Annotated in this window: 38 protein-coding genes; 21 read left to right on the top strand and 17 right to left on the bottom strand. The window is 63.9% G+C overall.

The genetic code is table 11. From position 1 onward, the window contains the following. The 3 genes from VF769_RS08030 to VF769_RS08040 all read right to left on the bottom strand — a co-directional run. A partial coding sequence (locus VF769_RS08030; protein ID WP_331007871.1) for an efflux RND transporter permease subunit occupies window positions 1-1,112 on the bottom strand: 1,112 nt, incomplete at its 3' end. Window positions 1,113-1,163: 51 nt separating this feature from the next. Continuing rightward, window positions 1,164-2,450, bottom strand: coding sequence for an efflux RND transporter periplasmic adaptor subunit (locus VF769_RS08035; RefSeq protein WP_331007872.1), 1,287 nt, complete (start codon window positions 2,448-2,450; stop codon window positions 1,164-1,166). Continuing rightward, window positions 2,447-3,871, bottom strand: coding sequence for an efflux transporter outer membrane subunit (locus tag VF769_RS08040; RefSeq protein ID WP_331007873.1), 1,425 nt, complete (start codon window positions 3,869-3,871; stop codon window positions 2,447-2,449). The genes VF769_RS08035 and VF769_RS08040 overlap by 4 nt, the downstream gene beginning before the upstream one ends. Before the next feature lie 316 nt (window positions 3,872-4,187). Between VF769_RS08040 and VF769_RS08045 the strand changes: the two genes are divergently transcribed. The 4 genes from VF769_RS08045 to phoB all read left to right on the top strand — a co-directional run bounded on the left by VF769_RS08045 (window position 4,188) and on the right by phoB (window position 7,959). After that, complete coding sequence (locus tag VF769_RS08045; RefSeq protein ID WP_331007874.1) at window positions 4,188-5,522, top strand: ATP-binding protein; 1,335 nt, start codon at window positions 4,188-4,190, stop codon at window positions 5,520-5,522. A 158-nt stretch (window positions 5,523-5,680) separates the two neighbouring features. Continuing rightward, a complete protein-coding gene (gene pstB, locus VF769_RS08050) occupies window positions 5,681-6,487 on the top strand; it encodes a phosphate ABC transporter ATP-binding protein PstB (RefSeq protein WP_349258117.1) in 807 nt (268 codons plus the stop codon). A gap of 71 nt (window positions 6,488-6,558) precedes the next feature. Next, on the top strand, window positions 6,559-7,251 hold the full coding sequence (gene phoU, locus VF769_RS08055; protein ID WP_331007876.1) for a phosphate signaling complex protein PhoU: 693 nt from the start codon (window positions 6,559-6,561) through the stop codon (window positions 7,249-7,251). 9 nt (window positions 7,252-7,260) lie between these two features. Next, window positions 7,261-7,959 (top strand): phosphate regulon transcriptional regulator PhoB, encoded by a 699-nt coding sequence (gene phoB, locus VF769_RS08060; RefSeq protein WP_331007877.1) that lies wholly within the window; start codon window positions 7,261-7,263, stop codon window positions 7,957-7,959. Here phoB and VF769_RS08065 read toward each other — a convergent pair. From VF769_RS08065 to VF769_RS08075, 3 genes are read right to left on the bottom strand one after another with little or no spacing between them, the layout of a single operon-like run. Then, a complete protein-coding gene (locus tag VF769_RS08065; RefSeq protein ID WP_331007878.1) occupies window positions 7,956-8,858 on the bottom strand; it encodes an Hsp33 family molecular chaperone HslO in 903 nt (300 codons plus the stop codon). The two genes, phoB and VF769_RS08065, sit on opposite strands and share 4 nt — an antisense overlap. 44 nt (window positions 8,859-8,902) lie before the next feature. Continuing rightward, the gene (gene argF, locus VF769_RS08070) at window positions 8,903-9,835 is read right to left on the bottom strand and encodes an ornithine carbamoyltransferase (protein ID WP_331007879.1); all 933 of its coding nucleotides are present in this window, start codon (window positions 9,833-9,835) and stop codon (window positions 8,903-8,905) included. After that, entirely contained in the window at window positions 9,832-11,025 is a 1,194-nt protein-coding gene (locus VF769_RS08075; protein ID WP_331007880.1) for an aspartate aminotransferase family protein, read from the bottom strand. Before VF769_RS08075 ends, argF begins: the two co-directional genes overlap by 4 nt. A gap of 81 nt (window positions 11,026-11,106) precedes the next feature. On the opposite strand from VF769_RS08075, the gene VF769_RS08080 reads away from it, so the two are divergent. After that, entirely contained in the window at window positions 11,107-12,117 is a 1,011-nt protein-coding gene (locus tag VF769_RS08080; protein ID WP_331007881.1) for an alpha/beta hydrolase, read from the top strand. Here VF769_RS08080 and VF769_RS08085 read toward each other — a convergent pair. Both VF769_RS08085 and VF769_RS08090 read right to left on the bottom strand, forming a co-directional pair. Then, complete coding sequence (locus VF769_RS08085; protein ID WP_331007882.1) at window positions 12,114-12,377, bottom strand: hypothetical protein; 264 nt, start codon at window positions 12,375-12,377, stop codon at window positions 12,114-12,116. The two genes, VF769_RS08080 and VF769_RS08085, sit on opposite strands and share 4 nt — an antisense overlap. A gap of 354 nt (window positions 12,378-12,731) precedes the next feature. Next, window positions 12,732-13,466, bottom strand: coding sequence for an ABC transporter permease (locus VF769_RS08090; RefSeq protein WP_331007883.1), 735 nt, complete (start codon window positions 13,464-13,466; stop codon window positions 12,732-12,734). 353 nt (window positions 13,467-13,819) lie between these two features. Between VF769_RS08090 and VF769_RS08095 the strand changes: the two genes are divergently transcribed. The 3 genes from VF769_RS08095 (at window position 13,820) to VF769_RS08105 (ending at window position 16,977) form a co-directional block, all read left to right on the top strand. Then, the gene (locus VF769_RS08095) at window positions 13,820-14,329 is read left to right on the top strand and encodes a GcrA family cell cycle regulator (RefSeq protein ID WP_331007884.1); all 510 of its coding nucleotides are present in this window, start codon (window positions 13,820-13,822) and stop codon (window positions 14,327-14,329) included. 1,051 nt (window positions 14,330-15,380) lie between these two features. Further along, complete coding sequence (locus tag VF769_RS08100; protein WP_331007885.1) at window positions 15,381-15,560, top strand: hypothetical protein; 180 nt, start codon at window positions 15,381-15,383, stop codon at window positions 15,558-15,560. Between the two features lie 229 nt (window positions 15,561-15,789). Further along, window positions 15,790-16,977, top strand: a complete 1,188-nt coding sequence (locus VF769_RS08105; protein WP_331007886.1) for an acyl-CoA dehydrogenase family protein — start codon at window positions 15,790-15,792, stop codon at window positions 16,975-16,977. A 15-nt stretch (window positions 16,978-16,992) separates the two neighbouring features. Here the strand turns inward: VF769_RS08105 and VF769_RS08110 are convergent, their stop codons facing one another. After that, entirely contained in the window at window positions 16,993-17,424 is a 432-nt protein-coding gene (locus VF769_RS08110; protein WP_331007887.1) for a PaaI family thioesterase, read from the bottom strand. Then, entirely contained in the window at window positions 17,421-17,909 is a 489-nt protein-coding gene (locus VF769_RS08115) for a PaaI family thioesterase (protein WP_331007888.1), read from the bottom strand. Before VF769_RS08115 ends, VF769_RS08110 begins: the two co-directional genes overlap by 4 nt. Window positions 17,910-18,018: 109 nt before the next feature. Between VF769_RS08115 and VF769_RS08120 the strand changes: the two genes are divergently transcribed. Genes VF769_RS08120 through VF769_RS08130 form a run of 3 tightly spaced genes read left to right on the top strand, consistent with a single transcriptional unit; the run spans window position 18,019 to window position 21,106 of the window. Further along, window positions 18,019-18,636 carry a TetR/AcrR family transcriptional regulator gene (locus VF769_RS08120; RefSeq protein WP_331007889.1) on the top strand — a complete coding sequence of 206 codons (618 nt, stop codon included), beginning with the start codon at window positions 18,019-18,021 and terminating at the stop codon, window positions 18,634-18,636. A 28-nt stretch (window positions 18,637-18,664) separates the two neighbouring features. Continuing rightward, window positions 18,665-19,699: an alpha/beta hydrolase gene (locus VF769_RS08125; protein ID WP_331007890.1), complete on the top strand. Its 1,035-nt coding sequence runs from the start codon at window positions 18,665-18,667 to the stop codon at window positions 19,697-19,699. Beyond that, window positions 19,700-21,106, top strand: coding sequence for an MFS transporter (locus VF769_RS08130; protein WP_331007891.1), 1,407 nt, complete (start codon window positions 19,700-19,702; stop codon window positions 21,104-21,106). A 6-nt stretch (window positions 21,107-21,112) separates the two neighbouring features. Here VF769_RS08130 and VF769_RS08135 read toward each other — a convergent pair whose 3' ends face one another. The 3 genes from VF769_RS08135 to VF769_RS08145 all read right to left on the bottom strand — a co-directional run bounded on the left by VF769_RS08135 (window position 21,113) and on the right by VF769_RS08145 (window position 23,358). Next, the gene (locus VF769_RS08135; protein ID WP_331007892.1) at window positions 21,113-22,015 is read right to left on the bottom strand and encodes a response regulator; all 903 of its coding nucleotides are present in this window, start codon (window positions 22,013-22,015) and stop codon (window positions 21,113-21,115) included. A 124-nt stretch (window positions 22,016-22,139) separates the two neighbouring features. Further along, the gene (locus VF769_RS08140) at window positions 22,140-22,856 is read right to left on the bottom strand and encodes a hypothetical protein (protein ID WP_331007893.1); all 717 of its coding nucleotides are present in this window, start codon (window positions 22,854-22,856) and stop codon (window positions 22,140-22,142) included. 31 nt (window positions 22,857-22,887) lie between these two features. Further along, window positions 22,888-23,358 carry a RidA family protein gene (locus VF769_RS08145; protein ID WP_331007894.1) on the bottom strand — a complete coding sequence of 157 codons (471 nt, stop codon included), beginning with the start codon at window positions 23,356-23,358 and terminating at the stop codon, window positions 22,888-22,890. 95 nt (window positions 23,359-23,453) lie between these two features. Here VF769_RS08145 and VF769_RS08150 point away from each other — a divergent pair, with 95 nt between their 5' ends. The 3 genes from VF769_RS08150 (at window position 23,454) to pdeM (ending at window position 28,743) form a co-directional block, all read left to right on the top strand. After that, the gene (locus tag VF769_RS08150) at window positions 23,454-25,958 is read left to right on the top strand and encodes a ligase-associated DNA damage response DEXH box helicase (protein ID WP_331007895.1); all 2,505 of its coding nucleotides are present in this window, start codon (window positions 23,454-23,456) and stop codon (window positions 25,956-25,958) included. A gap of 66 nt (window positions 25,959-26,024) precedes the next feature. Continuing rightward, window positions 26,025-27,956 carry an alkyl/aryl-sulfatase gene (locus tag VF769_RS08155; RefSeq protein ID WP_331007896.1) on the top strand — a complete coding sequence of 644 codons (1,932 nt, stop codon included), beginning with the start codon at window positions 26,025-26,027 and terminating at the stop codon, window positions 27,954-27,956. A gap of 22 nt (window positions 27,957-27,978) precedes the next feature. Continuing rightward, window positions 27,979-28,743: a ligase-associated DNA damage response endonuclease PdeM gene (gene pdeM / locus VF769_RS08160; protein ID WP_331007897.1), complete on the top strand. Its 765-nt coding sequence runs from the start codon at window positions 27,979-27,981 to the stop codon at window positions 28,741-28,743. Here pdeM and VF769_RS08165 read toward each other — a convergent pair. The 4 genes from VF769_RS08165 to VF769_RS08180 all read right to left on the bottom strand — a co-directional run bounded on the left by VF769_RS08165 (window position 28,740) and on the right by VF769_RS08180 (window position 34,807). Beyond that, window positions 28,740-29,213: a DUF3429 domain-containing protein gene (locus tag VF769_RS08165; protein WP_331007898.1), complete on the bottom strand. Its 474-nt coding sequence runs from the start codon at window positions 29,211-29,213 to the stop codon at window positions 28,740-28,742. The two genes, pdeM and VF769_RS08165, sit on opposite strands and share 4 nt — an antisense overlap. Further along, complete coding sequence (locus tag VF769_RS08170) at window positions 29,210-29,995, bottom strand: TIGR02186 family protein (protein WP_331007899.1); 786 nt, start codon at window positions 29,993-29,995, stop codon at window positions 29,210-29,212. The genes VF769_RS08165 and VF769_RS08170 overlap by 4 nt, the downstream gene beginning before the upstream one ends. Beyond that, entirely contained in the window at window positions 29,992-30,879 is an 888-nt protein-coding gene (locus tag VF769_RS08175; protein ID WP_349258118.1) for a sulfite exporter TauE/SafE family protein, read from the bottom strand. Before VF769_RS08175 ends, VF769_RS08170 begins: the two co-directional genes overlap by 4 nt. A gap of 214 nt (window positions 30,880-31,093) precedes the next feature. Beyond that, window positions 31,094-34,807, bottom strand: a complete 3,714-nt coding sequence (locus VF769_RS08180) for a hypothetical protein (RefSeq protein ID WP_331007901.1) — start codon at window positions 34,805-34,807, stop codon at window positions 31,094-31,096. A gap of 154 nt (window positions 34,808-34,961) precedes the next feature. Here VF769_RS08180 and VF769_RS08185 point away from each other — a divergent pair, with 154 nt between their 5' ends. The 7 genes from VF769_RS08185 to VF769_RS08215 all read left to right on the top strand — a co-directional run bounded on the left by VF769_RS08185 (window position 34,962) and on the right by VF769_RS08215 (window position 43,665). Next, window positions 34,962-36,146, top strand: a complete 1,185-nt coding sequence (locus tag VF769_RS08185; RefSeq protein WP_331007902.1) for an alpha-hydroxy-acid oxidizing protein — start codon at window positions 34,962-34,964, stop codon at window positions 36,144-36,146. 84 nt (window positions 36,147-36,230) lie between these two features. Beyond that, complete coding sequence (locus VF769_RS08190; RefSeq protein ID WP_331007903.1) at window positions 36,231-36,680, top strand: MerR family DNA-binding transcriptional regulator; 450 nt, start codon at window positions 36,231-36,233, stop codon at window positions 36,678-36,680. A gap of 91 nt (window positions 36,681-36,771) precedes the next feature. Continuing rightward, complete coding sequence (locus VF769_RS08195) at window positions 36,772-38,565, top strand: acyl-CoA dehydrogenase C-terminal domain-containing protein (protein ID WP_331007904.1); 1,794 nt, start codon at window positions 36,772-36,774, stop codon at window positions 38,563-38,565. Then, window positions 38,565-39,029: an OsmC family protein gene (locus tag VF769_RS08200; protein WP_331007905.1), complete on the top strand. Its 465-nt coding sequence runs from the start codon at window positions 38,565-38,567 to the stop codon at window positions 39,027-39,029. The genes VF769_RS08195 and VF769_RS08200 overlap by 1 nt, the downstream gene beginning before the upstream one ends. Before the next feature lie 6 nt (window positions 39,030-39,035). After that, window positions 39,036-39,944: an alpha/beta hydrolase gene (locus VF769_RS08205; protein ID WP_331007906.1), complete on the top strand. Its 909-nt coding sequence runs from the start codon at window positions 39,036-39,038 to the stop codon at window positions 39,942-39,944. Window positions 39,945-40,177: 233 nt separating this feature from the next. After that, the gene (locus VF769_RS08210) at window positions 40,178-41,392 is read left to right on the top strand and encodes an acetyl-CoA C-acetyltransferase (protein ID WP_331007907.1); all 1,215 of its coding nucleotides are present in this window, start codon (window positions 40,178-40,180) and stop codon (window positions 41,390-41,392) included. A gap of 71 nt (window positions 41,393-41,463) precedes the next feature. Then, complete coding sequence (locus VF769_RS08215) at window positions 41,464-43,665, top strand: 3-hydroxyacyl-CoA dehydrogenase NAD-binding domain-containing protein (protein ID WP_331007908.1); 2,202 nt, start codon at window positions 41,464-41,466, stop codon at window positions 43,663-43,665. Window positions 43,666-43,673: the final 8 nt, after the last annotated feature.

The raw sequence follows: 43,673 nt of genomic DNA on the forward strand, positions 1-43,673 counted from the left end.
AACGAGCCGGCGAAGGCGGTCATCACGCCCAACGTCGCCCAGAACGCCACCTTCGGGTGCAAAGACAGCAGCAGCAGCAAGAAGATCAGGAAGAAGCCCTGGGCCGCGTTCGAGAAAAGGATGCCGAGCAGCGAATTGTAATCTTCGCTCTCGTTGTAGATCGTCGTGATCTGAAGGCCCGCCGGCAGCTCGGCGCGTATCTCGGTCAGCGCTTCCTGGAGGGCGTTGTTCGTTTCCCAGATGTTGAACGTGTCCGCGGTTTGCAGCGCGATGATGGCGGAGGGGTCGCCATTCATGCGCGAATAGAGGTTCACGTCTTGGAAGCCGTCATTGACGGTCGCGACGTCGCCGACACGGACCGTGCCGCCATCCGGCGTTTGACGGACAATCACGTTCTCGAAATCGAGCTCGGTGTCGGCGAGATTGCGCGCCTGAAGCTGGAAGGTGCCGTCTTCGGTGCGCACGGCGCCCGCGCCGGCATTCAGCGATGATGCGCGCACCGCGCGCGCAACTTCATCGAAGGTGAGGCCATAGGCTTGCAGCGACGCCTCGGAGACCTCGATCGACACTTCCGGCGTGCGCACGCCAGTGACGATCGTGTTGGCGCCGCCAGGCAATAACGCCATGCGATCCCGCAAACGCTCGGCCGTATCGCGCAGCGTGCGCTCATCGGTTGCGCCGTGGACGCCCAGAATGATCGACCAATTGCGGCCGACTTCGCGCGCGACTTGGATTGGCTCCATGCCGGCCGGCAGGCCGGAGATGGATTCCACGCGTGAGCGCGCTTCCTCGGTGATGGCGTCGACATCCGTACCCGGATCGACCGCGATGCGCACCCATCCGAAGCCTTCGCCGGCGCGTGAGCGCACCCAATTGACGTTGTTGAGGTCGGCCGTGGCCTCCTCGATGCGCACGATGACCTGCTGCTCCATGTCTTCCGGGCTGGCGCCCGGCCACACGGCTTGAATGAACACGCCGTCGCCGCGGCCAGCCGGGAAGAATTCCTTCTCCATCTTGTTGAAGGAGAGGATGCCCGCGATCACGCAGAACAGCATCAGCAGATTGCCGGCGACGGGGTTGCGCCCCCACCAGGCGACGAGGCCCTTCAGCATAGGTACTTCCTTTGCGGCTCCGCTTAGACGACGGAGCAAAGTTCGGTTCGCTTATTCGCGAATTGGCAATTGGTCTTGAGTGGCCGGGGTCTCGCTTTCACCCGCACGATCGATAGGCGTCACCGCCATACCTTCCCGCGGCGAGGTCAACACCGAAACGACGACCCGTTCGCCATCTGCGACGCCTTCCCGGAACAGAACTTCGTCCGCCGTGGTTTGCGCGGCGCGCACTTGGCGGATGTCGATCGTGTTCTCGGCCGTGACGACATAGACATATTCGTTGCGCTTCAGCGCGCTGCGCGGCGCGGCCACCATCGTCTCGCGGCTAGAGCCTTCGAGGCGCGCCGAGACAAACATGCCGGGCGCAAGCGGGGCGGCGTTACGCGCGTTGAACGGATCGCGCACTTCCACGATGCCGTAGACGAGACGCGTGCGCGCATCGACTGAGGCTTCGGTGCGAACCAACCGGCCTTCCCAGCTGCGTTCGCGTCCGCCGGTTGCGCTGGTCACGTGTGCGACTGGGCCGGGATTGGCGGCGGTGGCGGTGAAGCCCACCGGAATGCGCATGGCGGCGAGGTCGGCGTCGGTCAGCGGCACGCGGATTTCAACCGCATCGGTCGCGAACATGACGCCCACCGGCGAGCCGGGGCCGACATAATCGCCGACATTGACCCGGCGCTCGCGCATGCGGCCGGTGAACGGCGCACGAATGCTGGCGCGGTTGAGATCGAGCTCGGCCGAACGCAGCGACGCCTGCGCGGCTGCAAGCGCGGCGCGCGCTTGCGCGAGTTGTGGTTCGCGCACCGCCAGCGGCGGCGCTTCGCCGCGACCGAGCGCTTGCCAATCTTGGCGCGCCAGTTCGGATTCCGCCTCCTCGCGCGCGAGCGCTTCTTCGGCTTGCGCCACTTGCGCGCGTGAGCGGACGACCGCGAGTTCATAATCGGCGGTGTCGACACGCGCCAACACTTCGCCTTCGCGGAACGCGCCGCCGTCAACGAAAGCGGGGCTCACCCAAACGATGCGGCCCGCCACCTGCGCGGCGAGCGTGGCTTCGGTACGCGGTCGCGCTTCGCCTTGCACCCCGATCGAGATCGTCGTCGGGCGCGCGTGCGCGGTCGCGAACTGAACCGCCGGCGCGTGTGGCGTGTCACCCTTCTCTTCGGGGCGCGGCGCGGTGGCAATCATCAGCGCCAGCGCCGCGCCGCCGCCAACGATGACGACAAGCGGCGCGGCGAAGATCGCCATCCGCTTGGCGGTCGAAAGCAAGCTGGAGCGTGGCTTCACCACATCGTCGTCCGAACCCGAGTGCGGCAGCATGTTCAGATCCATCTTGTTCATGGCGTGATTTCCCGGTCTTCGTCGATGCCGCCCGTGCGGGCGCCGCCGCCGAGGGCGACGTGATAGGCAATGCGGTTGGAGACGCGATCGGCGCGTGCGGAAATCAGACCGCGTTCGGCGTCGATACGGCGTGTGTAGGCGTCGATCAAATCAAACAATGTGGCGACGCCGCGTGAATATTCGCGTTCGGCCAATTCCTGCGCCGCGCGCGCTTCGTCTGCGGCGATGGCGAATTGGCGCTCGCGCGTCTCAAGGCTCGTATCGGCGCTGATCGTGCCTTCGACTTCGCGCCAGGCGGCGATCGAGGTGCGTACATAGCTGGCGGCCGCGGCGCGTCGGTCGGCGACGCTGGCGCGCGATTCCGAGAGCAGCGCGCCGCCATTGAAGATCGGCATGGTGATGCCGCCAATCAGATTGGAGACCATGTTGGCGCTGTCGTCGATATCGTTGATGCCTTCGCCCGTACTGCCCGCGTTCGCGCGCAAGGTCAGGCGTGGCAACAGCGCCGCGCGCGCTTCGTGCACGCGGAAGCCGGCTGCGCGCATGCGATTTTCCGCGGCGAGTACGTCGGGGCGGCGTTCGAGCAAGTCGGCCGGCGCGCCCGCGGCGGCGAGCGGCGCAAGCTGGGGCAACTCACCTTCGGCGCGGAGCGCCCCGTCAGGATAGCGCCCCATGATTTCCTGCAAACGGCGCGAGGCGATCAACAAACCATCCTGGGCAGCGGCTTCGGCGGCCCGCGCAGACGCCACTTGGCTGCGCGCAGTACGCAGATTGAGCGAGGAGGCGATGCCGGCGTCGTAGCGGCGCTGCGTCAGATCGAGCGCGCGTTCGCGCGTCTGCAAATCTTCCCGGGCCAGCGCCAACAATTGCTGCGCCTCGATCAGTCCGACCCAGGCTTGCGACGCTTGTCCGGCGACGGAAAGTCGAGCGCCATACAAGTCTTCCTCGGCGGCGTCGGCGGAGAGGTCGGAGGCGAGCGCGCGCGCTGTGAGCCGACCCCAGAGGTCAATCTCCCAGCTGGCCACGACGCTCGACGTCATGAATTCCGTGCGGATGCGCTCGTCGGAGCCGGCGATCGGCTCTTCGGTGCGCGTTCCGCTCGCGCCGACTTCAAGGCTCGGCAAGAGATTGCCGCCGAAGGACCCCCGCGCGCGCCAACGGGCTGCGCGATATTGCGCTTCAACGACCTGCAACTCAGGGCTGCCGGCGAGCGCTTCACGCGCCAGCGAAGACATTTCGGTCGAACTCAGATCGTCGAGCCAAGTTACGGCGGGCGAAGCGGAAAGCTCAGCGGCGCGCTCCGCGCCGATGGCGTCTGCCGCGACATAGGAGTCCGGCTCGGGCGGCAGGTTGCGGCCTGCGCACGAACCGGCTGCGGCCAGCATGCCGAGCCCGATCAGAAGACGCGCACCGTATACCATTCATTCCCTCGCAGCATGCCGGCTCTAAATCCGGCCCTCTCGAAAGTCAATAAAACAATATTGAAAATCGATAAGGTTTTGCCGCCTTTCGGCGAGCACTGTTCCCCGTTCACACTTTCAGATGCCGACGCTTGCCAATTTGGATGCAGGCGCTGCCAAACCGCGACGAACGGCTGGATTTGTACGGCGAGCGACCGTTCTTGGTGCATAAGACGTCCGCAGGGATCACATTCCGACACCCGGCGCGCAGTTTCTTTGGGTGGTCGTGCTTGCGTGGCGGCGCTGCCGCGGCCTAAGCCCAACACCAATTATGGTCATGGAGCGACTTTCCGCGCGGCGCTGGCGCCTAGATCGCGCGCCGGCCTCGGCCTGGGCCGCAGGGGCGCTGGCCGTCCTCCTCTTATTGTTCGCCTTCGCCAGCAATGCGTCGGTGACCCTGTTGGTGTTGCTAGCCGCGGCGATCGCGTTCTGGGCGGGGCGCGAAGCGCGCCGGTTCGTAATTGGATCGGCCCGCACCGACGAGAACATTGAGTTCGTCGGGCTGGCCGAATTGGCGCCGCTATTGGAGGCGTTGCCCGATCCGGCGCTGCTCATCGACGCCAACACACGCATCGTCAGTTCGAACGCGGCCGCCCGCCGGCAGATGCAATTTGAAGCCCGCGGCCAGTATTTGACCTCAATCCTCCGCCATCCAGACGTGCTCGAAGCTGTGCAGGAGGCGGTTCGCGACGGCGCAACGCGCGCGGTCGAGTACGAGCAAACCGCGCAAGTCGAACGTCACACGCGTTGCTACGTGGCGCCGGTCACCTGGGGGCCGGATCGCGCGGCAATGCTGGTTTTCCACGATCAAACCGCGCGAATTAGCACTGAACGCATGCGCGCCGACTTCCTGGCGAATGCGAGCCACGAATTGCGGACGCCGCTTGCCTCCTTGTCCTTGTTGATCGAAACCATCGCCGGCCCCGCGCGCGACAATGCCGAAGACCGCGATCGCTTCCTCAAGATGATGCAGGTCCAGGCCGAACGCATGCGGCGGCTCATCGCGGATCTGTTGTCGCTCTCAAGGATCGAACTCGACGAGCATGTGCCGCCTTCGGATCGCGCCGATCTGTGCGTCGTGGTGCGCGAAGTCGTGGACATGATGGGGGCCGTGGCCCGCGAGCGCGGTGTCGAGCTTGTGCTTGCGGGCGCGGAGGCGCCCTTGAACGTGGTGGGGGAGCGCTTTCAGCTGGCGCAGGTGGCGCAGAATTTGGTCGACAACGCGATCAAATACACGCCCTCGGGAGGCGTGGTGCGGATCGAAGTCGGTGTCGGCGGCGACCGCGAGGACGTGGTGGCTAAGGCAGGGCGGCGCTGGGAGGAGGCCGGCCGGGTGGCGATCTTGACGCCGGCGGCTGTAGCGAACCGATCCTACGCCTATATACGCGTCGAGGATGCCGGTCCCGGCATCGCCAAGCGGTTTTTGCCCCGTCTTGCCGAGCGATTCTTTCGCGTCGAGCGTGAGTTGGGGGACGAACGCGGCGGCACCGGATTGGGGCTGGCGATCGTCAAACACATTATTAATCGTCACCGGGGCGGCTTTCTGGTGGAAAGTCAGCCGGGGCGGGGGTCCGCGTTCGCGGCCTATGTGGAAGTGGCCGGCGAGGACTGAACTCGGGATGGTGAATTTCACATCAGTGTCACGAAACCTGCCTAAGAGCCCGGCGTGATCGGGGACGGATAGTCCACGGCTTGCAAAGCCGCGAACAGGGGTCTGTTATGGAAGCGTTTTCCGCCGCCGGCTCGGAGCGAGGCGTAGTGTCTTCAGGAATGATGTCCGCGCCCGTCGTGAGCGCGCAGGCCGGTAGCTTGACTGACGCCCAGATCAAGGTCAGCGCGCGCGACATCCGCGTTTTCTACGGCGAGAAGCAGGCGCTGTTTGACGTTTCGATCGACATTCCAGATCGCTCGGTGACGGCCTTCATCGGTCCGTCCGGCTGTGGCAAGACCACCTTCCTGCGCTGCATCAACCGCATGAACGACACTATCGACGGCTGCCGAGTTGAAGGCACGCTGCAGATCGAAGGCAAGGACGCATACGCCAAGAACGTCGATCCCGTAATCCTGCGGACGCGCGTCGGCATGGTGTTCCAGAAGCCGAACCCCTTCCCGAAATCGATCTACGAAAACGTGGCGTACGGGCCGCGCATTCACAACATGGCCAAGTCGAAGGCCGACATGGATGTGATTGTCGAGAACTCGCTGCGTCGCGCCGGTCTTTGGGACGAAGTGAAAGATCGTCTCCAGCAGCCCGGTACGGGATTGTCAGGCGGTCAACAGCAACGCTTGGTCATCGCGCGCACCGTCGCCGTGAACCCCGACGTGATCTTGATGGACGAGCCATGCTCGGCGCTCGATCCGATCGCTACGGCCAAGATCGAAGAGCTGATCGACGAGATGCGGGAGAATTACTGCATCATCATCGTCACGCATTCCATGGCGCAGGCGGCGCGGGTTTCGCAGAAGACGGCGTTCTTCCACATGGGCAAGCTGGTCGAGACGGGCCAGACCGAGGAAATCTTCACGAACCCTCGCGACACGCGCACGCAGGACTATATTACTGGCCGGTTCGGGTAAGGTGGATGGCGGCGTCCTCGAGAGCGGAGGGCGCAGCATCGCCTGCACTGGCGCGACGGGTAAAGACAAGTATGGCTGAGCACACAGTTAAGGCGTTCACGGAAGAGCTTGATGCGTTGACGCAAGAGGTCGCGCGCATGGGCGGCTTGGCGGAGGCCGCGGTGAACGACGCGCTCTCGGCCGTGGTCCGACGCGACACGGAATTGGCCCAGCTGGTGATGCAGCGCGATGCGCGCATCGACGCTGCTCAGCGTGAAGTCGAGAAGCGCGCCATCAAATTGTTCGCGCTTCGCCAGCCGATGGCGAGCGATCTGCGCGTTGTGCTGACGGCTTGGCGTATCGCCGGTGAGCTGGAGCGTGTCGGCGATCTCGCCAAGAACATCGCCAAGCGCGCCTTGGTGCTGAATCAAGCCGAGCCAATTCAGCTCACGCGCAGCGTCGATCGCATGGGCAAGATTGCCAGCGAGCATTTGAAGCAAGTGCTCGACGCCTATGCCAACAAGGACGTCCAGGCCGCCATCGCTGTCTGGAACGGCGACGACAATATCGATGCGCACTACAATTCGCTGTTCCGCGAATTGTTGACCTACATGATCGAAGACCCGCGGACGATTTCGTCGTGCGCGCACTTGCTCTTCATCGCCAAGAATATCGAGCGCATCGGCGACCACGGCACCAATATCGCCGAATATATACACTTCCTGGTCACGGGTGAGGAAATCGCGACGCAACGGCCGAGGGCCGATGTCGAGGCTGGCGACTAAGAGGCGTACATGGCTAAGGCTCCGCATGTGTTGGTTGTCGAGGACGAGGAAGCCCTCGCGCAGCTGCTGAAATACAATCTCGAGAAGGAAGGCTATCGCGTCTCCGTCGCCAATGACGGCGAGGAGGCGTTGGTGAGCGCCGACGAGACCAATCCGGATCTGGTCGTGCTCGATTGGATGCTGCCCAAGGCGCCTGGTATCGAGGTGTGCCGCCGTCTGCGCGCGCGTCAGGAAACGCGCAACACGCCGATCGTGATGCTGACGGCCCGCGGCGAGGAGAGCGATCGCGTGCGCGGCCTCGACATGGGCGCCGACGATTATATCACCAAGCCATTCTCGATGGGCGAATTGCTGGCGCGCCTGCGCGCCGTGATGCGCCGCATTCGTCCGGGCTTGGCCGACGACAAGGTGACTTGCGGCGATATCGTGATGGACCGCGTCTCGCACCGCGTAAAGCGCGGGGCGCGGGAAGTGCATTTGGGCCCCACCGAGTTCCGCATCCTCGACCATTTGATGCAGCACCCGGGCCGCGTGTTCAGCCGCGAGCAATTGCTCGACGCGGTGTGGGGCTCCGACGTCTATGTCGAAGCTCGCACCGTCGACGTGCATATCGGGCGCCTGCGTAAGGCGCTGATGGTCGGCGAAGAGAACGATCCGATCCGTACGGTCCGCAGCGCAGGTTATGCGCTGGACGTCGAAGCGGCCTAAGCGCCAACCGCGGCAGGTTCGATCAGGTACGAACGCGCACAGAATTGGCAGCGCGCGTGTAGCTTGCCGTCAGGCTCGATCAGGCTCTGCAATTCGTCCTTCGGGAATGTGCGCATGACGGCGGTCAGTCGCTCCTCGCTGCATGTGCAGCGATCGTCGAGCGGCGACGGGGTGTCCATGCGCACACCCTCTTCGTGGAATAGGCGATAGAGCAGGCGATCCGCGGGCAATGCCGGATCGATCAATTCTTCGTCTTTGACGGTGCCGAATAGGATGGACGCGCGACTCCAATCCTCACGCGTGTCGCCGCGCGCATCATCGCCCGCGACGCGTTGAATTAAGATGCCGCCCGCGCGCCACGTGGTCGGCGCGTCCGCACGCATCAATTCACCAACAGCGAGGCGGATGCCAGTGTCGACCTGCTCCGACGTGCGGAAGTAGGACTCGGCGCACGTCGCGAGCGTGTCGCCATCCAACGCGACGACGCCTTGGTAGGGGGCAACGCCGGGGCCGCGATCAAGCGTGAGGACAAGCGAGCCCGCGCCCAGCAATTCCGCGGGTGGAATCCGGTTGGCCTTCGCGAGATGCTCCGCCGCGCCTTCAGCCAAGCGCGCGTAGCCGCGCAAGCCGCCGCTTGAGTGCTCGGCTACAAGCAAAGGCACCAGGCCTTCGCCTTGCGCTTGCACGACAAGACGGCCTTCGATTTTCAGCAGCGAGCCGATGAGCGCGGCGAGCGTGAGCGCTTCGCCGAGTAGCAATGCAACCGGTCGCGGATAATCGTGGCGGCACAGGATTGGATCAAGCGCACCCGCGCCCATGCGCGCGATGCGCCCGCGCACGGGCGCGTTGTCCAAGCTAAAGCTGGCGATCAGATCGTCGGTGAGCGGGGTGTCGGTCATGAAGGGCGAGAGATGGGGCTTCGCCCCGCTTTCGGCAATCGTTGTTAGAGCTTGCCGCAGCACCACATCAGTACCGCTTTCTGCGCGTGAATGCGGTTTTCGGCTTCGTCCCAGGCGCCGGATTGTGGGCCGTCGAGCACGGAATCCGTGACCTCTTCGCCGCGATGGGCGGGCAGGCAATGCAGGAACAGGGCCTCCTTCGCTGCGCGCGCCATCATTTCGTCGTTCACGGCATAGGGCGGGAACGCGGCCATGCGCGCGTCCTTGTCCGTGTCGCCCATCGACACCCAGGTATCAGTCACGACAACATCAGCAGCTTCGATCGCCGCTCTTGCATCGGTTGTCACGGTGATGTCCGCGCCGGCGGCTTGCGCCGCCGCGATTTCCTGCGAGCGTGCGGGATAGTTCGCCGGCGTCGCGATACGCAGCTTGAAGTCGAGCTTTTCGGCGGCGTGAATAAACGACGTGCAGACATTGTTGCCGTCGCCCAGCCACGCGATCGTCTTGCCGGCGATGTCGCCTTGCCATTCCTCGATCGTCATGATGTCGGCGATGATCTGGCAGGGGTGCGAGAGATCGGTGAGGCCGTTGATCACCGGCACGTCGCTGGCTTCGGCGAAGTCGAGCACGTCCTGGTGATTGTTGGCGCGGATCATCACCGCATCGACCATGCGTGAGAGCACCCGCGCCGTATCCTGCACGGTTTCGCCACGGCCAAGCTGCGTGTCGTTGGCGCTCAGGATGATCGCCTTGCCGCCGAGCTGGGTCATGCCGATTTCGAACGAGACGCGCGTGCGCGTCGAGTTCTTCTGGAAGATCATCGCCAACGCGTAGCCGTCGAGCGGCGCGTCTTCATCCGGCTTTGCCTTTGGCCAGCCGAGGCGCGCGGCTTTGCGCGCATGCGCTTCATCGACGATCGCGCGCAGCTCCTCTTTCGAGAGTGCGGAAATGTCGAGGAAGTGGCGCAAATCCGTCATCCGTTCGATTGAGTCGCGTAGGCGGTGAGCACCGCGTCGATCGCGTCCACGGCTTCGCGGATTTGCGCCTCGTCGATGATGAGCGGCGGCGCCAAGCGCAGCACGTTGTCGCCGGCGACGCCGACGAGCACTTTGCGTTCGCGCAGTCTGGCTTGCACGTCTTTTGGGTTCAGCGTGAGTTTGACCCCGCGCAAGAGACCCTTGCCGCGCACATCGACCACGAAGTCCGGATGGCGATCCTTCAGCCCTTCGAGCGCTTGGCCAAGGTGGTTGGCCATCAGATTCACATGGTCGAGCAGCGCCGGCTTCGAGAGTTCGTCATAGCAGGCGTTGCCGACAGCCATCGCCAGCGGATTGCCGCCGAACGTGGTGCCGTGCACGCCGACGACCATGCCTTTGGCCGCTTCCTTCGTTGCAAGGAAGGCGCCCATCGGGAAACCGCCGCCAACGCCTTTGGCGACCGCCATGATGTCCGGCGTCACGCCGGACCATTGATGCGCCCACATCTTGCCAGTGCGGCCGGCGCCGGATTGCACTTCGTCGAAGATGATGAGGAAGCCGGTGTCGTCGGCGAGCTTGCGCAAGCCGCGTAGAAATTCGTCGGTCGCGGCGCGGACGCCGCCTTCACCCTGCACCGGCTCTAGGATCACCGCCGCCGTGGTCGGACCGACGAGCTTCTTCAGTTCCTCAAGATCGCCGAACGGTGCTTGGATGAAGCCGGGCAGACGTGGGCCGAAGCCTTCAAGATAGCTCGGATTGCCGGAGGCGTTGATCGCTGCGTAGGAGCGACCGTGGAACGAGCCCTGGAAGCCGATGATGTCGACGCGTTCGGGTGCGCCGTTGGCGGAGTGATATTTGCGCGCGGTTTTGAGCGCGCCCTCGATGGCCTCGGTGCCGGAATTGGTGAAGAAGACCACGTCGGCGAAGCTGTCGCGCGTGTATTTCGCCGCGAGCTCTTCTTGGCCCTTCACCTTGAACATATTCGAGGTGTGCCAGAGCTTGCCCGCCTGGTCGGTCAGCGCCTTCACCAGTACAGGCGGCGCATGGCCCAGGGCGTTCACAGCAATGCCGGCGATGCAATCGAGATATCGCTCGCCCTTATCGTCCCAAATCCAGCAACCTTCACCGCGCTCGAAGTTCTGCTGCGGCGGCGAATAGACGGGGAGAATATGGCTTTCTGCGGCGCTCATTTCGGCTCTCAGAATTTGGGGAAGGCGCGGTTTTGAGCCGCGCCGCTTGTCAGGTCAACCCAGGCGTATCATCAACATTCCATGAGGCGAGACCATTCTCTACCGCGCGGCGAACTGCACCGTCTGCGTCACCAATCCGTCGTGTTGGAGGGCAACCCGTTGGGCGATCCGACCGACCGTGAATTGCATGTTTGGACGCCGCCCGGCTGGAGTGCCGCCGAGCGCTTGCCGCTGCTGGTGGACCTCACCGGCTATTGGGGCTGCGGCCTTGGCCACACCAATTGGAAGCCGGGCGGGGAGAATGTGCCCGAGCGGCTGGATCGGCTGACGCATAAAGGCATGGCTCGTGCGGTGGTGGCGTTTCCCGATTGCTTCACCAAGCTCTACGGCAACCAATATCTGAACAGCGCCGGCTCCGGCCGCTACGCCGATTATGTCTGCGACGAAATCGTGGCGCTTGTTGAAGCGCAATTCAATTGCGGCGGGCCGGGCAGGCGCGGCGTGTTCGGCAAGTCTTCGGGCGGTTATGGCGCGGCGTGGCATGGGCTCAATCGTTCGGATTTTTGGAGCGCGATTTCGATCAATAGCGGCGACATGGGCTTCGACGCGCTCTTCATCCCTACGCTCTATGATGACGTCGATGCGCTGCGGAAGTTTGATTACTCGATTGAGAAATGGGTGCTGCACGTTGAGGCTCAACCAAAGCTGAAGGACAAGGATCGCATGATCCTGATGGATCTGGGCCAAAGCGCTTTTTACGATCCGGACCCCACGCAATTTCGCAACATGCGTCTGCCGATGGATCCGCGCACGGGCGAGCTGATCCCTGAGCGCTGGAACAATTGGATGAAGCACGATCCGGTCGTGATGTTCGAAACGCTCGGCGAAAATCTGCGCAAGCTAAAGCTCATCTACATGGATTGCGGCTGGTCCGACCAATTCCGCATCCATTTCGGCATGCGCCGTTTCGCGGCGAAGCTGAAGGCGGCGGGCATTGCGCACGTCTACGAGGAATTCGATGACGATCACACGGATGTCGATTATCGCATGGATGTATTCCTTCCTTTGTTGGCCAAGACGTTGGCCGCTTAACGCCGCTTTCGAAAGGCGAGCCCGAGCGCTGAGGCGATGCTGCTAAACACGAGCCAGATGACGATGAGATAGAGAATGACTTCGGCGTCGTCGTCTCCGGTGTGATCGATCCAGTGGAATTTGAGCGCCAGCCAAAGCCAGCCCAACAACGCGAACGGCACGCCCGCTGCAATCAGCGCGCCGCGCACACCGTAACGATGCGCGGCGAAGAAGAGCGCTGCCGCGATTGCTAGTGTGAGGATGGGGAGCGCCAAACTCACCGTGGCTTCCTAGAAGCAGCGCTGCGTGTGGACGCAGGATGCGAATGTCGCAAACAAAAGCACTGGCCACATGCCGACGATTCCAATTGCGAGCGTGCTCAGAATGGCGCGGACTCGATCCTTGAAAAGGGCGTGGCCGGAGAAACCCAAAGCGACGAGCGAACCTCCAATCGCTATGATAGCACTGGCCACGCCGGGTGCGGATTGCGCGGGCAAAATAAATGTGAGCGCGCCAGCGACGCCCGCGAGGGCAACGCCAATCAGGCCTGCGCGTTGACTCCACGCCTTGCTGGACATCGCGCCCAGGACGAATGCGATCCCGAAAGCGAGCAGAGCCGCGAGCGCTTCCACACATCAACTCCGCAACCTGTACCCGCTTTTCAGCATCGCCCAGCAGGCCCAGCAGAGCGCCAGTGTGATACCGAGGGACCAGAGCGCGCCCGCGACCAGCGGCGCATCGTGGTGGCCGATGAAGCCATAGCGGAAGCCGTCGATCAGGAAGAAGACCGGGTTGAAGTGCGAGAAGGTCTTGAATGGCTCGGGCAGCACGTCGGTCGAGTAGAACGTGCCGGAGAGGAAGGTCAGCGGCACGACGATGAAATTCGTCACCGCGGCGATGTGATCGAATTTGTCGGACCAGATGCCGCCGATGAGGCCTATGGCGCCGAACATCACCGAAGCCACGATCGCGTAATAGATCGCCACCAGCGGATGCGCCGGCATCACGTTCGCGAGCCAGGCAATCGCGATCAGGCTTACGGCGCCGACGAGAATGCCGCGCGCGGCGGCGCCGACGATGAAGGCGATCGCCAGCTCCAGCGCCGACAGCGGCGGCATCAGGAAGTCGACCGAATTGCCCTGCACCTTGGCGATCACGATCGAGGACGACGAATTCTGAAACGCGTTCGAGAGGATCGACATCATGACCAGGCCCGCGGCGAGCCCATCGGCGTAAGCTCGGTCCGAGCCTGGCCAATTGCCGTCGCGCAGCACCAGACCGAACACCATCATGAAGAGCAGCGTCTGGATCAGCGGCGCGAACACGGTCTGCGCGCCGACTTTCAGGAAGCGCTTGATCTCGCGCGCCACGAGAGTTTGCAGCCCCAACCAATTCACAGATCCGTAGCGGCGGGAGCTCAACGGAGCTGTGGAGACCTGGGTGTCCATACCGAGAACATGCCTTTCATAGATTCTTAATGAGTCTGAGTGCTCGTTAACCATGAGCAAAGGGCCAAGGGGCCGTTTGTATTGGAAATAATGAGTCGGGGCTTGTGCATCAGCCCTGGGAGAAACAGGTAGTGATTCCGTTAGTAACTTGGGGATAACACTAGTGCTGGTATATCCCCATATGTTGCAGACCTATTAGTTGACACTTTAGCGAAATGAGCGAATTTAGCCGCCACCCAAGTGAGAGCTTGGGCCATGGGCAAAGGGGCTTGAACATGGGTTGGAATGAAGAGCGCGTCGCGCTTCTACGTAAGCTGTGGGCAGAGGGGCTGTCCGCGAGCCAAATCGCTAAACAACTGGGCGGGGTCACCCGCAACGCCGTGATCGGTAAAGTGCACCGCCTGGGTTTGGCGGGCCGCGCGACACCGTCCCGCCCGGCGAAACGTCCGGTGCGTGCGGCCCGTCCGCGCGTGATGAGCCCGACCGCGCCGCGCCTGCGGCCGCCGTCCAGCCATCTACCGGCTGTGGTTATTCCCGATCTTGAGCCGATGAAGCTCGAGGATGGCAAGGCCGCCTCCGTCCTGACGCTCAATGAGAGCATGTGCAAATATCCGATCGGCGACCCGACCGACGTGAATTTCGCATTCTGCGGCCGGGGCGCCTCTGGTGGCCCGTACTGCGCCGATCACGCGCGTTTGGCCTACCAGCCGAGCCAAGCCAAGAAGCGTCGCGCCGCTGGCGCGCCGGACGAGCTTCGCCGGATGATGCGCCTCGCCGCGATGTAAGGCGGGCATTTAAGCAGTTTACCCCTGCACTTGAACGTCGCGATCGCAAGGTCGCGGCGTTTTTGTGTGGGCAAACCGGCGTGCATGCGTCGGCGGCGCCTGCCGGCTGGAAGCCGGCGGCCCGTACGGAGAGCTGGGGACGCGGGTTTGCGCGTCTCGAAAGAACGCGCCGTTGGTTCGGCGCTCATGACACGGAAGCCCGCGTCCCCGCAATCGTTCAGCATCGGCTCGGCACAGAGAGGTTTTTCACTCTCCTGGCGCGATCGCCGATGACGTGCGGCGCAGGCCTGTTCGTGGCGTTGCGCCGGTGCGCTCCCAGCGTTAGCGCTGGGCTTCAGCTTTGACGCATTACGCCTTTGCACCAGCGCGCGAAGCGGCAAGCCTGCATCGCGCGCGTGACACATCGGCGCCGCCTCCGCATATCCGGCGCGCTCCCGCGCGCGCTGATCGGACAGCCGCCTTCAAGTTGGCGACAGGCGGAGAAGCTTCAAAACTTCACGCTCGACTGCATCGCCGCGGCATTGGCGCGAACAGGGATCCAACTGCTCTCCGACCGAAGCGATGGAGGGAGTATGCGGGTGGTGCGGAGGGGGTTGAATAGATTTTTGTGTAAGCGGGGTTTCGGAGGAACTCACTACGCGTGATCTGACTTCCTGCTCCGCCGCTCGACCTCTTCAAGGAGTCGGGTTTCGCGACTAACGCGAACGGCAACGATCAAATACGCAACAGGCACAGCCCAAATTAGCCATGGAAAATGTGTCGCCTCGGCCACGAAGCCCGTCACAACCCCCACGGCGATAAAGGCCAACCAAACCGCGAATCCTCGGCCTATGCGCTTAGGTAGGTCATTTGCCCAACATACAAAGAGCTGTGCGAATTCGAAAGTCCACTTAAGTCAAGCGCGTATCCAGCATGGTTTTCCGTCACGCCGCTGCGCGACGCAGCTCGCCCATCGAGGGCGAGCAGGGAGGGCGCGTGTGCTGACACGCGCTTTGGTTGTGTCTATCTTGTGCTTCGCCGCGTCAAGCGGGCGAGGCGAGAGGTGACGCCTATGAGTTTCAGATTTTGGCGTTGGCAGTTGGAGGCGGATCGTCCGACGATTGAGCATGTCGTGCCGCGACGCACCGAGCAGGACGATGTCGTGCTCGATGATGGGAAGATGATTGTGCGGCTCCCGTCAGCGCAAGCCAACCCGTCGCGCTGTGAAACGGATTCCGATGAGCCGCGTTGAAGGCGTTGCGCCTGAGACGGCGGTGGAGTTCCGCAAATATCGCGCTGCCACCCACTCAGTCATCCGCCTTCGCTGAAGCTTCGGCGGATGACAGCTCGCCCATCGAGGGCGAGCAGGGATGGCTCGGGCGTCCGTGGCGCTTTTCCAGGACTTCGCGTCGCGTCAGCGTCGGGCCGCGCTCTTGCTCTCGTTTGCGCCTGCGCTCAGGCTTGGGGCGGGAGGAGTGTGGATGACGAAAGGTCAGAGCGGCGGGCTGGATTTTGATGCGTTGCGGGCGCCGTCGCCATTCATGGGCGAAACGCATCGCGCCTGGCGCGCCAGTTTGCGGCGCTTCATCGAACGCGAGCTGATGCCGCATGTGACGGAATGGGACGAGGCCGAGCATGTGCCGCGCGAGGTGTTCCTGAAGGCCGGCGCGTTTGGGCTGTTGGGTGCGGGCTATCCGGAAAGATATGGCGGCTGGAGCGAGGGCTTTGATCGCTTCCACGGCATCGTCACTAGCGAGGAATTGGCGCGCATGGGCGCGGGCGGGGTGTCGACCGCCTTGATGGTGCACGGCATTGGTCTGCCGCCGATCCTGGCGATTGGATCGGACGAGATGAAAGAGCGGATCGCGCCGCCGGTGTTGCGCGGCGAGATGCAGATCAGTCTGGCGATCACCGAGCCGGATGCGGGCTCGGACGTCGCTAATATCGCGACGCGGGCCGAGCGGCGCGGCGATCATTATGTCGTCAACGGCGCGAAGATGTTCATCACCGGCGGTATGAGCTCGCACTGGGCCACCACCGCGGTGCGCACCGGCGGCGATGGCGCGGGCGGGATTTCGTTGCTGCTGATTGATCTCAATGCGAAGGGCGTGACGCGCACGCCGCTGAAGAAGCAGGGCTGGTGGGCGTCGGATACGGCGGCGCTTTATTTCGACGATGTTGAAGTGCCGGCGGAACATCTGATCGGCGGTCTGGGGCAGGGCTTTGCCGGCATCATGCGCAATTTCAATGGCGAGCGCTTGGGCATGGCGTCGGGCGCTGCGGCGAGCGCGCGCGTGTGCATCGAGGATGCGGCGCGCTGGGCCCAGCAGCGGCGCACCTTCGGCAAGCGGCTCGCCGATCATCAAGTCATCCGCCACAAGATCGCGGAGATGGTGCAGCGCGTGAATGCGACGACGGCCTATCTGGAGCAATGCGCCTGGCGCGTGGAGCAGGGCGAAACGCCGGTGATGGATTTGTGTTTGCTCAAAGTGCAGGCGACGCAAACGCTTGAATTCTGCGCGCGCGAGGCGACGCAGATCATGGGCGGCGCGGGCTATATGCGCGGCAGCCGCATCGAGCGCATCTATCGCGAAGTGCGCGTCAACGCGATCGGCGGCGGCAGCGAAGAGATCATGCGCGATCTGGCGGCGCGGCAATTGGGACTTTGAGCCTTCGGCGCGGGCTTATGGGCTCGTGGGCTCGTCCGCTTCGGGCGTCATGAAATGGCCGTGCAGGCTGGCGATGGGTTGAGAGCGTTCGCCTTGCCAGGCTTCGGCTTGCACGTTGGCGATGCGGCGGCCGATCTTGACGACGCGGGCGCGGGCGTAGGTGTCGACCGGGCGGCCAGAGCGCAGATATTCGATGTTCACGTCGATGGTTTTCGGGAAGCGTTCGCTCTTCGAGGCGATCGCGAGTTGCGTGAGCGCGGTGACTTCCATCAAAGCGCCGACGACGCCGCCATGCAAAGCGGGCAAGGCCGGATTGCCGACCAGATGCTGCGCGAATGGCAGGATCAGTGTGAGCTCGTCGCCCTTGAGTTCGGCGCGGACGCCGAGAAATTTCGCGTAGGGGATGCGTGCAATCGCTTCGGCGACGCGGGTCTGCGGCGTGCTCATGATTTTTTCGGCTTCAAGTTCGCGCCCATTTTTCGGCCGTTGTTGGAATTGACCATGAAGGCGGCGACGGCGTGAGCGACGGGATTATCGGGCGTCTCGTCGTAGGCGACGGCGCGTACGAAGGCGACGCTGCGGCCAAGCTTGTAGCAATGCGCTTCGGCGTGGATGTCTTTGCCAGGCGTGGCCGGGCGCATGTAATCGATGCGCAGGTCGATGGTGGCGACGGGGACGGGGCTCTTCATGCCGGAGACCGCGGCCGTGCCGCAGACTTGGTCCAGCAAAGTGGTGATGACGCCGCCGGCGATGACGCCGGTTTCGGGATCGCCGACGAGTTCCTCACGGTAGGGCGCCTTGCCCCAAATGCGGCCGGGCTCGAAGCGGGTGATCTCGATCCCGAGCGCTTGGGCCTGGGGCGTGAATTTGGTCATGATCTGGACGCGCTCGAGGGCGCTTTCGCGGGAGGGCGGCGGCTTTTCGTCGGACATGGAATTCGTGCTAGCAGTAGCACGGGTTGGGCGCTATTGACAGAAATTGACGGGACGTCATTTTTGTGGCGCTATGAAAACGAGGGCGAACGCCCCGCTGGGAGCTGCCATGAGCGAGACGGCGTCAATCGAGCCGATCGGCAAGCGCGAAAAAACGAAGGTGGCGAACCGTCAGGCGATCCTGGTGGCGGCGCGGCGGGTGTTCGCGGAATTGGGCTACGAATCCGCCACCGTGCGCGACATCATTCGCGGCACGGAATTGGCGTCGGGCACGTTCTACAATTATTTCCGCTCCAAGGAGGAAGTGTTCGAGGCGTTGGCCGATGACGGCGCGCGTCGCTTCCGCCCGATCCTGCGTATGGCGCGCGAGCACGCCAAGAGTTTCGAAGATTATCTGCGCAGCGCCTTCATCGCGTACTTTCGCTTTGTCGCGGAGGAGAACCGCGAAGCCGGCCTGCCCGTTGACGAGCGCCGCCCGCATGTGCGCACCGACACGCCGGAAATGATGGCGGTGTATCAGGAAGTGCGGCAGAGTTTGGAAGACGCGATCGCGCACGGCGATCTGCCGCATATCGACGCCGATTATCTGGCGCATGCCTGCATCGGCATCGCACAAGAGCTTGGCCCAGCGATGTTGCGGCGCTCGCCGCCGGATATCGACAACGCCGCTGCGTTCGCGACGGGACTCATCCTAAAGGGTCTCGAAGGCGCTCCGCGCAAAAACTGAAGAACAAGAAGACTAGGGAGAGCAGGATTTGTCCTGGCTGCGCAAAGCGCTCGTTCATCTCGCCTTGTCGCGTTCCGACGCGGCGTTGGTGAAAGCATCCGGCGGCGAACCACGCACAGTGCGCGGCATGACGCTCGATCCGAAGATGCAATTTCTGGAATACCAGGCGCGGCTGAAGCCCGTGGATTGGTCGACGATGACCGTCAAAGCGTTGCGCGAGCAGACGGACGCGGGCGCGGATCTGTTTGGCGGCGGCGCGGTGGGCGGCGTGCGGATCGAGAAAGTGTACGTCACCGGGCGTTCGCACTCGGTGCCGGCGCGGCTTTATCTGCCGACAGTGCGCGACAATTCCGCGGCCATGTTGGTGTATTACCATTTCGGCGGCGGCGTGATCGGGTCGCTGGAAAGTTGCCACCGTCTGTGCGGGCTGATTGCGAAGGAAGCCGGCGCGCCGGTGCTTTCGGTCGATTATCGCCTGGCCCCGGAATTCAAATTTCCCATCGGGCTCGAGGATTGTCAGGCGGCGTATCTGTGGGCGGTCGACAACGCGGCGCGTTATGGCGCGCCGGTTGGCAAGGCGGCTGTCGGCGGCGACAGCATGGGCGGGCATTTCTCGGCGATCATCGCGCAGGAATATCGCCGCACGAAGCCGCCGGTGCTGCAGCTTTTGATCTATCCGGCGGTGGACTTCCTGAGCGACACGCCGTCGATGCATGATTTCGCGGATGCGTGGCCGCTGACGGCGGAGACGGTCGATTTCTTCATGAAGCAATATCTGCCGGAGAACGTCGATCCGAGCGATCCGCGCATTTCGCCGATCCGGACGGAGGACCTGAGCGGCCTGGCGCCGGCGCTGATCTACACGGCGGGCTTCGACATGCTGCTCGATCAGGGCGCGCAATATGCGGAGCGGTTGCGCGATGCGGGCGTGAAGACGAGCTATCATAGCTTTGAGACGCTCCCGCACGGCTTTGTCGCGTTTCCCTCGGCGACGCGGGCGGCGGAGAATGCGATCCGCAAAATCGCACGCGAGACGGCCGTCGCGCTTAAAGGCCAGCGCTAATTGGCGGCGCCCCAGATCGATCGCAGCGCATGGTCATGGGCGCTCTATGAAGCGGCGCGCAATCCTTATGTCTTATTGTGCACCATCTATGTGATGGCGCCTTACATCGCCACGACCGTGATCGGCGACCCGGTGCAAGGGCAGGCGATCATTTCGAGTTGGCACAAGATCGCTGGCGTTCTTGTCGCGGTGAGCGCGCCGTTTCTGGGTGCGGCGATGGACCGGATGGGGCGGCGCAAGCCGATTTTGGGCGTCGTCACCGTGGGCATGGTTGCCGCGTTCTTCGCGCAATGGTGGGCGATGCCCGGCGGCGCGGGATTGCCGCTCTGGGGACTTGGCGCCGTTCTGATCTTTGCGGGCGTGATGTTCTCATGGTCGGAGGTCGCACACAATTCGATGCTGACCACGGCGGCGAAGCCCGAAGTGCTGGGGCATACGTCGGGACTGGGCCTGGCGCTCGGGAATGTCGCGTCGGTGTTGTTGCTAGTGTTCGTGCTGTTTGCATTCGCGCTGCCGGGCGTGATCGATCTGCCCTTCGTGCCAGACGCGCCGCTGTTCGGGCTTGACCGGACGGCGTTCGAGCCGAACCGCATCGTGGGCCCGCTGAGCGCGCTTTGGCTCGCCATCTTCGCGCTGCCGCTCTTCTTCTATGCGCGCGATCTTGAAACGACGGGCGAGAAGTTCGGCGACGCGATGCGTCATGGCGTCGGCAAGGTTGTTGGCACGATCCGCAAGCTGCGCGATCACCGTAATGTGGCGCTCTTTCTCGTTGCGCGGATGCTGTATGCGGACGGCAAGACCGCGATCCTGATTTTCAGCGGCGTCTATGCGGCCGGCGTGATGGGCTGGGACTTGCTGGAGATGTTGACGCTGGGCGTGGTGACGACAGCGTTCGGCGTCATCGGCGGGCTCTCTGGCGGCCATCTGGATTCGTGGCTCGGGCCGAAGCGGGCGGTGGCGATCGAGATCGGCGTGACGCTTGTGTGTCTGCTGGTCATGGTGTCGATGACGCCGACGAGCATGTTCTTCATTGTGCCCGTCGCCGAGGGCGCCGTGGCCTGGAATGGGCCGTTGTTCCAATCGCCCCCGGAATTGGCCTATTTGCTGACGACCTGTGTGATCGCGATTTCGATTTCGGCGGCGTATGCCTCGAGCCGGACCTTGATGGCGCGACTGGCGCCAGCGGGTATGGAGGGCGAGCTGTTTGGGCTCTATGCGCTCTCGGGCGCTGCGACAGTGTGGCTGGGGCCGCTGCTGGTGGAGCATTTCACCGAGACGTATCAGAGCCAGCGCGCTGGCTTCGCGGCGATTTCACTGCTGCTGGTTGCGGGGTTCCTGATGTTGCTGTTGGTGAAGCCGCCGCCAAATTATGCGCTACGGGCGTCGGATTCACAGGCGCTGCACTGAGCGCCCTTATCCCATGCTGTGGCCGGCCTGGCGCAGCTTCTTGTCGACCATGCGCTTCAAGCTGAGTGCGACGCGTTGACGTTCCTGACCAAGCGCGGTGGGCAGATGCACAAGCTGGTGCAGGGCGGCCACGTGGGTGCGCACGACTTCGGCGTCGATGCGGTCTGTCGCGCCGTGCGCTTTGAAATAGCGCGCCATTTCCTTGGCGCCGAGATCGAGGCTGGTGTCGCCGATCTGCTTGGCCACCTCGATCAATTCTTGAACCGACTTGAACACTTCGCGCACCGAACGCGGGTTGTGCGGATCGAGCGTGCGGACGCTGGCTTCAAGCGCCGCGACGCGGGCGCGGGCGATCTCGGCCTGAATGTCGGCCTCTGACGGCTCATCGACTGACATCTCGGCGGGCAGCGCATCGTCGAGCCTGCGCCAGGGGCCTGCGTAATGGGGGTCTTTCTTGCGCCGGCGGCAGGGGCCGACATAGGTGGCCGTGACGATGAAGGGCTGCGGCTTCGCCAGCACGCGCCGTACGCGCTTTTGCAGCGCGAGGCCCGATATCGGCTTGCGCAGAAAACCATCGACGCCGGCTTTGCGCGCCGCCTCCACGTCATGCTTGGTGCCGCGCGCAGTGAGCATGAACATATTCACCGCGCGATTGGGCGCCTCTTCGCTGTGGCGCACGCGGCGGACGAAATCGAGCCCGTCGGTCAGGCCATGGATCCATTCCAGCAACACGACGTCGGGATTGGTGCGCACCAACAAATCCCAGGCTTCCATGGTGTTGGACGCCCCGAGCGCGCGGCCAAAGCCGATGGAGCGCAATTGGTCGAGACTTATTCCGCGTTCGAAATGATTTTCATCAACGACAAGCGCGGTCAGATCGGACGGGTCAAATTCGTCGCCGTTGATCAAGACACAATCGCTCCCCAGACGATCGCAAGCTTAGCGCGGATGAGTGAGTAATCGATGCCGCCGGGCCGGTTTCGGGGCCGTTAACGGCCGGCTTAGTCCTGGTATTTGGCGCAGTCGAAAGCGCTCAACCTCCGGCGCCCTTTTCATCGAGCACGCCGATCAGAGTGATTTTCTGCCAAATCTTTCGGCCGAGGCCGGTGGTGAGCGTTTCCATGTCGTTGACCGCCTCGATCACGACGCCGTCGCGCATGCGTTCAGCATAGAGCGCCGAGAGCTTGCCGATGAGAGCCAGCATCTCCGAGCAATAATCGAGGTACCGCGTCAGTTGGAAATGACTCATCGTGCGCTCGGGCGAGGCGGGCGTCTTTTGGGCATCGAGCAGGATCGTGGGATCCTTGGTGAGCTGGTGCATGTCGATGACGTGCGCCAACGAACGCAGCCGATGCAGCGCGTCGAGCACGCGCTGGCGCTTGATGCGCTCTTCGAGGGTGAGCACGAACCAGACGGCCGATCCAAACAGGATGAGAAGGCTGACGGCGGCTTCAAGAGCTTGCAGCAATTCCGGCGCGGTGCCGGAAATGCGCTCAAGGTGAAGGAAGCGGAAGGCGGCGATCTGGGCGATCAGACCGGCGATCACCAATGCGGCGGTTGCGCCACGCCAAAGATAATCCGGGCGCGCGAGTTCCGCGGCTTCGGTTACGGAGGTGCGGCCGGTTTCGATCAATTCGGCGCAGACGCGGGCCAAGCCGGATTCAGGGAAGCGGGCGAGGATGCGCGCGTGGAGCCTTTCCAGGGTGGCGATGATGTGGTCGGCGCTGAGTTGCTGATAGCGTCCTGGCATGGGGTCAGCATGCCGCGTGTTCCGCGGTGCTTCAATCGCGCGGTGCGTAGGCGATGACGCGAATTTCGACGAGGCCGCCATCCGGCAAGAGGCGATCGACGTCGATCGCGGTCCAAGCGGGATAGGGCTCAGGCACGTAGCGATCCTTGACGCGCGAGAAGGTCTCGAACTGCGCCGGCAGGTCGGTGTGATAGGTGGTCATCTCAACCACGTCGGCCCATTCGGCGTCGGCTTCGCGCAAGGTTGCGGCGACGGCGCGGAATGCACGGTCGTAGCCAGCCTCGGCGTCGGTTTCGCCGGGCCCCATGCCGGCGACGATTCCGGAGAGAAATACGTAATCACCCGCGCGGACGGCGGGCGCATAATGATACTCATCGTAGGCGCGGCGCTGGTTGGTTGGGATGATAGTCTCGCGCAACGCCTCGCCGGGCGTTGCGGTGACCGTCGCGGTGACGCATCCGGGCAGAAGGAACAGGGCGGCGATGAGCAGGGACAGGCGCATGAGCTTCTCCAACGAGGCGGCAAGCAGCTAGCCAGCGCATCTTGCCGCGCAACGGGGCTTCGACCAAACGCAGGTTCGGCTAGGATGAGTGGCTCATGGACGCCCGCACGCCCTCTTTGCCGTCGCCGTTCGCGGACTGGTTTGCCGCGCGTGGGTGGAGTCCGCGTGCGCACCAATTGGAATTGGTGCGACGGGCGGAAGCTGGGCTCTCGACGCTGCTGATCGCGCCCACGGGCGCCGGCAAAACGTTGGCGGGCTTTCTGCCGAGCCTGATTGAGTTGGCGCCGCGCGCCGAGGAGGGCTTACGGCGGCCGTATCGTTTGCACACGCTTTATGTGTCGCCGCTGAAGGCGCTGACGACCGATGTTGCGCGCAATCTCGATACGCCGGTGCGCGAGATGAAGCTCGACGTGCGGATTGAGTCACGCACCGGCGATACCCCGCCGCATAAGCGCCAACGCCAACGCGCGCATCCACCGGATATTTTGCTGACCACGCCGGAGCAATTGTGCCTGCTGATCGCGTCGGAACATGCGCGCGTGTTCTTCGAGGATTTGCGGGCGGTGGTGGTGGATGAAATCCACGCGCTGGCGCCGACCAAGCGCGGCGATCTGCTGGCGCTGGCGCTTGCGCGGTTGCAGCGCTGGGCGCCTGGGCATCGGCGCGTGGGCTTGAGTGCGACAGTGGCGGATGAGGAGGGGCTGGCGCGGTATTTGTTGGGCAAAGCGCCAACAAAAGGCGTCATCGTCAAAGCGCCACCCGGTGCGCAGCCGGTCGTGGATGTTTTGGATTCCGATGCGCGGATTCCGTGGGCGGGACATACGGCGCGGCATGCGATGCCGGAAGTGTATGCGGCGATCAAAGCGGCGAAGCTGGCGTTGGTGTTCGTGAATACGCGCGCGCAAGCCGAGATGACGTTTCAGGAGCTGTGGCGCATCAATGATGATGGGCTGCCGATCGCGCTGCATCATGGCTCGCTCGACGTGGCGCAGCGGCGCAAGGTCGAGGCGGCGATGGCGCGTGGCGATTTGCGCGCGGTGGTGTGCACCTCGACGCTCGATCTTGGCATCGATTGGGGTGATGTCGATTTGGTGATCCAGATGGGCGCGCCAAAGGGCGCGGCGCGTCTGGTGCAGCGGATAGGGCGCGCCAATCATAGGCTGGACGAGCCGTCGCGCGCGCTGCTGGCGCCGAGCAATCGGTTTGAAGTCTTAGAATGCCGCGCCGCGCAGGAGGCGGTGGCGGAAGGCGCGATGGATGGGGCCGAGCCGCGCATCGGTGGGTTCGATTGCTTGGCGCAGCACATCATGGGCTGCGCATGTGGTGAACCATTTGATGCGGATGAATTGTACGCGGAAGTGATTTCAACGGCGCCATATGCGGATTTGTCACGGGCGCAGTTTGATCGCGTGATCGATCTGGTGGCGACGGGCGGATACGCACTGCGCTCCTATGACCGCTACAAGCGCATCGTGCAGGATTTGAACACGGGGCGCTGGCGTGCGCGCAATCCGACGATCGCCCAGCAGCATCGGATGAATGTGGGCGCCATTGTTGAGTCCGAAATGCTGGATGTGCGTTTGGCGCATCGGGTGCAGGCCTCACGACCGGGGACGCCGAAGAGTGAAGGGCCGCGACCGTTGGTTCCGGGACGGCGGCTGGGGCAGATCGAGGAATATTTCATTGAAGGGCTGACGCCCGGCGACACGTTCCTGTTCGCGGGCGAGGTTCTGCGGTTCTTGAGCGTGCGCGACACGGATGCGTTGGTGGTGCGCGCGCCGGGCGCGGAGAATCCGAGCATTCCGTCGTATGCGGGCGGCAAATTTCCGCTCTCGACCTTCCTGGCCGATCGGGTGCGGCGCATGTTGCATGAGCCGAAGCGGCAGAAGTTGTTGCCGCAACAGGTGCGCGATTGGATCAGAATGCAGAAGAAGCGTTCGGTCGTGCCGGCGCCGGATGAGATGCTGATCGAGACATTTCCGCGCGCGGCCAAACATTATCTGGTTTGCTATCCCTTTGATGGCCGGCTCGCGCATCAGACGCTCGGCATGCTGATCACGCGGCGGCTGGAGCGCGCTGGCCGTAAGCCGATGGGTTTTCTCGCCAGCGAATACGCGATGGCGGTGTGGGCGCTGGAGCCAATGGATGATGTCGATCTCGACGCGCTGTTCGATGAGGACATGCTGGGCGACGATCTGGAAGCATGGCTCGCGGAATCGACCTTGATGAAAGCGACGTTCTCGAAATGCGCAGTGATCGCCGGCATGATCGAGCGCAAACTGCCGGGTGTGGCGCGCAAGACGGGGCGGCAAGTCACGTTCTCCACCGACCTGATCTATGACGTGCTGAAGCAATACGAGCCGGACCATGTTTTGCTGCAGGCGGCGTTTGCGGATGCCGGAGAGGGCTATCTGGACATCAAGCGCGTCGGGGCGCTGTTGCGGCGCGTGAAGGGGCGGATCGTCCATCGCGCGCTGCCGCATGTTTCTCCGTTCGCCGCGCCCGTGATGCTCGAAGTGGGTCGGGTCGGCGTGCAGGGCGGGGCGGACGAGGCTGTGCTGGAGGACGCGGCAAGCCTGATCGCGGAAGCGATGAGCTAATTTTCGCTGCGTCATTTGCGGGCGCGCGGTGGCGGGTGCATAGTCCGGCAAAATTCTAAGGGGGAAATGATGCGGTTGATGGCGGCTCTGGCTTTGAGCTTGGCGCTTGGCGGCGCGGCGCATGCGGAGGTCACGGAAACCACGCGAGCGGCGAACGCGGCGATGGCGCAGACTTTGCCCTGGGCCGACCGGGAGGACGAGGATTTCGCGACGCGCGGTTTTATCTCCGCTTGGGATCAGCCGCAGATCCGCGCCGATGACGGCCGCGTGGTGTGGGATTTCAGCGTCTATAATTTCCTGGGCGGGCAAACGCCGGAGACGGTGAACCCGAGCTTGTGGCGGCACGCGCAATTGTTGGCGCGCGCGGGCCTCTTCCAAGTGCGCGAGCGCGTCTATCAGGTGCGCGGCTTCGATGTGTCGAACATGACGATCATCGTCGGCGACACGGGGCTTATCCTCATTGATCCGTTGACTAGCCGCGAGGTGGCGGCGGCGGCGCTTGCGCTGGCGCGGCGGACGATCGGCGATCTCCCGGTGCGCGCAGTGATCTATACGCACAGTCACGCCGACCATTTCGCCGGTGTGCGCGGCGTGGTCGATCCCGCGGACGTGGCGGCGGGGCGTGTTGAGATCATCGCGCCAGAGGGCTTCATGGAGCACGCGGTGACGGAGAACGTCATCGCCGGCAACGCCATGGGGCGGCGCGCGATCTATCAATTTGGCGCGGGGCTGACGCCTGGCCCCGAAGGGCAGATGAGCTCTGGCATTGGACTGGCGATCTCGGCCGGCACGTTCACGCTGATTCCGCCGACGCGCACGATTGCGCGGACGGGTGAGACGCTGACGGTTGATGGGGTGCGCATCGAGTTTCAGGTGACGCCCGAAACCGAGGCGCCGGCGGAGATGAATTTCTTCTTCCCGGATTTAGGCGTGCTGTGCTTGGCGGAGAACGCCAATGCCTCGATGCACAATATTCTGACGCCGCGCGGCGCCCTGGTGCGCGATGCGAAGGCCTGGGCGGATTATCTGACGGAGGCGCTGCGTCTCTATGGGCCGCGCACCGAGATCATGGTGACGAGCCATGCCTGGCCGCGCTTTGGCGGGGCGCGTGTGCGCGATTTCATCGCCAGCCATCGCGACGCGTATAAGTACCTGCACGACCAAAGCGTGCGGCTGATGAATGCGGGCTATACAGATCGTGAGATCGCCGAGCAGGTGCGCTTGCCGGACTCGCTTGCGAGCCGCTGGTTCAATCGCGGCTATTACGGCACGATGATGCACAATTCGCGCGCCGTGTATCAGCGTTACATGGGCTGGTACGACGGCAATCCAGCGAACCTCAATCCGCTGCCGCCAGCCGAAGAAGCGACGCGCTATGTGCGTGCGATGGGCGGGCCGGCGGCGGTGTTGGCTGAGGGGCAGCGCGCGTTTGATGAAGGCGATTATCGCTGGGCTGCGCGGGTGCTCAATCATTTGGTGTTCGCCGAGCCGAACAATATGGACGCGCGCCGTTTGCTCGCGCGCACGCACCGTCAGATGGCGTGGCAGGCTGAGAGCGCGATCTGGCGCAACATGTATCTGGTCGCGGCCCAGGAATTGGAGAACGGGCCAGGCCAGCGGGCGTCGGGCGTGCAGAGCGCCGATCTCGTGGCGGCGACGCCAACCAGTTACATTCTCGATCTCTTGGCGGTGCGGCTCAATCCGCAGCGCCTGGGCGAGCGACGCTACGCGTTCAATCTGGTGTTTCCAGAACGCAATGAGCGCTTCGCGGTGAGCATCGCCAATGGCGTGCTGGTGCATGAACGCGATGTTACCATTGCGGACGCGCCGACCATCACCTCGCCGCGCGGCGTGTTTTTGCAGGCGATGGCGACGCAGAGCATGGCGCGCGCTGTGTTGACGCGGCAAATCCGCATCGAGGGCAATCGCCGCTCCTTGGAGGGGCTGGGCGAGGTGTTCGACAATCCGGATATGAACTTCCCCATCGTCACGCCGTGACGAGTCTGCTTTAGATCGGGCGATGTCGCTGTTGTCCCGCCCCGCGCCGAAGCCCAGCCGTCCGACCAAGCGGACGGTGCGGGCGCTGCCGCCTTTGGCGATCGTGGGGCCGCATGTCGAGGCGCGGATCGGCGATGCGCTGGTGACGGCGTTGCCGGATGGGGCGCTGTGGATCGCCGAGGCGAAGACGCTGGTCGTCTCCGATCTGCATTTGGAGAAGGGTTCAGCGTTTGCGCTGCGCGGGCAGATGCTGCCGCCGTATGACACGCATGCGGCTCTGCTGAAGCTCGGCAAGCTGATCGATACGATGGCGCCGGACATTGTCGTGTCGCTGGGCGATAGTTTTCACGATGGCGGCGGCATTGCGCGCATGGCGGCGGGCGATCGCGATTTGCTGCAGAGTATGATCGGGCGCTGCGATTGGATTTGGGTCGAAGGCAATCACGACGGGCGCGCGCCGGAAGTACTGGGCGGCGTCGTGCGTGACGTGCTTCACATTGGCGCGCTGGTGTTGCGGCATGAACCGACGGCGGGCGCCGCGCCCGGCGAGATCGCTGGCCATTTGCATCCGTGTGCGAAAGTCAGCGGGCGCGGGCGCTCGGTGCGGCGGCGGTGTTTCGCGACCGATGGCGCGCGTTTGGTGATGCCGGCCTTTGGCGCGTTCACCGGCGGGCTCAATGTGTGCGACGACGCGTACGCGGGGATTTTTCCGGATGGCGTCACGGCGTTGGTGCTCGGCAAGGATCGTGTGCTGCCCGCGCCGATGGAGCGTCTGCTCAGCGATTAGAGGTGATGCATCGCGGTCGCCAGCGGGATCAGCAGGCAGACCAGCATCGCGCCGCCGGTGAGCACTTGGCGGAGTACGGGATACCAGGCGGGCGCGGCGGCGTCGCGGGCGCTGCGATAATCCCAAGCGCCTTGCGCCGCGAAGAGGCCAGCGAAAGCTGCGGAGGCGCCGAGTGCGGGCGTCACGAACACAACGAACACTGCAAGCACCCAGCCAGCGAGACCTGGTAGCGCGCTGAACAGCAAGCGCGCGGCGTTTGGGTTTTGCGGATCGCGCATGATTTCGATGCCGCAGCGCACGCCGCCGAGAAACGAGAGTAGCACGGCGGCGTAGAGGGAGAAGGCGATGGCGCCGAGCCGCGCGGTGCTGGTGTGGGCTGAAAGCGTGACGAGCGCGCTGATGGCGAGCGGCGCCAAACCCAGAAAGCCTAAGCGCAGCGCGGCGCGTGGAAGAAAGGGCGGTTGGCTCACGAACGGCGGAACAGATTGGCGGCGACCCAGCCGGCGGCGAGTGCGAGCAGAACGGTCAAGACGCCGTAAAGCAGCGACCAATTCGTGGCGAGATCATGGATGCGGCGCTCGAAGCCGACACGGGCGATGGAGATTGGCACACGTTGCGAGGAGATGAGGCGACCGTCGCGGAAGAGATAGGTGTCGGCATGATATTGCGCGATCGGCGCGTTGGCGGGCAGGCGCACCACGGCACGGAAGAGACCGCCTTGATACATGGTGAGGCCGCCACGCTGATCGGCCAGGGCGCGGCCGGAATATTCCTGATAGAGACCTTGTTCGCGGCGCAAGCGCACGAGTGCGGCGCGATAAGCGGATGGATCTCCGCCCTCGGGCACGGCGCTGGAGAGCTGCGCGGAGGCGGCGGGATCGAGTTGATAGCGCCAGATGGATTCCGCGCTGGCGATCTGGCGCAGCGGGCGGTTGCTCAGCACCGCGAAGAAGCTGGGCGCTTCGCTGAAACGTACGGCCTCGCCGTTCACCCAAAGGCCAAATACTTGGCGTTTGCGCATGACGCTGGCGCCCTCGTTGGGGCCGCGCACGACGACGACGATGTCGCCGCGCCCGCGCCGGTCTGGGTTCACGCCGAACACCGTGACGTAAGAGCCGCGATAATCGGAGCTGACGGTGATTTGCTCTTCCGCGACGGCCGCGGGCAGATCGTTGCCAATCTCCGCCGAGGGTTGGGCGCTGGCCGGTGCGACGCAGAGCAGAAGCGCAAGGGCGGCAAGAAGGCGTCTCATAGCCAACCTCCGAGCACGTAGGGCTCCGGCGGCTGAATCACGATGTCGAGCAGGAATTTGACGCTGGCGGCGAGCAGCAGGGCGCCGAGCAATGCGCGCAGATGTTCGCTCTTGAGGCCCGCGCCGAGGCGGACGCCAAGCTGCGCGCCGATAACGCCGCCGAGCATCAAGAGCGCCGCCAGCACGAGATCGACGGTTTGCGTGGCTTGCGCCTGCATGATGACGATCAGCGAAGCGACGATCAGCACTTGGAACAAGGATGTGCCTATGACCACGTTGGTCGGCATGCGCAGCAGATAGATCATCGCTGGGATCAGAATGAAGCCGCCGCCGATGCCCATGATCGCGGCAAGCGCACCGATGGCGTAGCCGAGCGCGAGTGGCGGGATGATGCTGATATAGAGCCCAGAGCGCGGAAAGCGCATGCGGAAAGGCAAAGTGTGCGCGATCGTGCGCGCTGGTCGGCGCAGGATGGAGACGCCGCGCGTGGGGCGGCCGCGCATGACGGAGAGCCCCTCGTTCAGCATCAGCCAGCCGACGGCGGCGAGCAGGACGAGGTAGAGGATCGAGATGATCAGGTCGAGTTGACCCAAACGCAGTAGGCGCTCGAACAGCCACACGCCGGAGGCGCTGCCGACGATGCCGCCCATCGAGAGCAACATGCCCATGCGCCAATCGACGGCTTTGCGGCGCGTTTGTGACAGCACGCCGGAGAAGGAGGTCGCCGCGATCTGACTTGCGCCCGTGGCGACCGCAACGGGCGCTGGCACGCCGAGGAACATCAGAGCCGGCGTCATGATGAACCCGCCGCCGACGCCCACGAGACCAGACACAAAGCCGACGGCGCCGCTGACCAACAGGACAAGCAGCACGTTCACCGGCATCTCGGCGATCGGCAGATAGATCAATTCGGTTGCTCTGAACTCAGCGCGAGTGCGCCCATGCCCAAGCTCTTATGGGCGCCGTCGCCGGGAGAGGCAACGCCGTTTGGGCGTGTGTTGTCGCGTAAGTGACCGACGGCGTGGCGGGCGCGTGTCTGGCGGAGTTTCCCCCTCCGGCTCGCTTTGCTCGCCACCTCCCCCGCGTGCGGGGGAGGTGTTAGGTGCGGGCGGCCGCAGCCCACGGCCGGGCGCCGAATTCGCCATTGGCGACGGCGCTGGCGGCGCGGGGACGGAACGCTTGCGCGCGGGCGCGAGCCTGATCGACCTGAGCCTGCGGCAATTGCGTTTCAAGCGCCGTGGCGCGCGCGCCGGCATCCTGATCGCCTTGACGGGCCGCGACCATGAACCAGAACAGCGCCTCCGATGGGCTCGCGTTTACGCCGCGGCCTTGCTGGTAAAGAACGCCCAGGTTGTATTGGCTGTCGGCGACGCCGAGTTCGGCGGCCTGGCGGAACCAGCGGAAGGCCGCCGCCTCGTCCAATGGAGCGCCTTCACCGCGCGCGAAATACACGCCGAGATCGTGCATGGCGCGACGATTGCCTGCGGCTGCGGCGCGTTCAGTCCATTGGCGGGCGACGTTGAGGTCGCGCCCGACGCCTTCACCGCGCTCGTAGAGTTTGGCGAGGCGATACTGCGCCATGGCGAAGCCACGATCGGCCGCGCGGCGCAACATGGTGACGCCTTCTTGCGTGCGGCCGGCCGCGACACGCTGCAGCGCGAGTTCGTATTGTGCGGTGAGGTCGCCGGACTGCGCGGCCTGTTCCAGCGTGACGTTGCGCGGCGCTAGTGGACCGGCGACGACAGGCTGCGTCGTCGCACCAGCTGCGGCGACCGGCGTGCCCGCGGCGTCGGTCGCCGGCGCCGCACCATCAGCGGGAAGCGCCGATGGATCGCCCAGCGGCGCATCAAGCGAAGCGTTCGGATCAAGCGTTTCGGTTGGCGGCGGCGTGAGCGCCTCGGCGGGCGGCGGCGCGGCTTCGGATTCGGGCGGCGTGGGCGAGGGTGCGACGCCTGCGCCGTTCTGCTGTTGCAGATAATATGCCCCGCCCGCGGCCGCGAGCGCGGCGACGGCAACGCCCCAGAGCACGATCCGGCTGGAGCCGCGCAGACTGAGCTTGGGCGTTTCGCCTGGCTCGGGGCGATCCTTCGGCTCTTTCTTGCTGGGCTTTGCCGTTTGCGCCTGGGCCTGAGCTTGGGCAGCGCGACGGGCTGCGGCGAGATAATCGTTTTTGCCCGGCTGGGACGTAGGCTCGCTCAACGCGGGCTCCGGCGCGCTCAGATCGAGCGGCGCTTCATCGGCGCTGGTGAGTTCGAAAGCCGACGGCTCGTCGCTGCGTATTTCTCCGAACGGCGATTGCTCTTCTTCCGGCGACCAGAACGGATCGTCGTCAAGCGGCGGCGGCGCGGCGGCGGCGGCCTGTTCGCTATCACTGATGTCGTCGATCAGCAGATCGTCGTCAGGCGAGACCTCGATCGATTTGTATTCCGGGACGTAGGCTTCTTCATCGCTCGCCTTGGGTTCCTCGGCGAGCAGATCGTCAATGTCCTCGGCGAAATAGATGTCGCTGTCACTCGCCACTTCACTGATCGCGGGCGCTTCGTCGCGCGGGCGCGGCGGCAGCGGACCGGCGCGGACCGGCGCCGCAGCGTCGCGCGGAGACACGTACTCTTCCGGGTCGAAATTGGTGAAGTGCGAGAAGTCCTCGGAACGTCGCTGCGGCGTCGGGATCGCCAGCTTGACGTCGTCTTCGTCCTTGTCGTGTTCGCTCTCATAGCGCTCCAGCTTGGAGGCGACACTGGAGACGGCCTTCTGAACCGGCGCAATGGCTTCGGCCGATTGCGCCTCGACTTCGGCCAAGCGCTGCATGATTGAGCTGATCGCTTCGGCGACGCGCTGACCGGCGCGTTCTTCACTGTCGATCATGCGCTCGCCCAATTCACGCGAGAGCATTTCGTGACGTTGGTTGAAGCGTTCGGCCATGCGCGCGACTTGCTCGCCCACATGCTCGATCGCTTGCGCACTGCGATTTTCGACGGCGCCGACGCGATCTTCGAGGCGCTCGGAGAGGCGGCCGACCTCAAGGCCCATACGGTCGAAGGCGGCGGCTTCACGGCGTTCGATCTCGTCGAAGCGCTGCTCCAACGTGGTCGACATGCGCGAGAGTTCTTCGCGCACGGCGGACGCGGCGGCGTCATCGTTGCGCGCTTCGACGGCGCGCAGGCGCTTGTCGACCGATTCCGACATGCGGCGAATCTCAAGCGAGATCGCTTCGATGGTTTGTGCTTGGCGACGTTCGGCGGCGCTGAGGCGCTTGGTGAGCTCGGTGAGGGCGCCTTCGAGTTCGGGGCTCGCTGCGCCCTGCAACGCCGCCTGCAATTGGCCCTGCAATTCGGTGCGGGCTTCGCCGACCATCTGCGAAACCGATTGTTGCATCGTGTCGAGACGCTGCTCGAGCAACGCGCGGATGGCTTCGGTTTCCTGCGTGGCGCTCGCGTTCTCGACGCGCGCGCTGAGCGAAGAGACGGTCTCCTCAAGCGTGCGGATGGCCGTGGTGGCGGTAGATTCCGTTTCCGCGATGCGCGCCGCGAGGCGCTGCAGCGATTGATCCACCGCTTCGATCTTGGCGTCGCTGGCGCCGTTCGACTCAATGTTGGCGAGACGCGCCTCGAAGGAGGCAAGCGCCGCCGTGAGCGGGCTGGAGCCGGTCTTGCTTTCCAGTGCGCTCAGGCGCTCGGCGATGTCGCTCTGCGCATGGCGCAGTTCGGTGAGGTCGACGCCCGCGCCGGTATTGTCCTCAACCTGCTTGACGCGCGCGGCGAGCGTGAGCTGCGCGTTGCGCAGGTCGGCGATCGCGGCGCCGGCGGCTTGGCGCAGGCCCGCCGTGGATTCGCGCGCGCCGCTCTCCGCGCGCTCGATGCGGGCGATGAGCGCGGCATGCTCGCTCTTCAGCTGATCCACCGTGCCGACGCGCTTGGAGATTTCACTTTCCAGGCGGACGACTTCTTCCAGCAGCGCTTCGCGCGTGTTGCGTGTTTCATGCACGCTTTCACTGCGCACTTCCTCGATCGCGGTGGCGATGGTGCGGCGGGTTGAGCTTTCCGCGTCCGCAAGCCGCTCGCTCATTTCTTCCTGCAGGCGACGCAATTCCGCGACTGCGTCAGCCGAGGCTTCCGAGGCTTGGCGCGCGGCTTCTTCCGCGACGCTGCGGGCTTCCGCGAGCGTGCGCGCAACGGCGGCGTCGCGGTTTTCCATTTCCGTCGTCAAGAAGGAGGCGGCCGCTTCGGCGCGGCGCGCGATTTCCGAAGCCGTCGTCACCTGGTGTTCAAGTCGGGTGCGCACTTCGTCCATGTCGGCGCGTGCGTCGTCGAGCAGGTGACGGCTGTCCTTGGCTTCTTGCTCGGCTTGCGCGAGCTTGCCGCTCAGCGTTTCGCCGGCGAGGCGGAATTGGTCGAGCGCGTCGCTGATGCGTGTCGCGGCGTCGGCGGAGACGTTCTCGATGTCTTCAAGACGCGCGGCGAGACCGAGCACGGAACGGTCGATGGTGGAAACGGCGCGATCGAGGCCGGTGAAGGCGAGTTGGGTTCGGCGTTCGATCGATTCAATGCGTTGCGCGAGACGCGAGGGATCGGTTGCGCGCGGATCCGCGACATCCCAATCGTCGCCATCGCTATCGAAATCGGTGGGCGGCGGCGCGATCCGCGTGCGCGGGCGTTGCGACGGTGCGCCGCCCCCGCTTGGGGCCCCGCTCTGGGCGAGTGCGAGGTTCAGATATTCGCCAAGGCTCATGCCTTGGCGCGCAGCGGCCTCACGCGCGGCTTCCCGCACTTTGGGGTCGATGCCCTTTACGCTCCAGCTTTGCGCGCCACTCATTTTGCCCTCGCCGCGATTTCACCGCGCCTCAACGCGGCTCACGCCCAACCCCGAATGGCGAACCTAGAAAGATTCGAGAATCGCCACGAGTTTGCAGTGTCGATGAAAGTCGTTGGCATGTTAATGGCGAGTAAAATGGTAAACGGGGATTAGCATGTCGGAAACACAGCGCCATTTCGGACCCGAAATTCAGGGCGGTGTCTATTTGCGTGCTCTTGGCGGGGCGAAGCCCGAGATACCCACAAGCTTCCCTGGGCTTGAAGCGGCGGCGCAAGCCAAGATGTCGCCGGAAGCGTGGGCGTACACCGCTGGCGGCGCCGGTTTGGAATCGTCGATGGAGGCCAACCGCGCCGCGTTCGCGCGTTTTCCGATCGCGCCGCGCATGCTGGGCGGGGCAGGGCAGCGTGATTTGAGTTGCGAAATGTTCGGCGCGAAAGCCGCGGCGCCGCTGTTCTCGTCGCCGATCGGCGTGTTGGAGATGATGCATCCCGATGCTGATCTGGCCGTTGCGCGCGCGATGGCGGCGCTCAAGCTGCCGATGATGATCTCAAGTCAGGCGTCGGCGCCGATGGAAAAGATCGCCGAGGCCAATGGCGATGGCCCGCGCTTTTATCAATTGTATTGGGGCAAGTCGGACGCGATCGCCGAAAGTTTCGTGAAGCGTGCTGAAGCTATCGGCTGCAAAGCCATTTTCATCACGCTCGACACCACTGTGTTGGGCTGGCGTCCGCGCGATCTGGATTTGGGGTTCCTGCCGTTCCTGCGCGCGCAGGGGATCGCGCAATACACGTCCGATCCGGTGTTCCGGGCGATGTTGCCGGCGCCGCCTGAAGAAAACCCGATGGCGGCGGCTGTGACGTTCACGCAAGTGTTCTCCGATCCGGGCCTCGATTGGGCCCGCATCGCCAAAATTAGATCGTGGACGAAGCTTCCCGTGCTGCTGAAGGGGATCATGCGCGCCGACGACGCCGCCAAGGCCGTCGCCGAGGGCTATGATGGGGTGATGGTGTCCAACCATGGCGGCCGGCAAGTCGATGGCGGGATTGGCGCGCTTGACGCGCTGCCGAAGGTCGTGGCTGCCGTTGACGGCAAGGCGCCTGTCTATTTCGACAGCGGCGTGCGTTGCGGGGCGGACGTGTTCAAGGCGTTGGCGCTGGGCGCGACCGCCGTCGGAATTGGCCGGCCCTATGCTTATGGTCTTGCAATAGCTGGAGAAAATGGAGTCAAAGCGGTCATGGAGTACCTTGCGGCCGAGCTCGATATCACCATGGCGCTGATGGGGACTCGGAGCCTCAAGGAAATCGATTCCCGCCTGCTTGGCGTGAATGGGGATCAATGACGGGGTCGTCAACTTCACGGTTGACGCGCGCGTTAACGGCAATTAGCCTCCTTCTCAAAATGAAATAATCGAGCGGAGGAAGCCATGACCAAGACTGAGCGCACCTACACGATTTCCCAGTTGGCCCGAGAATTCGAAGTCACGCCGCGGGCTCTGCGATTTTATGAAGACAAGGGCTTGTTGACGCCCCGACGCGACGGGCTGAACCGCGTCTATTCGCATCGCGACCGGGCCAAGCTGCAACTGATCTTGCGCGGCAAGCGGGTCGGGCTTTCGCTGATCGAGATCAAGGAAATACTCGACCTCTACAAGATCGACCAACGCGCGCAGGCGCAGACGGCGCTGAAGAAGTACAAGGCGCGCATCGTCGCGCTCGAAGCGCAGCGCGAAGATATCGATTCCGCAATCGAAACGCTGACCGGCGCCATCACGGCGATGGAAAAGTTCCTGGCCAAGCCGGCTGGTCCCGCCGCGCTCGGCGCCGCGCGTGCGTTCGAAGCGGAAGCCAAGAAGCGTCTCGAAGAAGCGCACTAAAGGCAGTAGTGAAGAGGCAAGTCGGCAATAGGGGGCGAGCGCCTGACCTATTGCCTGTTGCCAAATGCCCATTGCCTTTCACGGATCAAAGATGCCGACCTATAAAGCCCCGCTCCGCGAATATCGCTTTCTCCTGAACGACGTGCTCGACCTTGGTCGCTACTCGAATCTGCCTGGGTTCGCGGAAGCGCCGATGGATTTGATCGATCAGGTGCTCGAAGAGGGGGCGAAATTCTGCGCGGGCGTGCTTGCGCCGCTGAATGCGGTGGGCGATGCGCAGGGCTGTGTGCGCCATGAGGACGGTTCGGTGACGACGCCGCCCGGCTTCAAGGACGCGTACAAGCAATTGGTCGACGCCGGTTGGCCGGCGCTCTCGAGCGATCCGGCCTATGGCGGCCAAGGCATGCCGCACATTGTCGGTCTCGCCTGGAATGAGATGGTGTCGTCGGCGAACATGGCGTTTGGCATGTATCCGGGCCTTTCGCACGGCGCCTACGAAGCCATCCACCAGCACGGCAGCGACGAGCAGAAGCAGACCTATCTGCCGAAACTCGTAAGCGGCGAATGGACGGGCACGATGAATTTGACGGAGCCGCATTGCGGCACCGATCTCGGCATGTTGCGCACCAAGGCAATCCCGCAAGCGGACGGTTCGTATCGCATCACCGGCCAAAAGATATTCATCTCCGCCGGCGAGCACGATCTGGCCTCGAACATCATCCACCTCGTGATCGCGCGCATCGAAGGTGCGCCCGCCGGCACGAAGGGCATTTCGCTTTTCATCGTGCCGAAATTCATCCTCGACGCCGAAGGCAATCCCGGCAAACGCAACGGCGTGGTCTGCGGCAAGATCGAAGAGAAGATGGGCATTCACGGCAATGCGACGTGTGTGCTGAATTACGATGACGCCGTCGGCTATTTGGTGGGGCAGGAAAACAAGGGCCTCAACGCCATGTTCGTGATGATGAACGTGGCGCGTTTGGGCGTAGGCTTGCAGGGCTTGTCGCAGTCGGAGGTGGCTTATCAAAACGGCGTTGCCTATGCGAAGGATCGCCTGCAGGGCCGTTCGATCACCGGCGCGAAAAATCCGGATGGCCCGGCCGACCCGATCATCGTGCATCCCGACATTCGCCGCATGTTGATGGACGCCAAGGCGTTCAATGAAGGCGCGCGCGCCTTCGCGTTTTGGACTGCGCTCTACGGCGATTTGATGCATGCCTCGCCGGACGAAAAAGTGCGCGAGAAGGCCGGCGATTACATGGGCCTGATGACGCCGGTGCTGAAAAGCTATCTCACCGACAAAGGCTACGCGAACGCCACCAATTGCCAGCAGATTTTCGGCGGCCACGGCTATATCGAAGAGCACGGCATGAGCCAGTTCGTGCGCGACGCCCGCATCGCCATGATCTACGAAGGCGCCAACGGCATTCAGGCGCTCGATCTGGTCGGCCGTAAGCTCGGCGCCAATGGCGGCCGCGCGATCTTCGCCTTCTTCAACGAGATCGACGATTTCGTACACAACCACGAAGACGACGCAGATCTGAAGCCGTTTACGGACGCGCTGGCTTCGACCAAGGCGCAGCTGCAAGACGGCGCCATGTGGCTGATGCAGAACGGCATGACGAATTTCGACAATGCCGGCGCCGCCAGCCACGATTTCCTCAATCTCTTCGGCATCACCGCGCTCACCTACATGTGGACGCTGCAAGCCAAGGCCGCGTTTGCGGCGAAGAAGAATGGCGGCGCGAGCGATCCGTACTACGACACGAAGCTGGCGACGGGCCGTTACTTCCTCGCACGCGTCGTGCCGGATGCGGCTGCGCACCTGGCGAAAATGAAAACCGGCGCCGATCCTGTGATGGCGCTGGCGGCGGAGGCGTTCTGATGGCCGCTCACGTCGCCACCATCAGCTGGAAGCGGGGCGAGCAGGCATTTGCCGATGGCAAATACTCACGTGCGCACCTGATTTCTTTTGATGGCGGCGTGTCGATTGCCGGGTCTTCCTCGCCGAGTGTGGTGAAGTTGCCGCTCTCGAAGGAAGACGCAGCCGACCCGGAAGAGCTGCTGATCGCGGCGCTGTCGTCGTGCCACATGCTGACGTTCCTCGATCTCGCGCGCCGCGCGGGCTTCGTGATCGACAGCTACGACGACACCGCCGAAGGCAAGATGGGCAAAAACGCCAAGGGCGCCATCGCTGTGACGCACGTTGTGCTGCGACCGAAGATCGTCTGGATCGGCGAGAAAACGCCGACCGCCGAGGAATTGCACGATCTGCATCATCGCGCGCACGAATTGTGCTTCATCGCCAATTCGTTCGCTGGCGAAGTTGTCGTTGAGGAGACGGTCTAGCTTGTGATGACGCGCCGGTTCGCCATCGCTTCAGCCTTAGCCGCCGGGACCGGCGCGTGCGCAAGCGCGCCGCGTGCTGAGACCGCGGAAGTGCGGTCGGGTGATGCGCGCATCGCCGTGCGCACGCTTGGCGAAGGCGCACCCGTCTTGCTCATCCCCTCATTGGCGCGCGGGGCCGAGGATTTCGATGCGTTGGCGAGCGCGCTCGCCGGCAATGGCTTCCAGGTGATCTTGCCCGATCCGCGCGGCATCGGCGGATCGTCGGGACCAGAGCCCGCCAGCTTGGCCGATTTGGCGGACGACGCCGCGGCCGTCATTGATCAGGTTGCGCACGGTGCGCCCGTGGACGTCGTCGGACACGCTTTTGGCCAACGCGTGGCGCGTATGCTTGCGGCGCGCCATCCAGCAAAAGTGCGCAATCTGGTGTTGCTCGCCGCTGGCGGGCGCGTGCCGATGCCGGAGGATGTGCGGCAAAGCCTGGTGCTATCGGTCTCCCAAGGTGCTGCGCCGGACGCAGAGCGCTTGAGCGCTTTGCAGCACGTGTTTTTTGCGCGCGGTCAGGATGCGCGCGTATGGCTGTCAGGTTGGACGCCAGACGCCGCGCGCACGCAGAGCGCGGCGACGCAAGCGACATGTGTCGATGAATGGTGGGGCGGCGGCGCTGCGCCGGTGCTCGTGGTTCAGGCCTTGGAGGATCCGATCGCTCCGCCCGAGAACGCCGAAGCTTTGGCGCGGGAATTCGGTGAGCGGGTGCGCGTCGTGCGTTTGCCGCACGCCAGCCACGCCATTCTTCCCGAGCAGCCGGAAGCTGTCGCCGTGGTGGTGACGGCGTATCTGAATGGGCTGCGCGATCCATTGGTTTTGCAGCGCCTCGTGGACGAGACGGTGCAGGCGCCGGCTTTCGGTGCGCGTTGAGTTTGCCGCGCTTCCGCCGGCCCGGCGGAAGCGGTCAGCGGAGTAGGCGCGGGGTTCCGCGCTACGGGACGACTCCGGTCCCATGGAGGGCCCAAACTGCTCACCCGTTTACGGGGGAGCTGTCAGCGCGCGAAGCGCGGTGACTGAGGGGGTGGCTGCTGGAGTTTCCCCCTCCGTCTCGCTTCGCTCGCCACCTCCCCCGCTCGCGGGGGAGGAGTTAGAAGGTGAAGAAAATGGCTGACGCCTATGTGTTTGACGCGGTGCGCACGCCGCGCGGGAAGGGCAAGAGCAATGGCTCGCTGCACGAGACGACTTCGCTGTCGCTCGCGACGCAAGTGCTCGAAGCGATCCGTGATCGCAACAATCTCGACACCTCGAAGGTCGATGATGTGCATCTGGGCTGCGTGACGCCGATTGGCGAACAGGGCAGCGACATCGCACGCATCGCCGTGCTGAACGCGAATTACGCCGAGACGGTCGCGGGCGTGCAGGTTGATCGCTTCTGCGCCTCGGGCCTGGAAGCGGTGAACATCGCGGCGGCGAAGGTGAAGTCGGGCGAAGCCAATCTGGCGATCGGCGGCGGCGTCGAAGCGATGAGCCGCGTGCCGATGGGCTCGAACGGCGGCTCCTGGGCCTCCGATCCGTCGATCGCGATGAAGACGCATTTTGTGCCGCAAGGCATCGGCGCCGACGTGATCGCCACCAAGTACGGTTTCTCGCGCACCGATGTGGACGCCTACGCCGTGCAATCGCAACAGCGCGCGGCGAAAGCCTGGAAGGAAGGCCGCTTCAAGAAGTCGATCGTGGCGGTGAAGGACCAATTGGGCGTCACGCTGCTCGACCATGACGAGCACATGCGCCCGGACACGACGATGCACTCGCTCGCCTCGCTTGATCCGAGCTTCCAAATGCAGGGCGAAGTGATGCCGGGCTTCGACGCCGTGATCCAACAGCGTTATCCGGAAATCGAAAAGGTCAACCACGTCCACCATGCCGGCAATTCGTCGGGCATCGTTGATGGCGCGGCGGCCGTTCTGATCGGCACCAAGGAAATGGGCGAAGCGCTTGGCTTGAAGCCGCGCGCGAAAATCCTCGGCGGCGCTTCGATCGGCTCGGAGCCGTCGATCATGCTCACCGGTCCGGAATTCGTGACCAAGAAGCTGCTCGATAAACTTGGCATGACGACCAAGGACATCGATCTGTGGGAATTGAACGAAGCCTTCGCCGCGGTCGTGCTGCGTTGGGTGCAGGCGTTCGATCTCGACATGGAGAAGGTGAACGTCAATGGCGGCTCGATCGCCATGGGTCACCCGCTGGGCGCGACCGGCGCGATGATCCTCGGCACCATGGTCGATGAATTGGAGCGTTCGAACAAGGAACGCGCCTTGATCACGCTCTGCGTCGGCGCCGGCATGGGCACCGCCACCGTGATTGAACGTGTGAACTAAGGAAGCAATAGCTGGCGGCGGCAGTCGCGCCGCCGCCAGTTCGATTTGAAAGGTATAGAGGGGTAGGTCCGATGGAAAACTTCAAAATTGACGTCGATGGCGACGGCATCGCGCTTGTTACGTTCGACGTGCCGGGCCGCTCCATGAATACGATCACGGGTTCGGTGATGCGCGATCTCGTGCAGCTGACCGACACGGTGAAGAGTGACGACAAGATCAAGGGCGTGGTGATCACGTCCGGCAAGGCGAGCGGCTTCTGCGCCGGCGCCGATCTCGGCGAAATGAATCAACGCGGCGCGGGCGATGCGTCGGCGCCGAAGAGCGAAGAAGAAAAGCTGAAAGCGCAATTCGAAGGCTCGTTCACGCTGAATAAGACGCTGCGTGCGCTCGAAACGTGCGGCAAGCCGGTGGCTGTGGCGCTGGAAGGCTTGGCGCTGGGCGGCGGTTTGGAAATCGCCCTGGCGTGCCATTATCGCGTCGCCGCCGACAATCCGAAGATCAAGTTTGGCCTGCCGGAAGCGAAAGTCGGCCTGCTGCCGGGCGCTGGCGGCACGCAACGTCTGCCGCGCCTGATCGGCGTGCAGAATGCGGCGATGATGATCCTGCAGGGCGCGGATAAGTCGCCGCAGGAAGCTAAGAGCTTGGGCTTCATCAACGAAGTCGTGCCGGCCGGCACGACCGTGGAAGCGGCGAAGGCCTGGGTGAAGGCGAACCCGAAGGCGGTCGCGCCGTGGGACGTCAAAGGCTACAAGGTGAAGGATCACCCGTTCACGCCGGGCGGCGGCATGGCCTCCGTCGGCGGCAACGCGATGGTGTCGAAGCAGACCAATCTCAACTATCCGGCGCAACGCCATATTCTGTCGTGCATTTATGAAGGCACGCAGGTGCCGATCGACGCGGCGCTGCGGATCGAGAGCCGCTATTTCGTGAAGACGGCCAACACGCCGCAAGCGAAGGGCATGATCCGCTCGCTGTTCGTGTCGATGCAGGCGCTGTCGAAGGGCGGCAACCGTCCGCAAGGTATTCCCGAATACGCCGTGAAGAAGGTAGCCGTGATCGGCGCCGGCCTCATGGGCGCGGGCATCGCTTACGTGCAAGCCAAGGCCGGCATCGAGACTGTGCTGCTCGATGTGAGCCAAGAAGCGGCCGAAAAGGGCAAGGCTTATTCCAAGCGCATCGTCGATAAGGACGTGTCGCGCGGCAAGCTCACCAAGGAGAAGGGTGACGAATTGCTCGCCCGCATTACGCCCTCGACTGATTATGCGCTGATCAAGGGTTCGGACCTCGTCGTCGAAGCCGTGTTCGAGAGCCCGGCGCTGAAAGCGGAAGTCACCAAGAAGGCCGAGGCATTCCTGGGTGAGACCGCCGTATTCGGCTCCAACACCTCCACGCTGCCGATCACCGGCTTGGCGGAAGCCTCGGTGCGGCCGAAGAATTTCATCGGCATCCACTTCTTCTCGCCGGTCGAGCGCATGGGTCTTGTCGAACTGATCCGCGGCAAGGACACGACGGATGAAACCGTCGCTAAGGCGATCGATTACGTGCTGAAGATCAAGAAGACGCCGATCATCGTGAACGATTTCCGCGGCTTCTACACCTCGCGCTGCTTCGGCACCTACCCAGCCGAAGGCGTCGAGATGCTGATGGAAGGCATTGCGCCGGCGATCATCGAGAATGTCGGCCGTCAGTGCGGCATGCCGATGGGCGCGCTCGAAGTGTCCGACAGCGTCGGCCTCGATACCGCGCTGAAGATCGGTAAGACCAATGCCGAGCTCAATCAGCAGGATTACAAAAAGGATCCGCGCGCGGCGATGCTGTCGTGGTTGGTGGAAGACAAGGGCCGCGTCGGCCGCAAGGGCGGCAAGGGCTATTACGAGTACGGTGACGACGGCAAGCCGACGCGCATCTGGCCGGGTCTCGCCGAGAAGATCGAAGTGAAGACGAAGGAATGCCCGCCGGCGCTGAAGGAAGAGCTGACCAAGCGCTTCCTGTTCCGTCAGTGCATCGAGGTGGCGCGCTGCTTCGAGGAGGGCGTGATCACCGATCCGCGCGACGCCGACGTCGGCTCGATCCTGGCCTGGGGCTTTGCGCCGTATTCCGGCGGCTGCATCAGCTATATCGACCTGTTCTGGGGTACGAAGAAATTCGTGGAGGAAGCCGATCGCCTCGCTGACAAGTACGGCGACCGCTTCCGTCCGAACAAGTTGCTGCGCGACATGGCCGCGAAGAACGAAAGCTTCTACGAGCGCTTCGGCGCGAAGAAGGCGGCTTAAGCTTCATC

Origin of the sequence: Vitreimonas sp., from assembly GCF_036392335.1 — a bacterium.
Taxonomy (GTDB): Bacteria; Pseudomonadota; Alphaproteobacteria; order Caulobacterales; family Aquidulcibacteraceae; genus Vitreimonas.

What these genes read in the sequence shown, in the direction of transcription:
- VF769_RS08175 (WP_349258118.1), bottom strand. Translation starts at nt 30,879, where the DNA reads ATGCCGGTGAACGTGCTGCTTGTCCTGTTGGTCAGCGGCGCCGTCGGC.
- argF (WP_331007879.1), bottom strand. Translation starts at nt 9,835, where the DNA reads ATGACGGATTTGCGCCACTTCCTCGACATTTCCGCACTCTCGAAAGAG.
- VF769_RS08045 (WP_331007874.1), top strand. Translation starts at nt 4,188, where the DNA reads ATGGAGCGACTTTCCGCGCGGCGCTGGCGCCTAGATCGCGCGCCGGCC.
- VF769_RS08210 (WP_331007907.1), top strand. Translation starts at nt 40,178, where the DNA reads ATGGCTGACGCCTATGTGTTTGACGCGGTGCGCACGCCGCGCGGGAAG.
- VF769_RS08110 (WP_331007887.1), bottom strand. Translation starts at nt 17,424, where the DNA reads ATGAGCACGCCGCAGACCCGCGTCGCCGAAGCGATTGCACGCATCCCC.
- VF769_RS08195 (WP_331007904.1), top strand. Translation starts at nt 36,772, where the DNA reads ATGCCGACCTATAAAGCCCCGCTCCGCGAATATCGCTTTCTCCTGAAC.
- VF769_RS08075 (WP_331007880.1), bottom strand. Translation starts at nt 11,025, where the DNA reads ATGAGCGCCGCAGAAAGCCATATTCTCCCCGTCTATTCGCCGCCGCAG.
- VF769_RS08140 (WP_331007893.1), bottom strand. Translation starts at nt 22,856, where the DNA reads ATGCCAGGACGCTATCAGCAACTCAGCGCCGACCACATCATCGCCACC.
- VF769_RS08200 (WP_331007905.1), top strand. Translation starts at nt 38,565, where the DNA reads ATGGCCGCTCACGTCGCCACCATCAGCTGGAAGCGGGGCGAGCAGGCA.
- VF769_RS08115 (WP_331007888.1), bottom strand. Translation starts at nt 17,909, where the DNA reads ATGTCCGACGAAAAGCCGCCGCCCTCCCGCGAAAGCGCCCTCGAGCGC.
- VF769_RS08205 (WP_331007906.1), top strand. Translation starts at nt 39,036, where the DNA reads ATGACGCGCCGGTTCGCCATCGCTTCAGCCTTAGCCGCCGGGACCGGC.
- phoB (WP_331007877.1), top strand. Translation starts at nt 7,261, where the DNA reads ATGGCTAAGGCTCCGCATGTGTTGGTTGTCGAGGACGAGGAAGCCCTC.
- VF769_RS08145 (WP_331007894.1), bottom strand. Translation starts at nt 23,358, where the DNA reads ATGCGCCTGTCCCTGCTCATCGCCGCCCTGTTCCTTCTGCCCGGATGC.
- VF769_RS08035 (WP_331007872.1), bottom strand. Translation starts at nt 2,450, where the DNA reads ATGAACAAGATGGATCTGAACATGCTGCCGCACTCGGGTTCGGACGAC.
- VF769_RS08080 (WP_331007881.1), top strand. Translation starts at nt 11,107, where the DNA reads ATGAGGCGAGACCATTCTCTACCGCGCGGCGAACTGCACCGTCTGCGT.
- VF769_RS08150 (WP_331007895.1), top strand. Translation starts at nt 23,454, where the DNA reads ATGGACGCCCGCACGCCCTCTTTGCCGTCGCCGTTCGCGGACTGGTTT.
- pstB (WP_349258117.1), top strand. Translation starts at nt 5,681, where the DNA reads ATGATGTCCGCGCCCGTCGTGAGCGCGCAGGCCGGTAGCTTGACTGAC.
- VF769_RS08120 (WP_331007889.1), top strand. Translation starts at nt 18,019, where the DNA reads ATGAGCGAGACGGCGTCAATCGAGCCGATCGGCAAGCGCGAAAAAACG.
- VF769_RS08040 (WP_331007873.1), bottom strand. Translation starts at nt 3,871, where the DNA reads ATGGTATACGGTGCGCGTCTTCTGATCGGGCTCGGCATGCTGGCCGCA.
- VF769_RS08155 (WP_331007896.1), top strand. Translation starts at nt 26,025, where the DNA reads ATGATGCGGTTGATGGCGGCTCTGGCTTTGAGCTTGGCGCTTGGCGGC.
- VF769_RS08170 (WP_331007899.1), bottom strand. Translation starts at nt 29,995, where the DNA reads ATGAGACGCCTTCTTGCCGCCCTTGCGCTTCTGCTCTGCGTCGCACCG.
- phoU (WP_331007876.1), top strand. Translation starts at nt 6,559, where the DNA reads ATGGCTGAGCACACAGTTAAGGCGTTCACGGAAGAGCTTGATGCGTTG.
- pdeM (WP_331007897.1), top strand. Translation starts at nt 27,979, where the DNA reads ATGTCGCTGTTGTCCCGCCCCGCGCCGAAGCCCAGCCGTCCGACCAAG.
- VF769_RS08180 (WP_331007901.1), bottom strand. Translation starts at nt 34,807, where the DNA reads ATGAGTGGCGCGCAAAGCTGGAGCGTAAAGGGCATCGACCCCAAAGTG.
- VF769_RS08065 (WP_331007878.1), bottom strand. Translation starts at nt 8,858, where the DNA reads ATGACCGACACCCCGCTCACCGACGATCTGATCGCCAGCTTTAGCTTG.
- VF769_RS08105 (WP_331007886.1), top strand. Translation starts at nt 15,790, where the DNA reads ATGACGAAAGGTCAGAGCGGCGGGCTGGATTTTGATGCGTTGCGGGCG.
- VF769_RS08215 (WP_331007908.1), top strand. Translation starts at nt 41,464, where the DNA reads ATGGAAAACTTCAAAATTGACGTCGATGGCGACGGCATCGCGCTTGTT.
- VF769_RS08185 (WP_331007902.1), top strand. Translation starts at nt 34,962, where the DNA reads ATGTCGGAAACACAGCGCCATTTCGGACCCGAAATTCAGGGCGGTGTC.
- VF769_RS08190 (WP_331007903.1), top strand. Translation starts at nt 36,231, where the DNA reads ATGACCAAGACTGAGCGCACCTACACGATTTCCCAGTTGGCCCGAGAA.
- VF769_RS08100 (WP_331007885.1), top strand. Translation starts at nt 15,381, where the DNA reads ATGAGTTTCAGATTTTGGCGTTGGCAGTTGGAGGCGGATCGTCCGACG.
- VF769_RS08095 (WP_331007884.1), top strand. Translation starts at nt 13,820, where the DNA reads ATGGGTTGGAATGAAGAGCGCGTCGCGCTTCTACGTAAGCTGTGGGCA.